The 43,010-nt window shown below is 71.0% G+C and carries 41 protein-coding genes, 1 rRNA gene and 2 pseudogenes; 26 read left to right on the forward strand and 18 right to left on the reverse strand.

What is annotated here, in order from left to right; genetic code table 11:
* The 10 genes from rrf to LZ604_RS31785 form a co-directional block, all read left to right on the forward strand.
* Positions 1–74, forward strand: a 5S ribosomal RNA gene (rrf, locus tag LZ604_RS36605); the annotation flags it as partial.
* A gap of 60 nt (positions 75–134) precedes the next feature.
* Positions 135–791 carry an HAD family hydrolase gene (locus LZ604_RS31745; protein ID WP_234519406.1) on the forward strand — a complete coding sequence of 219 codons (657 nt, stop codon included), beginning with the start codon at positions 135–137 and terminating at the stop codon, positions 789–791.
* A gap of 93 nt (positions 792–884) precedes the next feature.
* Positions 885–1,619: a VC0807 family protein gene (locus LZ604_RS31750; RefSeq protein ID WP_234519408.1), complete on the forward strand. Its 735-nt coding sequence runs from the start codon at positions 885–887 to the stop codon at positions 1,617–1,619.
* 66 nt (positions 1,620–1,685) lie between these two features.
* Entirely contained in the window at positions 1,686–2,897 is a 1,212-nt protein-coding gene (locus LZ604_RS31755; RefSeq protein WP_234519409.1) for an MFS transporter, read from the forward strand.
* Positions 2,848–4,020 carry an acetoin utilization protein AcuC gene (locus tag LZ604_RS31760; RefSeq protein ID WP_234519411.1) on the forward strand — a complete coding sequence of 391 codons (1,173 nt, stop codon included), beginning with the start codon at positions 2,848–2,850 and terminating at the stop codon, positions 4,018–4,020. The genes LZ604_RS31755 and LZ604_RS31760 overlap by 50 nt, the downstream gene beginning before the upstream one ends.
* Positions 4,021–4,179: 159 nt before the next feature.
* Positions 4,180–4,995 (forward strand): phosphatase, encoded by an 816-nt coding sequence (locus LZ604_RS31765; RefSeq protein ID WP_234519413.1) that lies wholly within the window; start codon positions 4,180–4,182, stop codon positions 4,993–4,995.
* Positions 4,996–5,124: 129 nt separating this feature from the next.
* Positions 5,125–5,337 (forward strand): helix-turn-helix domain-containing protein, encoded by a 213-nt coding sequence (locus LZ604_RS31770; RefSeq protein WP_004984898.1) that lies wholly within the window; start codon positions 5,125–5,127, stop codon positions 5,335–5,337.
* Between the two features lie 142 nt (positions 5,338–5,479).
* A complete protein-coding gene (locus LZ604_RS31775; RefSeq protein WP_003948845.1) occupies positions 5,480–5,578 on the forward strand; it encodes a 30S ribosomal protein bS22 in 99 nt (32 codons plus the stop codon).
* A 292-nt stretch (positions 5,579–5,870) separates the two neighbouring features.
* Positions 5,871–6,932, forward strand: coding sequence for an NAD-dependent epimerase/dehydratase family protein (locus LZ604_RS31780; protein ID WP_234519415.1), 1,062 nt, complete (start codon positions 5,871–5,873; stop codon positions 6,930–6,932).
* A 14-nt stretch (positions 6,933–6,946) separates the two neighbouring features.
* Entirely contained in the window at positions 6,947–7,993 is a 1,047-nt protein-coding gene (locus tag LZ604_RS31785; RefSeq protein ID WP_234519417.1) for a lysophospholipid acyltransferase family protein, read from the forward strand.
* A gap of 75 nt (positions 7,994–8,068) precedes the next feature.
* Here LZ604_RS31785 and LZ604_RS31790 read toward each other — a convergent pair whose 3' ends face one another.
* The 3 genes from LZ604_RS31790 to LZ604_RS31800 form a co-directional block, all read right to left on the reverse strand.
* Positions 8,069–9,286: a DUF5667 domain-containing protein gene (locus LZ604_RS31790; RefSeq protein WP_234519419.1), complete on the reverse strand. Its 1,218-nt coding sequence runs from the start codon at positions 9,284–9,286 to the stop codon at positions 8,069–8,071.
* A gap of 395 nt (positions 9,287–9,681) precedes the next feature.
* A complete protein-coding gene (locus LZ604_RS31795) occupies positions 9,682–10,458 on the reverse strand; it encodes an ECF subfamily RNA polymerase sigma factor, BldN family (RefSeq protein WP_234519420.1) in 777 nt (258 codons plus the stop codon).
* Between the two features lie 444 nt (positions 10,459–10,902).
* Entirely contained in the window at positions 10,903–11,829 is a 927-nt protein-coding gene (locus LZ604_RS31800; RefSeq protein WP_234519422.1) for an HAD family hydrolase, read from the reverse strand.
* Between the two features lie 172 nt (positions 11,830–12,001).
* Between LZ604_RS31800 and LZ604_RS31805 the strand changes: the two genes are divergently transcribed.
* From LZ604_RS31805 to LZ604_RS31830, 6 genes are all read left to right on the forward strand, one after another.
* Entirely contained in the window at positions 12,002–12,298 is a 297-nt protein-coding gene (locus LZ604_RS31805; protein WP_234519424.1) for a glutaredoxin family protein, read from the forward strand.
* 288 nt (positions 12,299–12,586) lie between these two features.
* Positions 12,587–13,348: a redox-sensing transcriptional repressor Rex gene (locus LZ604_RS31810; protein WP_234519426.1), complete on the forward strand. Its 762-nt coding sequence runs from the start codon at positions 12,587–12,589 to the stop codon at positions 13,346–13,348.
* The gene (locus LZ604_RS31815; protein WP_234519427.1) at positions 13,345–15,219 is read left to right on the forward strand and encodes a glutamyl-tRNA reductase; all 1,875 of its coding nucleotides are present in this window, start codon (positions 13,345–13,347) and stop codon (positions 15,217–15,219) included. Before LZ604_RS31810 ends, LZ604_RS31815 begins: the two co-directional genes overlap by 4 nt.
* The gene (hemC, locus tag LZ604_RS31820) at positions 15,216–16,247 is read left to right on the forward strand and encodes a hydroxymethylbilane synthase (RefSeq protein ID WP_234519428.1); all 1,032 of its coding nucleotides are present in this window, start codon (positions 15,216–15,218) and stop codon (positions 16,245–16,247) included. The genes LZ604_RS31815 and hemC overlap by 4 nt, the downstream gene beginning before the upstream one ends.
* Positions 16,244–17,950 carry a bifunctional uroporphyrinogen-III C-methyltransferase/uroporphyrinogen-III synthase gene (locus LZ604_RS31825; protein WP_234519429.1) on the forward strand — a complete coding sequence of 569 codons (1,707 nt, stop codon included), beginning with the start codon at positions 16,244–16,246 and terminating at the stop codon, positions 17,948–17,950. Before hemC ends, LZ604_RS31825 begins: the two co-directional genes overlap by 4 nt.
* A 243-nt stretch (positions 17,951–18,193) precedes the next feature.
* Positions 18,194–18,613 (forward strand): hypothetical protein, encoded by a 420-nt coding sequence (locus tag LZ604_RS31830; protein WP_234519430.1) that lies wholly within the window; start codon positions 18,194–18,196, stop codon positions 18,611–18,613.
* Between the two features lie 121 nt (positions 18,614–18,734).
* Here LZ604_RS31830 and LZ604_RS31835 read toward each other — a convergent pair whose 3' ends face one another.
* Complete coding sequence (locus tag LZ604_RS31835) at positions 18,735–19,712, reverse strand: NAD(P)-dependent alcohol dehydrogenase (protein ID WP_234519431.1); 978 nt, start codon at positions 19,710–19,712, stop codon at positions 18,735–18,737.
* A 249-nt stretch (positions 19,713–19,961) separates the two neighbouring features.
* Between LZ604_RS31835 and hemB the strand changes: the two genes are divergently transcribed.
* Positions 19,962–20,954: a porphobilinogen synthase gene (hemB, locus tag LZ604_RS31840; RefSeq protein WP_234519432.1), complete on the forward strand. Its 993-nt coding sequence runs from the start codon at positions 19,962–19,964 to the stop codon at positions 20,952–20,954.
* Between the two features lie 158 nt (positions 20,955–21,112).
* Here hemB and LZ604_RS31845 read toward each other — a convergent pair whose 3' ends face one another.
* Both LZ604_RS31845 and LZ604_RS31850 read right to left on the reverse strand, forming a co-directional pair.
* Positions 21,113–21,676, reverse strand: a complete 564-nt coding sequence (locus LZ604_RS31845; protein ID WP_234519433.1) for a DUF4232 domain-containing protein — start codon at positions 21,674–21,676, stop codon at positions 21,113–21,115.
* Positions 21,677–21,910: 234 nt separating this feature from the next.
* A complete protein-coding gene (locus tag LZ604_RS31850) occupies positions 21,911–22,843 on the reverse strand; it encodes a phosphotransferase family protein (protein ID WP_234519434.1) in 933 nt (310 codons plus the stop codon).
* A 161-nt stretch (positions 22,844–23,004) separates the two neighbouring features.
* Between LZ604_RS31850 and LZ604_RS31855 the strand changes: the two genes are divergently transcribed.
* On the forward strand, positions 23,005–24,207 hold the full coding sequence (locus LZ604_RS31855) for an aminotransferase-like domain-containing protein (protein ID WP_234519435.1): 1,203 nt from the start codon (positions 23,005–23,007) through the stop codon (positions 24,205–24,207).
* Between the two features lie 10 nt (positions 24,208–24,217).
* Here the strand turns inward: LZ604_RS31855 and LZ604_RS31860 are convergent, their stop codons facing one another.
* Genes LZ604_RS31860 through LZ604_RS31870 form a run of 3 tightly spaced genes read right to left on the reverse strand, consistent with a single transcriptional unit; the run spans position 24,218 to position 26,075 of the window.
* On the reverse strand, positions 24,218–25,036 hold the full coding sequence (locus LZ604_RS31860; protein WP_234519436.1) for a DUF4253 domain-containing protein: 819 nt from the start codon (positions 25,034–25,036) through the stop codon (positions 24,218–24,220).
* 35 nt (positions 25,037–25,071) lie between these two features.
* Complete coding sequence (locus LZ604_RS31865) at positions 25,072–25,251, reverse strand: DUF397 domain-containing protein (RefSeq protein WP_234519438.1); 180 nt, start codon at positions 25,249–25,251, stop codon at positions 25,072–25,074.
* Positions 25,248–26,075, reverse strand: coding sequence for a helix-turn-helix domain-containing protein (locus LZ604_RS31870; RefSeq protein ID WP_234519439.1), 828 nt, complete (start codon positions 26,073–26,075; stop codon positions 25,248–25,250). The genes LZ604_RS31865 and LZ604_RS31870 overlap by 4 nt, the downstream gene beginning before the upstream one ends.
* A 112-nt stretch (positions 26,076–26,187) precedes the next feature.
* Between LZ604_RS31870 and LZ604_RS31875 the strand changes: the two genes are divergently transcribed.
* Positions 26,188–26,610, forward strand: coding sequence for an ATP-binding protein (locus LZ604_RS31875; protein WP_234519440.1), 423 nt, complete (start codon positions 26,188–26,190; stop codon positions 26,608–26,610).
* Here the strand turns inward: LZ604_RS31875 and LZ604_RS31880 are convergent.
* Together LZ604_RS31880 and argS are read right to left on the reverse strand one after the other, a co-directional pair.
* Positions 26,600–27,004, reverse strand: a pseudogene (locus LZ604_RS31880) (DUF4232 domain-containing protein); the annotation flags it as partial. The gene LZ604_RS31875 and the pseudogene LZ604_RS31880 sit on opposite strands and share 11 nt — an antisense overlap.
* A gap of 225 nt (positions 27,005–27,229) precedes the next feature.
* Positions 27,230–28,990 (reverse strand): arginine--tRNA ligase, encoded by a 1,761-nt coding sequence (gene argS, locus LZ604_RS31885; protein ID WP_234519441.1) that lies wholly within the window; start codon positions 28,988–28,990, stop codon positions 27,230–27,232.
* Positions 28,991–29,230: 240 nt separating this feature from the next.
* Here argS and lysS point away from each other — a divergent pair, with 240 nt between their 5' ends.
* Positions 29,231–30,976: a lysine--tRNA ligase gene (gene lysS, locus LZ604_RS31890; RefSeq protein WP_234519446.1), complete on the forward strand. Its 1,746-nt coding sequence runs from the start codon at positions 29,231–29,233 to the stop codon at positions 30,974–30,976.
* 167 nt (positions 30,977–31,143) lie between these two features.
* Here the strand turns inward: lysS and LZ604_RS31895 are convergent, their stop codons facing one another.
* From LZ604_RS31895 to LZ604_RS31905, 3 genes are all read right to left on the reverse strand, one after another.
* On the reverse strand, positions 31,144–32,445 hold the full coding sequence (locus LZ604_RS31895; protein ID WP_234519447.1) for a DUF2637 domain-containing protein: 1,302 nt from the start codon (positions 32,443–32,445) through the stop codon (positions 31,144–31,146).
* A gap of 175 nt (positions 32,446–32,620) precedes the next feature.
* Positions 32,621–33,559, reverse strand: coding sequence for a DUF3558 domain-containing protein (locus tag LZ604_RS31900; protein WP_234519449.1), 939 nt, complete (start codon positions 33,557–33,559; stop codon positions 32,621–32,623).
* Between the two features lie 126 nt (positions 33,560–33,685).
* Positions 33,686–34,576 carry a DUF3558 domain-containing protein gene (locus tag LZ604_RS31905; protein ID WP_234519450.1) on the reverse strand — a complete coding sequence of 297 codons (891 nt, stop codon included), beginning with the start codon at positions 34,574–34,576 and terminating at the stop codon, positions 33,686–33,688.
* Between the two features lie 193 nt (positions 34,577–34,769).
* On the opposite strand from LZ604_RS31905, the gene LZ604_RS31910 reads away from it, so the two are divergent.
* Positions 34,770–35,963 carry an RtcB family protein gene (locus tag LZ604_RS31910; RefSeq protein ID WP_234519452.1) on the forward strand — a complete coding sequence of 398 codons (1,194 nt, stop codon included), beginning with the start codon at positions 34,770–34,772 and terminating at the stop codon, positions 35,961–35,963.
* 27 nt (positions 35,964–35,990) lie between these two features.
* Here the strand turns inward: LZ604_RS31910 and LZ604_RS31915 are convergent, their stop codons facing one another.
* From LZ604_RS31915 to LZ604_RS31925, 3 genes are all read right to left on the reverse strand, one after another.
* Positions 35,991–36,140, reverse strand: a complete 150-nt coding sequence (locus LZ604_RS31915; protein ID WP_234519454.1) for a hypothetical protein — start codon at positions 36,138–36,140, stop codon at positions 35,991–35,993.
* A complete protein-coding gene (locus LZ604_RS31920; RefSeq protein ID WP_234519455.1) occupies positions 36,140–36,916 on the reverse strand; it encodes an SDR family NAD(P)-dependent oxidoreductase in 777 nt (258 codons plus the stop codon). Before LZ604_RS31920 ends, LZ604_RS31915 begins: the two co-directional genes overlap by 1 nt.
* A 113-nt stretch (positions 36,917–37,029) precedes the next feature.
* Positions 37,030–37,365, reverse strand: coding sequence for a YnfA family protein (locus tag LZ604_RS31925; protein WP_234519457.1), 336 nt, complete (start codon positions 37,363–37,365; stop codon positions 37,030–37,032).
* Between the two features lie 150 nt (positions 37,366–37,515).
* Here LZ604_RS31925 and LZ604_RS31930 point away from each other — a divergent pair, with 150 nt between their 5' ends.
* From LZ604_RS31930 to LZ604_RS31950, 5 genes are all read left to right on the forward strand, one after another.
* Positions 37,516–37,971, forward strand: a complete 456-nt coding sequence (locus tag LZ604_RS31930) for a hypothetical protein (protein ID WP_234519459.1) — start codon at positions 37,516–37,518, stop codon at positions 37,969–37,971.
* Positions 37,972–38,083: 112 nt separating this feature from the next.
* On the forward strand, positions 38,084–39,190 hold the full coding sequence (locus LZ604_RS31935) for an LLM class flavin-dependent oxidoreductase (RefSeq protein WP_234519461.1): 1,107 nt from the start codon (positions 38,084–38,086) through the stop codon (positions 39,188–39,190).
* Positions 39,187–39,897, forward strand: coding sequence for an FMN reductase (locus tag LZ604_RS31940; RefSeq protein WP_234519463.1), 711 nt, complete (start codon positions 39,187–39,189; stop codon positions 39,895–39,897). The genes LZ604_RS31935 and LZ604_RS31940 overlap by 4 nt, the downstream gene beginning before the upstream one ends.
* A gap of 231 nt (positions 39,898–40,128) precedes the next feature.
* Complete coding sequence (locus LZ604_RS31945) at positions 40,129–40,839, forward strand: response regulator transcription factor (protein ID WP_234519465.1); 711 nt, start codon at positions 40,129–40,131, stop codon at positions 40,837–40,839.
* Positions 40,840–40,886: 47 nt separating this feature from the next.
* Positions 40,887–42,404, forward strand: a complete 1,518-nt coding sequence (locus tag LZ604_RS31950; RefSeq protein ID WP_372482246.1) for a HAMP domain-containing sensor histidine kinase — start codon at positions 40,887–40,889, stop codon at positions 42,402–42,404.
* 116 nt (positions 42,405–42,520) lie between these two features.
* On the opposite strand, the pseudogene LZ604_RS31955 reads toward LZ604_RS31950, so the two are convergent.
* A pseudogene (locus tag LZ604_RS31955) lies at positions 42,521–43,010 on the reverse strand (amino acid transporter); the annotation flags it as partial.

The following is a 43,010-nucleotide window of genomic DNA, read 5'->3' on the forward strand; positions in this document are numbered from 1 at the left end:
ACCCGGAAGCTAAGCCTTACAGCGCCGATGGTACTGCAGGGGGGACCCTGTGGGAGAGTAGGACACCGCCGAACAATTCTTGAGAAAGCCCCCGTGCCAGTCGGCACGGGGGCTTTCTGCTTTAGGGTCGAGTCATGGATTACGACCTCGTCATCTTCGACAACGACGGCGTGCTCGTCGACAGTGAGCCCATCTCCAACCGCCTTCTGGCCGACTACCTCACCGAGTTGGGCCACCCGACCACGTACGAGGAATCCATCCGGGACTACATGGGGTCGGCGATGCACCGCATCCACGACCTCGTCCGGGAGCGGACGGGACAGCGGCTGCCGGACGACTTCGACGACGTCTTTCACGCTCGCGTCTTCGCTGCGTTCGAGCGGGAGTTGAAGCCCGTGCCCGGAGCCATGGGCGTCCTGGAGAAGCTGTGCGCCGACGGGTTTCCGTACTGTGTGGCGTCGTCCGGGAGCCATGAGCGGATCCGGGTGGGGCACCGTACGAGCGGGCTCGACCGATGGTTCGACGACGGCCGGATCTTCAGCTCGCAGGACGTGGGACGGGGCAAGCCGGCGCCCGACCTCTTCCTGTACGCGGCCGAGCGGATGGGGGTCGCCCCCGAGCGGTGCGTGGTCGTCGAGGACAGTCCCCTCGGCGTGCAGGCCGCGGTGGCCGCCGGTATGGACGTGTACGGGTTCACCGCGATGACGCCCGCCGCCCGGCTCGCGGATGCCACCCAGGTCTTCGCCGACATGGGCGAGTTGGCTGATCTGCTGGTACGAGCCCGCGCATGACCCCGGCCACCGGACCGGCACTGACATTTGTCATCCCGAGCTCCGGACGATCGTTTCTACTGGCACCCCCCTGTCCTCCGCGAAGCTGAGGGCATGACGACGAACACGGTTCCCCAGCTCCAGAGCAAGAAGAACACCTTCGCCCCGCTGATCATGGACGTGGCGGTGCCGGTCGGGTCCTACTACCTGTTCAAGGACGGGCTCGGCATGAGCACGCTCCTGGCTCTCGGGCTCAGCAGCGTCGTGCCCGCCGTGCGGACCGCTACCAGCGCGGTCCGGGAGCGGACGGTCAACGCCTTCGCCGCGCTCATCCTGTTCGTGAACCTCGTCGGGCTGCTGCTGAGCTTCGTCGCCGGCGACCCGCGGCTGATGCTGGCCAAGGACAGCGGCGTCAGCAGCGCCATCGGGATCGGGATCCTCGTCTCCGTGGCGCTCGGAAAGCCGATGATGACGGCCGCCGTGAAGCCGTGGCTGGTGAAGGGCGACGCGGAGCGGGAGGCCGCCTGGGAGCGGCTGCTGGCCGGATCCCCGGCCTTCCGGCGGGCCGAGCGGGTCTTCTCCGTCGTGTGGGGCGTGGTGCTGCTCGGAGAGTGTGTCGTGCGGGTCGTGGGCGCGTACACGCTGCCGGTGGACACGATGGTCTGGCTGGGAAGCGTCATCCTGGCCGTCGCGATGGGCCTGGGCTTCTTCGTCGGCGGCGCCCTCGCCGCCGGGCCCATGGCGCGGATGCTCACCACCGAGGTGAAGGCGGGTGCACGGACGTTCGCTGCCGAGGCCGAGGCGGGCGAGGCCCGGACGGCCGCTCCCGCGCCGGTCCTCGCCCGGTAAAGCTGAACAAAAATCAGCTTCGGCTGGATCTATCCAGCACTACCCAGGGGCCCTACGCTCGCCGCCATGACAGATGTGCTGCGGCGCGGTAGGGCCTCCTTGGCGTTCGGCTTCTTCGCCCAAGGCGCCACCTTCGCCCTGCTGGTGACGCGCATTCCGGCCATCCAGGACCGGTACGGCGTCTCCGATGTGCTGCTGCCCGTCTTCCTCGCCGCGGTCCCGGTTCTCGCGGGTGTCGGCAGCGTGACCACCGAGCAGCTCGTCAAGCGCGTCCGGCCCGGCCGGCTCCTGCGCTGGTCGCAGCCCGTGGTGCTGCTGGCCCTCCTCGGCGTCGGCTCCGGGGGCCGCATGGCCGGGCTGGCGGTCGCGCTGGCAGTGTTCGGGCTGACGGTGGGAGCGCTCGACGCCTCCATGAACATGCTCGGTGTGAGCCTCCAGCGGGCCTACGGCCGCAGCATCATGCTCGGTTTCCATGCCGCGTACAGCCTCGGTGGGATCGTCGGCGCCTCGCTGGCCTGGGTGGGTGCGCACTGGCATCTCGCGCTGTGGGTGTCGTATCTGCCCGTCGTGGCGGTGCTGTTGCCGGCCACCCTGGTGGGGAGCCGGTGGTACGTCGACGGTGACATGCCGGCCGCCGAGGAGGAGCGGGGCGGGGCCGACGCCGTGGTCTTCCGGCTGCTGCTGCCGCTGTGTCTGGTGATGACCTTCGCGTATATCGGGGACTCGACCGTCTCCAACTGGAGCGCCAAGTATCTGCAGGACACCCTCGGCGGCTCGGAGCAGCTGGCCACCGTTCCGTACAACGTCTACATGGTGACCACGCTGCTCGGGCGGTCGATCGGGGACCTGGGGGTGCGCAGGTTCGGGGCCGTGTCCGTGGTTCGGCTCGGCGCGCTGCTGGCGGCGCTCGGGTTCGCGGTGGTGGCGGGGGGGCCCGGAGCCTGGGTGGGGATGCTCGGGTTCACTCTGCTGGGCCTGGGGCTGTGTGTGCTGGTGCCGCAGACGTTCGCGGCCGCCGGGCGGCTGTTCCCCGGGGCCTCGGACGCGGCGGTCGCGCGCCTGAACATCTTCAACTATGTGGGCTTTCTCATCGGCTCGCCCCTCGTGGGCGCGCTCGGGGACGCCTGGAGCTATCGGGGCGCCATGCTGGTTCCGATGGTGTTGGTCCTGGTGACGCTGGGGTACGCCCGCTCGTTCGCGCCCGCGGCGGACCGATACGGTGGCGGTCATGAGCGGCCGCGCACAGCTGATGTGGGACGAGGCAGTAACGGGCTATGACTTCGGCCCGGACCATCCGATGGATCCGGTCCGTCTCGCGCTGACCAGGACACTGGTCGGCGCCTTCGGGCTCGAGAAGGACATCGAGGTGGTCGGGGCGAAGCCCGCGGGCGACTCGACGCTGCGGCTGGTGCACCGCGACGACTACATCCAGGCGGTGAGGGCCGCGTCCGCGGACCCGCGGTCGGCGGACGAGTCGTACGGGCTCGGGACCATGGACGACCCCGCCTTCGCCGGGATGCACGAGGTGTCCGCCCTGATCGCCGGGCAGTCGGTCGGCGCGGCCGAGGCCGTGTGGCGCGGGGACGCCCTGCACGCCGTGAACTTCGCCGGAGGGCTGCATCACGCGATGCCGGGCGCGGCCTCCGGGTTCTGCATCTACAACGACGCCGCCCTCGCCATCGCCCGTCTGCTGGAGCTGGGCGCCGAGCGGATCGCGTACGTGGACGTGGACGTGCACCACGGGGACGGGGTGCAGGCCGCGTTCTGGGAGGACCCCCGGGTTCTCACCATCTCGCTGCACGAGCATCCGCGGACCCTCTTCCCGCAGACGGGATGGCCGCAGGAGACGGGATCCGCGAGTGCCGAGGGCAGCGCGGTGAACGTGGCGCTGCCGGCCGGGACGGGGGACGCGGGGTGGGTGCGGGCCTTCCACGCCGTCGTGCCGGATCTGATCGCCGACTTCCGGCCGCAGGTGCTGGTCACCCAGCACGGCGCGGACACCCACTTCGAGGACCCGCTCGCGCACCTCGCCGTGTCGCTGGACGCGCAGCGGACGGTGCAGATCGCGTGTCACGACCTGGCGCACGAGTTCGCCGGGGGCCGCTGGGTCGCGCTGGGCGGGGGCGGGTACGCGGTCGTGGAGGTCGTACCGCGCTCGTGGACGCATCTGGTGGCCGTCGCGGCGGGGCGGCCGATCGAGCCGGAGACGGTGATCCCGGAGAGCTGGCGGCAGGAAGTCTTCGCCCGTACCCGGCAGTTGGCCCCGGCGCGGATGACGGACGGGCGGTGGCCGGTGGGCCACGCGGACTGGGAGTCGGGGTACGACCCGGCGGACCGGCTGGACCAGGCGGTGCTGGCGACCCGTAAGGCGGTGTACCCGCTGCGCGGCCTGCTGCCGTAGCCGGCCCCCCCGAGGGACGGCCAGGGTTCGCACGACCGCCACTCCAGCCCTGCGGTGGGCCGCACAGCAGTGGGGTGAGGGGTGCACGACTAGGCCGACTGTGGGATGTTTCCCGCATTCCGGTCATGCGGGGCGGGCGGTTGGGCCAGCATCACTGGAGTGTTGAGCACCGCAGCGTTGCGCGCGCATCTGCTGGCTGCCCGGCTGGCCGGACCCGTGGCCACGTCACGCGAGGACAGTCTGCGCAGCTATCGGCTTTTCGCCGCTCGTGACCCCCGCCTACTGATCGGACTCGACCCCGAATGGACGTGGGGGCCGCGGGATTTGATCAATTTGATGGCGGACAAGTGTGGGGTTTCGGCCGATCCTCGTCATACCTCCGGCCATGATGTGATTGACCCGCAGCGCACGCTGGAGGGTCTCGACGCCTTCGCCGAGCGGGTGGGCAGGGCCGCGCGACGCGGGGAGGCGGTCCTGCTCGGCACCGGCCATCCGCACCGGCTGATCGGTTTCTACGCCGCCCTCGCCCATGCCTTGTCGGCGGCGGGATGTGTCGTACTCACACCGGCGCAGGGTCGCTGTGTCGACATAACGACCCGGTTCGGCCTACGTACGTACAACCTTGATTACGTACGAGGAGTCGCGTTCATGCGGAAACCGGATCACGGCAGAGCCGGTTGTGAGCCGGGCGCACACACCCACTCGCCGCTGCCGGTTCGTATCGCGCTGGCCGCCGCGGCGGAGGCCGGCGGGCCGCTGCCCGACCTTGTGATCGGAGACCACGGCTGGGTCTGCGGGGCAGGTCAGCTGGGGTTCGAGGCGATCGGGCTGGCCGACACGGACGATCCCGCGCTCTTCGTCGGGGAGGCGGAGGGGCGGGTGTCCGTCGTCGTTCCACTTGATGACGCTGTGCGGTCTGATTACTACCGACCGCTTACTCGCTATGTACTCAATCGAGCGTGTCTGTCACAGTAGGCCGCGGATGGCATCCCCTCTTCCCCACTTGCATCACCCGCACCTAGTCTGGGGAGTGAGCACGCAACGACGAAGAGTCACCGGAAGGGGAAGCCGGTGGCCGTCGAGTGCGGAAGGTTCAGGTGTGTCATGGCTGCAGCTGGCGAGAGGCCTCTGAACGAGGTTCAGTTTCTGACCGTGGCGGAAGTCGCCTCGGTGATGCGCGTGTCGAAGATGACCGTGTACCGACTGGTGCACAGCGGTCATCTGCCTGCGATCCGGGTGGGGAGGTCCTTCCGGGTGCCGGAGCAAGCGGTTCACGAGTACCTCCGCGAGAGCTATGTGGGGGTGGAGACGGCCTGACGGCGCCCGGGCCGGGCCCTCTTGGGCCCGCCCGGTCACCTCGATTACGACCTCAGCGCTCGGGCGGGTAGGCTAGCCCCTCGTAGGTCGTGTGGGCCCATGGCGCCCAGCACCGAGTGATGAGAAGTGAGCGAGGGTAGTCGTGGGCTCTGTTATCAAGAAGCGGCGCAAGCGGATGGCCAAGAAGAAGCACCGCAAGCTGCTCAAGCGCACTCGCGTTCAGCGTCGCAACAAGAAGTAAGGCGCGGCCCCTCGAGGGGCGCCCTTGCCTCTGTGCGCGCACGCGCGTCTTGGCCCCCCACCATCGGTGGGGGGCCTTTGTTTTTTCCGCCCGGGCGGGGAGCCGCCGTGCGTACGTCGGTGGGGCCGAATGGCTGGGTCTGGTCGTACGTCCGGGGGTGTCGTCACTTCGTGCATCGGGCGGTCATCACAGCGCAACACCGACCGGCTAAGTTTGCCGCACACGGGGAACGCGGCAGGCTGAGCACACAGCTACGTCCACGACTGGACGGACGGGAAGAGAGGCGCTGATCTTGGGCAAGGTCGTGCTCGTGACCGGAGTGGCCCGCCGGCTCGGCGGCCGGTTCGTACGACGGATCCAGCGTGACCCGGAGGTGGAGCGGGTGGTCGCGGTGGACGCGGTTCCGCCCGAGCACCATCTGGGCGGAGCCGATTTCGTCCGGGCCGACATCCGCCAGCCCACCATCGCCCGCCTGCTGGCCGAGCACTCCGTGGACACGGTCGTCCACATGGACGTGACCGGCACCCCGCTCGGCAGCGGCAGCCGGGCCACGGTCAAGGAGACCAACGTCATCGGCACCATGCAGCTGCTGGGTGCCTGCCAGAAGTCCCCGACGGTGAAGCGGCTCGTGGTGAAGTCCAGTACGAACGTCTACGGGTCGGCGCCCCGCGACCCGGCGGTCTTCACCGAGACGACCCCGCCCAAGTCCCTGCCGAGCGGAGGCTTCGCCAAGGACACCGTCGAGGTCGAGGGGTATGTGCGGGGTTTCGCGCGGCGCCGGCCCGATGTGGCGGTCTGTGTGCTGCGCTTCGCCAACATCCTCGGACCGAACGCGGATTCGCCCCTCGCCTCGTACTTCTCGCTGCCGGTGCTGCCCACCGTCTTCGGCTACGATCCGCGGCTGCAGTTCGTGCATGAGGACGATGTGATCGAGGTGCTGCGGATCGGCTCGCACGAGCCGCAGCGCGGCACGCTCAACAGCGGCACCTTCAACGTGGCCGGAGACGGTGTGCTGCTGCTGTCGCAGTGCGCGCGGCGCCTGGGCCGGCCCACCGTGCCCCTGCTGCTGCCCGCGGTCACCTGGTTCGGCTCGGCGATGCGCACCCTGGGCATGACGGACTTCTCGCCCGAACAGATCCGGCTGCTCACCCACGGCCGTGTGGTGGCGACGGACCAGATGCGCGAGACACTGGGATACGAGCCGAAGTACACCACCGCGGAGACGTTCGCGGACTTCGCGCACAGCCGCGGGCCCGGACTGGTGCCGCCGGAGGCCCTCGCGGGGGCCGTGGACCGGATCGCCGCACTGCCCGCCCTGGGCGGTGTCCACCCTCCGACGCAGAGCGCCAACTGAGGAGCGCATCAACGATGGCGGATGCCAAGGTCATTCCGTTCGACGACGACCGGTCCCGCGGGGCTGCCGTGCAGCGGCCGCAGCGGCGCCGGAGCGCGGGGAACCGACGCAAGGGCGAGCCCGCGGCGGTCCGGGAGGTGCAGCCCCTGCCCGGCAGGGAGACTCCGCAGGATGATGTGTCTGTGACGCATGAGGAGGAACCGCTGGCCAGGCCCCGGGAAGGGGGTCTGGAGCGGCGTGTCGCCGGCGGTCTGGCCTTTCTGCGCCGCCGGCTGACGGGCGACTACGAGGTCGACGACTTCGGCTACGACGAGGAGCTCACCGACCAGGTCCTGATGTCGCTGCTGCGGCCGGTGTACGAGAAATACTTCCGGGTCGAGGTCAAGGGCATCGAGAACATCCCGTCGAAGGGCGGGGCGCTGATCGTCGCCAACCACTCCGGCACGCTGCCGCTGGACGGCCTGATGATGCAGGTCGCCGTGCACGACCATCACCCGGCGGGGCGCCATCTGCGGCTTCTGGCGGCCGATCTCGTCTTCGTGCTGCCGGTGGTGAACGAGCTGGCCCGCAAACTCGGCCACACCCTCGCCTGCGCGGAGGACGCCGAACGGCTTCTCGCGCAGGGCGAGCTGGTCGGGGTGATGCCGGAGGGCTTCAAGGGCATCGGCAAGCCCTTCAGCGAGCGCTACAAGCTCCAGCGCTTCGGGCGTGGCGGGTTCGTCTCCACCGCTCTTCGTCACGGCGCGCCGATCGTCCCGTGCTCGGTCGTCGGGGCCGAGGAGATCTACCCGATGATCGGTAACGCGAAGACCCTCGCCCGGCTGCTGGGGTTCCCTTACTTCCCGATCACACCGACGTTCCCGTGGCTGGGGCCGCTGGGCGCGGTCCCGCTGCCGACGAAGTGGACGATCCAGTTCGGCGAGCCGATCCCGACGGACGGCTATCCGCCGGAGGCCGCCGAGGACCCGATGCTGATGTTCAACCTGACGGATCAGGTCAGGGAGCAGATCCAGCACACGCTGTACAAGCTGTTGGTGCAGCGCAGGTCGGTCTTCTTCTGACGTTTGGTGCGGTACGACGACGGGGGCGCCCCCCTCGTGGGAGCGCCCCCGTCACCGTACGGGGCCCTGTGTGCCCTATTTGTTCTCTCCGCCGTCGATGCCGAGTCCCGGCAACAGGCCCGGGAGCAGCGGCGGCAGCGTCACGTTCGGTTCTGCGGAGGGGCTCCTGCTCGACGACGACGGCGAGCTGCCGGCGGAGTCCTTCGGTGGGTCCAGCAGGCCGCCCGTGCTGCCGCCGAGCAGACCGCCGCCGCTTCGGGAGGCGGACGGCTCGGGCGTGCCGCTGCCGGGGTGGCTGCCGCTCGCGGAGCCGCCGGGGGTACTGGGGGTACCGCGACCCGTGCCGGCGGAGCCGGTGGGAGTCGTGCCGGAGCCCTGGTGGTGACCGGAGCCGCCCGGGGACGGAGGCTGTGGCAGCAGCGACCGTAGGGGGGCGACCTCTTGGTCTATGGCGTCGAAGACCGACGAGACCTGTTGGCTGACGTCGCCGAGCTGGACGGGCAGCCGCTCGCGCAGGGTGCCCCAGGTCGCGCGGTGGGACTGGGAGAAGGCGGAGAGCGCCTGGATGGGGGCGAGGGAGCCGTTGCGCTCGTATGCCTCGTGCAGCAGGCGGTGGCCTTCGGACGCGTCGTGCTGGACACCGGACAGGGTGCGCCGGATCTCGCCGAGGGACTCGTGGTCGAGATGGCCGGCGCGACCGCGCTCCATCAGCCGGCGAGCCTCGTTCAGCCGGGTGGAGGCCTGGTCGAGGTAGAGCTGTCCGCGCTCGTTGTTCCCGTCGGCCATGCCGAGTTTGACGTCCTCGATGCCGCGTTTGAGGCCGTAGAGGGAGTCACCGGGTAGGGCGTCTGAGCTGGCGGCGGCCACTCCCCCGAAGGAGGCTGCGGCCACGCCGACGCTGAGCCCGCCCGCGGCGAGGCCCTTGGTGAGCCGCGTACGCGGGCGCAGTTTCCCCAGCGGGCGAGCCCGGTGAGCGCCCCGGGCCCGGTGGCCCCGCTGCTCGGGCATGGCAGGGTCCGTGGCTTCGCCTCCCGCGCCCTCCCGCAGCATGGCCTCCATCGCGGCCACCAACCGCGCGCGCTGGACGACCTTGACCTCGGGGTCCAGCGTCGGCCTGGGCAGCTCGCCGAGGCCGGTCGCGAGGGCCAACAGGCGGGCGTGCTCGGCCTGTTCCGCGGCAGCCGGGGCCGATCCGTCGGGCTGCCCGGCCGCCGTGCCCCGGTCGCCGGACCGCTCCTCCAGGGCCTGGGCGAAGGCGTTCGCCCGCCGGTGCGCCGATACGTTCGCGATCACTGGCGGCACCTCCTCTCGTCATCACGGTCGACTCCCCAGGGGGTCCTGAGGGTTGCACACCCTGGCCTCATGCACACGATCGTGTGATCCGAGGCGGTCGGGGGTGACCACAGGGAGCCTGTATCCCGCACAACGAGCGGCTCGGCACTTGGGTTACGGACGACGGATGATCGGACCGCGGAGTCAACAGGCCGCCACGGATGGTGAGTTGACCGTGGCGGTGCGTGTCCGGCGGGGGCGGGGTACGGCCGGAATGCGGTCCTGTGGGGGTGGGGGAGGCGGCTCGACTGGCGATGGGGGGCGAGTCGGTGGGGGCGGCGGGGGGATGGTGGTGGGGGAGGTGGGATGGCCCGGCGGGCGGCGGTACTGGTTCCGGGTTGCGTGGCCCGCGGGGCTCAGCGGGCGTCTTCGGGCAGGAGCCGGGCGAGGGTGCGCACAGCCCGGTACTGGAGGGTCTTGATCGCACCCTCGTTCTTGCCCATCACACGGGCGGTCTCGGCGACGGAGAGCCCCTGGAGGAAGCGGAGCGTCACGCACTCCTGCTGCTGGGGGTTGAGCCGCCGTACGGCATCGAGCAGGGCGGCGTTGGAGAGGGACTCCAGCACGGAGTCCTCCGGGGAGCGCTCGACCTCGTTGGCGTCGAGCATCTCGCCGGTGGTGACCTCGAGCCGGAAACGGCTCGACTTGAAGTGGTCGGCGACGAGGTTGCGGGCGATGGTGACGAGCCAGGCGCCGAAGTCGCGCCCCTGCCAGGTGAAGGTGCCGATCCGCCGCAGCGCGCGCAGAAAGGTCTCGCTGGTGAGGTCCTCGGCGGTCGCCCGGCCCCCCACCCGGTAGTAGATGTAGCGGTACACGGTGTCGCTGTACTGGTCGTACAGGCGCCCGAAAGCCTCGGCCTCACCGGCCTGGGCGCGCTCCACGAGGTCCATCATGCGGGCGCTGTCACTGTCCGCAGCCGGGCGGCGTGCGGAGGTCGCCGGGCCGGAACGGCCCCGTCTGCCGCCGACCGCGGCGCTGCCGTCGGCCAGTGCGTAGCACGGGCCGACGGGGGCGGCTGCGGTGGCGAAGGCGGGGACGGCGTACGCGGTGCGGACGAAGCCGCGCAACAGGTCGTGGACCGTCGCGCGCAGCGTAGCCAGGCCCGAGGCGTCAACCCCGACGTGTGGGTACACGGGACTCCCAGAGGCAGAGCTTCCATCACGTGCAGTACGGGACCGTTCACCCGTCGTAGCGACGGAGGGGTACCGGTTTGCGTCTGAGGAGAATAACGCTTAGTACAGGCAGCGCTACACCCAGTTGCTCAAATCATCGATTACGTCGCTTCTGTAACCGATTGACGGTCGCTCAAGTGCCGAGGAATGACCGCTTGTTGACTGATTGAGTTCGACTTCCTTCTGGGTGCGGGGCGTGTTGTGGTCGTGTGCGTGTGAGGGGAGTGGTGGGGAGGGGTGTGGGGTAGAACACGGCGAATGTGCGCGTGTCACGGCGCCGGATCGGCCCGGTCGTCCCCGCGGCCGAGGCGGCGCACGCCGGCCGACGGGTGGGCGTCACGGAGCGTGACGCCCACCCGTCCGGCGCTTCGGCGGTGATGGATGCGGCGGTGGCGACGCGACGGCTCAGCGGCGGCGGCGGTGCAGGGCGATGGCCGCTGCCGTGCCGCCCGCCACCGCGCCGACGCCGGCCGCTGCCGGCAGGCCGACCTTGGCGGCCTTGCGGGCGGTGCGGTAGTCGCGCAGGCGCCAGTCCTGGGCGCGGGCGTGCTTGCGGAGCTTGGTGTCCGGGTTGATCGCGTAGGGGTGGCCCACCAGCGACAGCATCGGGATGTCGTTGTGCGAGTCGCTGTACGCCGCACAGCGGGACAGGTCCAGGCCCTCCGCCGCGGCCAGCGCGCGCACCGCCTCCGCCTTGGCCGGGCCGTGCAGGGGCTCGCCCACCAGGCGGCCCGTGTACACGCCCTCCACGGACTCGGCCACCGTGCCCAGCGCCCCGGTCAGGCCCAGCCTGCGGGCGATCACGGTGGCGATCTCCACCGGGGCCGCCGTGACCAGCCACACCTTCTGGCCCGCGTCCAGATGCGCCTGGGCCAGGGCCCGCGTACCCGGCCAGATCCGCTCGGCCATGTACTCGTCGTAGATCTCCTCGCCGATCGACATCAGCTCGGAGACACGGTGGCCCTTCACGATCGACAGCGCCGAGTCGCGGGCGTCCTGCATGTGCTCGGGGTCCTCCACCCCGGCCAGCCGGAACCACGCCTGCTGCCAGGCGAACTTCGCCAGGTCACGCGTCTCGAAGAACTTCCGCTTGTACAGGCCGCGCCCGAAGTGGAACAGCGCGGCGCCCTGCATCACGGTGTTGTCCAGGTCGAAGAACGCCGCGGCCTTCTCATCCCCGAGGACCGGGAATTCCGGTTCCTGGGCGGAGAGGTCCTGGGCGACGGCGTCCTGCGAGGACTTGCGCGCTGCCTCCGCCGAGGCCTCGCCTGCCAACACGCTCCGCGCCGTGGCGGAGCGCCTACGGGGAGTGAGCCATCCGAGAGCGGCCATGACGCGAGCATAGCCAGTTTGTTCGGTGGTTCCGGAGTCGAGAGGTTGGAAGGCTGTGAACTCTGCGCGACCGCCCCGTTAAAGAAGAGGCGCCACCGGCGTGGCGGCGGGGCGGTGACCGGCGGTCGCACGCTAGGGCGGGGGGCTCGCGCCGGGCGTCTCCGGGGTGAAAATGGCCGACATGAGTCCCATCTTTCGGCGGAACCACGCCCACGGTCGCGACCCCCAGGACCGTCTCGTCACCCTCGTCCGGAAGCCCGGCTGCCATCTCTGTGACGACGCGCAGGCCGTCATCGAGAAGGTCTGCGGTGAGCTCGGGGTGCCCTGGGAGCGGAAGGACATCACCGAGGACGAGGAGCTGTACCGCCGCTACTGGGAGCAGATTCCGGTGGTGCTGGTCGACGGCGCCCAGCACACGTTCTGGCGGGTGAACGAAGAGCGCCTGCGCAAGGCTCTCACCCACGACTGACCGACCAGTCCAAATAGCCCGGAGTGTCACATAGGATCGTCGGTGATTGGTCTCGGGGGCGTGGATTGTCGAGGAGAGTGGGCGGCTTTGCCCCCAGGAGAGAAGGAACGGCCGTCTCCGTGCGCCGGTTCCCTGCCAGCGCGCCGGAGGTGCGTGACCCCGGTCACGTTGGCCGGGCAAATCGGACACAATCTTTGTGCACGCGTTCACAAAGACATAGCCTGCATTCGACGGGGCGGTCTGGGGACGTGTGACCGCCTACAGCCCCGCTCTACCCGCAGGAGCACCGTGGCAACTGGCCGAACTCACCGACCGGCGACCCGCAGCCGAGGGATTCCCGAGGCCACCGTCGCCCGTCTCCCGCTGTACCTCCGAGCCCTGACCGCGCTGTCGGAGCGCTCGGTACCCACGGTCTCCTCCGAGGAGCTGGCCGCCGCCGCGGGAGTCAACTCCGCGAAGCTGCGCAAGGACTTCTCCTACCTCGGCTCCTACGGGACCCGTGGCGTGGGTTACGACGTCGAGTATCTCGTGTACCAGATCTCCCGTGAGCTCGGCCTGACCCAGGACTGGCCGGTTGTGATCGTCGGTATCGGTAACCTCGGCGCGGCGCTGGCCAACTACGGCGGATTCGCGTCCCGTGGCTTCCGGGTCGCCGCGCTCATCGACGCCGACCCGGCCATGGCCGGGAAGCCCGTCGCCGGCATCCCGGTCCAGCACACCGACGACCTGGAGAAGATCATCCAGGACAACGGGGTCTCCATCGGCGTCATCGCCACCCCCGCCGGCGCCGCGCAGCAGGTCTGCGACCGGCTCGTGGGCGCGGGCGTGACCTCCATCCTGAACTTCGCGCCGACCGTGCTGTCCGTCCCGGACGGCGTCGACGTGCGCAAGGTGGACCTCTCCATCGAGCTCCAGATCCTCGCCTTCCACGAGCAGCGCAAGGCCGGCGAGGAAGCCATGGAGTCCTTGGCCGAGGGCCTGCCGGCCACGGCCAAGGGGTCCACCGACCAGGGGCCTGACGGGGACGTCCCCGCCGTGATGCCGGCATGAGCCTCCTCGTCGTCGGGCTGAGCCACCGCAGCGCTCCCGTCAGCGTCCTGGAGCGGGCCGCGCTGGCCATGGACGCCCAGGCCAAGCTGCTCCAGGACACGGTGGCCGCCGAACCGGCCACCGAGGCCGCGGTGCTCGCCACCTGCAACCGCATCGAGCTGTACGCCGACGTGGACAAGTTCCACGCGGGCGTCGCCGAGCTGTCCACCCTCCTCGCGCAGCACAGCGGGCTCGGTCTGGACGAGCTGACCCCCTACCTCTACGTGCACTACGAGGACCGGGCCGTCCACCATCTGTTCTCGGTGGCCTGCGGTCTGGACTCGATGGTCGTCGGCGAGGGCCAGATCCTCGGCCAGATCAAGGACTCCCTGGCCACCTCGCAGGAGCAGCACACGGCCGGACGGCTGCTGAACGACCTGTTCCAGCAGTCGCTGCGGGTCGGCAAGCGGGCCCACTCCGAGACGGGCATCGACCGTGCCGGGCAGTCGCTGGTGACCTTCGGCCTGGAGCAGCTGGCGGCCGGTACGCCGGTCGGGAACTGGGCCGCGGGCAAGCGCGCCCTGGTGATCGGCGCCGGGTCCATGTCCTCGCTGGCCGCGGCGACCCTCGCGCGCGCCGGGGTCGCCGAGGTCGTGATCGCCAACCGGACCCTGGAGCGCGCCGAGCGCCTCGCGCAGATCCTGACGGAGGCGGACGACGCGGACGTGGTGGCCCGTGCGGTACCGATGGAGTCGGTTCCGGACGAGCTGACACGTGCCGACGTCGCGGTGTCCTGCACCGGTGCGACCGGCCTGGTGCTGACGGCCGAGGCGGTCGCGCGGGCCCTGGAAGGACGCGTGGTGGGGCCCCTGGTCCCGCCGCAGCCCAGGCCCGCGGGCTCCGGACCCCGCCGCACCGGCGACGCGGACTCCCGCCGTACGGACGGCGCCGGTTCCCCTCGTACGAGCGCTCCGGCCGCCGCGGGCGACGACGGTCCCCTGCCCACCCGCGGCGACGGTCCGACGCCCACCGGCCCCGGCACCGACGACGGCTGCCCGCTGGATCTGTCGGCCGTGCAGGCCACGGCCGGGTTCTCGGTGCTGGGCGAGGCGGCCGTCGCCGGGATGGGCGCCGCCGAGCTGGAGAAGCACGCGGCGTGGGTGGACAAGGGCGCCGAGGAGCGCACCGCCCGCCCGGCCGGTGGCGTCGTACCGGACCCCGAGACCGAGACCGAGGTCATCACGGCGCTCGCCGCGACCGTGGCCACCGTCGGCCGGGTCCCCGAGCGCCGCCGCCCCGAGGCGGTCGTGCCGGCCCCGCGTCGCGAGCCCGTGCTGTGGCTCCTCGACCTGGCGATGCCGAGGGACGTCGACGCCGCCGTGCACCGGCTGCCCGGCGTGCGGCTCGTCGACATCGAGTCCCTCGCCGAGGCGTCCGCGGACGCGCCCATGGCGGCCGACGTCGAGCAGGTGCGGGGAATCGTCTCCGACGAGGTCGCCGCGTTCGGCGCCGCCCAGCGCGCCGCGCACATCACGCCGACCGTGGTCGCGCTGCGCTCCATGGCCGCCGACGTGGTCGCGAACGAGATCGCGCGCCTGGAAGCACGGCTGCCGGGCCTGGACGACAAGCACCGCGCGGAGATCACGCAGACCGTACGGCGCGTCGTCGACAAGCTGCTGCACGCGCCGACCGTGCGGGTCAAGCAGCTGGCCGCCGAGCCCGGCGGCGCCGGGTACGCGGACGCGCTGCGCACCCTGTTCGACCTGGACCCCGAGACGGTCGCCTCCGTCTCCCGGGCCGACGAGGCCGACAGCGCCGAGCGCACCGAGCGCACCGAGCGCTCCGTGAACCCTGAGAACAACGAGAACGCCGAGAACCGAGGGCGAGCATGAGTGAGCCACGTGAGCCGAAGGGGCGCGCCCCCCGAGAAGAAGGGGCACTGAGGCTCGGGACCAGGCGCAGCAAGCTGGCCATGGCCCAGTCCGGGCTGGTCGCGGACGCCGTGCGCCGTGTGACGGGACGGCCGGTGGAGCTCGTGGAGATCACGACGTACGGCGACGTCTCGCGCGAGCACCTCGCCCAGATCGGCGGCACCGGTGTGTTCGTGACGGCGCTGCGCGACGCGCTGCTGCGCGGCGAGGTCGACTTCGCGGTGCACTCGCTGAAGGACCTGCCGACCACGCAGCCCGAGGACCTGGTGCTGGCGGCCGTGCCCGAGCGCGAGGACCCGCGGGACGTGATCGTGGCGCGGGACGCCCTGAAGTTCGCCGACCTGCCCCGCGGGGCCCGGATCGGCACCGGTGCGCCGCGCCGCATGGCGCAGCTGAACGCGTACGCGCGCAGCCACGGCCTCGACATCGAGACGGTCCCGATCCGGGGCAACGTCGACACCCGGATCGGATACGTCCGGGACGGCGGGCTGGACGCCGTGGTCCTCGCGGCGGCCGGGCTGAACCGGATGGGCCGGATCGACGAAGTGACCGACTTCCTGTCGGTCGACACCGTTTTGCCCGCCCCCGGCCAGGGGGCCCTCGCGATCGAATGTGCCGCGGACAACGCTGCCCTCATCGCTGCGCTCGCCGAGCTCGACGACCCGTTCACCCGGGCCGCCGTGACCGCCGAGCGGTCCCTGCTCGCCGCCCTGGAGGCCGGTTGCAGTGCCCCCGTGGGCGCGCTGGCCGACCTTCCCCCACTCTCGGCTCCGCTCGAGCGGGGGGACCCCCAGGCCGACGGGCAGATTGTCAAGGAAATGCGCCTGCGCGGCGTCGTCGGCACGCCCGACGGCCACACGCTGGTGCAGTTGTCCACCACCGGTCCCGTGCCCGAGACGCACGACCAGGCAATGGCGCTCGGTCGCGAACTCGCAGCCGAGATGCTCGCCAAGGGCGCGGCCGGTCTGATGGGGGAGCGAGCACATTGAGCCCCACCACCCTTCCCACCGGCCTCGACCACGGACACGTCACCTTCCTGGGTGCCGGACCCGGGGATCCGGGACTTCTCACACTGCGCGCCGTGGAGGCGCTGGCGAACGCGGACGTCCTCGTCGGCGAGCACGAGGTGCTCGACGTGGTACGGACGCATGCCAGAGCGGGCGTCGCCGTCCTGGACACGGGTCCGGACCCCTCCGCGGGTACGCAGCCGGGCACGGGCACGCCGCAGCTAGCGGTCGTTGACGGCGAGTCAACAGCCGCTGGTGTCCCTGCGTTGAGGGATGCTGCACATCTTGTCATGGAGGCTGCGCGGGGCGGCAAGCGGGTCGTGCGTGCGGTGACCGGGGACCCCGGCCTGGACGCGTACGCGGCCGGGGAGATGCTGGCGTGCGCCGCCGCGGGCGTTCCGTTCGAGGTCGTGCCCGGTATCGCGACCGCCGTGGGCGTGCCCGCGTACGCGGGTGTGCCGCTGCGGGACGCGCAGGGCGCGGACGTACGGTTCGTGGACGCGCGGACCGCCTCGGAACGCTGCTGGACGGAGGTCGGCGCGTCCGACGGCACGGTCGTGGTCTCCACGACGCTGGACTCGGTGGCGGCGGCCGCCGGGGAGCTGGTGGCCGCGGGCCGCAAGCCGGACACGCCGCTGACGGTGACCTTCGCCGGTACGACGACACGGCAGCGCACCTGGACGGCGACGCTGGGCTCGATCGCGCAGACGCTGAAGCAGGCGAAGGTCCTGCCGTCGCCCGAGGGCGGGCGGCCTGTCATAGCCGTGGTCGGTGAGCGTTCCGCCGCCGCCCAGCGCGACCAGCTGTCGTGGTTCGAGAACAAGCCGCTGTTCGGCTGGAAGGTGCTCGTCCCGCGGACGAAGGAGCAGGCGGCCTCGCTCTCCGACCAACTGCGGTCGTACGGGGCCGTGCCGCACGAGGTGCCCACGATCGCCGTCGAGCCGCCGCGCACGCCCCAGCAGATGGAGCGGGCGGTCAAGGGCCTGGTGACGGGCCGTTACGAGTGGATCGCGTTCACGTCGGTCAACGCGGTGAAGGCGGTCCGGGAGAAGTTCGAGGAGTACGGCCTCGACGCGCGGGCCTTCGCGGGCATCAAGGTGGCCGCGGTCGGCGAGCAGACGGCGAAGGCGCTGGTCGCCTTCGGTGTGAAGCCCGACCTCGTGCCGAGCGGGGAGCAGTCCGCCGCCGGCCTTCTGGAGGACTGGCCCCCGTACGACCCGGTCTTCGACCCGATCGACCGGGTGTTCCTCCCGCGTGCCGACATCGCCACGGAGACCCTGGTGGCGGGCCTGATCGAGCTGGGGTGGGAGGTCGACGACGTCACGGCGTACCGGACGGTCCGCGCCTCGCCGCCGCCGGCCGATACCCGCGAGGCGATCAAGGGCGGCGGCTTCGACGCGGTGCTGTTCACGTCGTCCTCCACGGTCCGGAACCTGGTGGGTATCGCGGGCAAGCCGCACAACGTGACGGTGATCGCCTGCATCGGCCCCGCCACCGCGAAGACGGCGGAGGAGCACGGTCTGCGGGTCGATGTGATGGCTCCGGAGCCGTCCGTGCACAAGCTGGCGGAGGCGCTGGCGGACTTCGGCCTCAAGCGGCGTACCGCCGCGCTGGAGGCCGGGGACCCGGTGACGCGGCCGAGCGAGCGGAGGCCGGGGGCGCGGAGACGGCGTACGACGACCTGAGCACCGCGGGGGTGGCTGTCGCCGGGGCCGCCACCCCCGACCGTCTTCGGTGCCCGGCTCGGGATTCGAGCCCGGTCCTGTGTGACCATCCCGGCGCGTCCTCCGTACCAACGCTGTCACGGAGTTCCCCAACTCCCGTCCGTGGACGGGTGTTTCATGCCCGTTCGCCACAATGGGACGGGTGACGAGGTGCGTTACAGTCCCCCGGCCGTGTCAGCGGCGCTGCACATCAACGGGAGACTCATGAAACAGCATCGGCACGTCATGGCCCGCGCGGCCACAGCCGTCACCGCCACCGGGCTCGCACTGGCTCTGGGCGCGGGAAGCGCATTCGCCGACGGCAACTACGTCGGTACGTTCGACAAGAACGGCAAGCACGTCGCGACCGTGGTGTTCGAGCCCCGGAACTCCTCCGGCGGCACCCAGTACACCGACGTGATCGACTCCGCCGCGGACGGGCACTCGATCCGCGCGGTGACCTATGACGCGACCACGGGCAAGAAGCGGAACACCTGTCAGACCAGTTCCGTCAAGGACTGCGGAATCTCGCCCCGGATTCCCAAGCACCACAAGGTCCGCATCAAGGTCTACTGGGTCAAGGGGCGCACGGCGACCTACCTCGGCACGGTGAAGACCGCCAAGGGCGACCTTCCGGTGGTCTGACGCGGGGCCCGGGGCCCGGGACCCGGCCTGGGACCGGCCCGCGACCACGGCGACCTGATCGCCGGCCGGCGTGCGGCCCGGGGTTTTGCGCCCCGGGCCGCACCCGCGGCGGAGCATCGGATCAGACGGTGATGACGACCTTGGCCCTGGCGTGCTCGATCGCCACGTACCGGATCGCCTCGGGTACCTCGCCGAGCGAGTAGGTCCGGTCGATGACCGGGGCGATCTCCCCGGAGTCGACGAGTTCCCGCAGCGCCGTCAGGTTCTCCTTGGTCTGCCTGGCCGGAAGCTCGAGCAGGCGTTGGCGGACGAAGGGCGCCAGCAGTTGCCGCCTGATGAACAGGGCCATGGGCCCGACGAGACTGCCGCCCTGGTAGACGCCCCCGCCGGACAGCACGAGTGTTCCGGTCGGGGTCAGCGCGCGCCGGAGCGCGGTCAGGGAGTGGTTGCCGACCAGGTCGAGCACGATGTCGTAGCGGGGGCCGCCGCGGGTGAAGTCCTCCTGGGTGTAGTCGATGACATGGTCCGCGCCGAGGGAGCGGACCAGGTCCACGTTCCGTGTCCGGCACACACCGGTCACGTCCGCCCCGTACGCCTTGGCGAGCTGCACGGCGAAGGTGCCCACCCCACCGGACGCCCCGTTGACCAGAACCTTCTGGCCGGGCTGCACCTTCGCGATGTCGCGCAGTCCGATGAGCGCGGTGTTCGCCGCGAGCGGCATGGCGGCTGCCTGCTCGAACGAGAGGCGGGTCGGCTTCGCCGCCACCGCCGTGGCCGGTGCACACACGTACTCGGCGAACGCCCCGTCGGCCTCCCCGAATACCTCGTCGCCCGGAGCGAGTCCCTTGACCTCGCTGCCGACCGCCTCGACCCGGCCCGCGAAGTCCCTGCCCCGGATCCTGGCCTTGGGCCGGCGCAATCCGAAGAACAGCAGGCGGGACACGTACGGGTCGCCGTGCAGGGCGTGCCAGTCGTAGGCGTTGACCGCGGCCGCGTGCACCCGCACCAGCACCTCGTCGGCCGCAGGCGCCGGCTTGTCGACGTCCCTCAGCTCCAGTACGTCCGGTGAGCCGTACCGGTCCTGGATGACCGCCTTCATCGGGCCCCCTCGTGCACGACGCCGCAGACCACGCGGTCCGGCGGGAAACGTCGGCATCACTGGGAAGGTAGCCGGGGCCGGTGGATGCGGGCATCGGGGACGGACCCTGGTTCTCGGGGGCCGGAATCGGGGAGGGTCCGTAGTTCTCAGGGATGACGGACGCAGCCCCGCCGGGGCCCCGAGGAAGCACCCGGTGCTCCGACAGTGCGTCGGCAAAGGCGCCGCCCGGCCGGGCGTAGCGTAGAAGTCATGACGAAGTACGGTTCCTTCCCCGGTACGCGTCCCCGTCGGCTGCGGACGACGCCTGTCATGCGGCGTATGGTCGCCGAGACCCGGCTGCACCCGGCCGACTTCATCCTTCCCGCGTTCGTACGGGAGGGCGTCGGCGAGCCCGTGCCGATCGGGGCCATGCCCGGTGTCGTGCAGCACACCCGGGACAGCCTGAAGAAGGCGGCCGCGGAGGCGGCGGAGGCCGGGGTCTCCGGGATCATGCTCTTCGGCGTGCCGGAGGAGTCGAAGAAGGACGCGCTGGGCACCGCCGGGACCGACCCGGACGGAATCCTCCAGGTGGCCCTCCGGGATGTGCGGGCCGAGGTCGGGGACGAGCTGCTCGTCATGTCCGATCTGTGCCTGGACGAGTTCACCGACCACGGGCACTGCGGTGTGCTCGACGCGAAGGGCAGGGTCGACAACGACGCCACCCTGGAGCGGTACGCCGAGATGGCCCAGGTCCAGGCCGACGCGGGCGCCCACGTGGTGGGCCCCAGCGGCATGATGGACGGCCAGATCGGTGTCGTCCGGGACGCTCTCGACCAGATCGGCCGGGAGGACGTCGCGATCCTCGCCTACACCGCCAAGTACTCCTCCGCCTTCTACGGTCCGTTCCGGGAGGCCGTCGGGTCGTCGTTGCAGGGCGACCGGAAGACCTATCAGCAGGATCCCGCGAACTGGCGGGAGTCCCTGCGGGAGCTGGCCCTGGACCTTCAGGAGGGCGCCGACATGGTGATGGTCAAGCCGGCCGGGCCCTACCTCGACATCCTGGCGAAGGTCGCGGACGCGGTCGACGTGCCCGTGGCCGCGTACCAGATCTCCGGCGAGTACTCGATGATCGAGGCCGCTGCCGAGAAGGGCTGGCTCGACCGGGACCGGGCGATCCTGGAGACGCTGACCGGCATCAAGCGGGCCGGCGCCCGCACCATCCTGACGTACTGGGCCACCGAGGTCGCCCGGAAGCTCCGCTAGGGCCTGTGGGTACGGGTGCGCCGGTGGGGGACCGCCTCGGCGCACAGGGCGACGGCCGGCAGGTCGCGGCGATCTGCCGGGCGGTCAGCCGGGCGTACTCCCCGAGCACATGCGTGGTCAGCGTCCTCGCCTCCCCTCCCGCGGCCCCGCCGTACGGTTCAGTACATCAGGGCCGCCTCGCCGCTGGAGAGCCAGTACGTCACCGTCACGCCGTCGTCGACGCGGACGCCCTTCGCCGGCAGTGCCGGATGGGCGGCGGGGCCGGTGGGCAGGGTGAGGGTGAGGGTCCGTGCCGTGCGGAGGTGTGGGGCGGTGCCCTCCGCCGACGACAGACGCACGCCCGCGTAGGCCGACTCGCCGGGGGAGAGGGTGAGGGCGGTGCGCGGCTTCGTCTCCGGGGCCGGCCTGGCGGGGGACTGCTCCTCGCCGAAGCGGGCCACCGGGTAGGCGGGGAGGGTGCAGTTCGCGGTGCCCGTGTTGGTCAGCCGCAGGAGCAGATGGTTCACGGGCCGGGAGACCTCGGTCGCCGTCGTGCTCGTGTGGCTCCCGGAGCAGGGAGCCGCGGCGCCGGAGCCTCCCGTGCTCCGGGGGGCCGTGGACGACGCGGTCGAGGGGCCCTCGTCCCGTACGCCCTCCCCGGTCCGGCAGGCCGTGAGCGCGAGCGCGGCGAGCGCGACCGTGGTGAGGGCGAGCAGACGGGCGCGGACGGTACGAGCGGACATGGGAGGGCCCTTCGACGTGGACGAGCTGGGGGGTGGCGCGCCGCCGCTCGACCGGTCGCCGGGAGCGGGCGCCTCGCTGACCACAGCTTGAGCGGTGACCCGCCCGGGACGCCACATTCCCCGCCATTTCCGGGACGCCGGGATCTTGGGATGCCGTTTGACCTGGGGAAACGTCGTCTCCCGGGAAGCCTTCGCGGGACGCGGAAGCGCGGCCCGGGCCCGGGTGGTGGCCTGTCAGCCGTTCGTGCCGAACCACAGCTCGGCGAGCGCGTCGAGGCGGGGTTCGGGCGGTACCGGCAGTTCACGAAGGTAGAAGGGCAGGTCGCTGTACATGTGCAGCAGGGCGTAGGCGAGCAGCTGGTCCGGGTCGTGCGGGGCGCGCCCGTAGGCCTCGTAGAAGCGGCGCAGCCGGCGCGGGTCGGCGCGGGTGACGAACAGGCCGACGCTCGCGAAGTCGTAGGCCGGGTCGCCGATCATCGCCGGCTCGAAGTCGAACAGACCGGTCAGACGGCGGCCGCCGCGCATGTCGATGGTCAGATGCTCGCGCATGAACTCGGTGTGCAGCAGGGACAGTTCGCTGGAGGCCGGGAGGGGTACCGAGTCCAGGAAGTCGGGGATACGGCTCAGCCAGGGCTCGGTCACACCGGTGCGGCTGTGCTGTTCCAGCGTGCCCGCACGTCGGCGGCGCAGGAACGAGGACCAGTCCGAGGGACCCACGATGTCCGTCAGCGGCTTCCAGGCCATCGCGTGCAGCGCGGCCAGCGTCTGGGCCGACTCCGACACGATCCGGTCCTGATCCGCCGCCGTCAGCTGCGGCCACGCCTCGGCGACGCTCCGCCCCGGCAGCCGGGACATCAGCACGAACCGCCAGCCGTTCGCATACTCGTCGGTGGCGATCAAACGGGGAGTCGGCAGTGGCAGTTGGCCCCACAGGTGGGCCAGCACCCGGGCCTCGCGTATCGCTTCGGCCGTCGCGAACCGCGGATACAGCTTCAGCACCATGTCGCCGCCGAGCGCGTACACCGGCAGGGAACCGTCGTCGAAGCGCCGCAACGCGAGCCCCACGAGGCCCATTTGGTTACACAGGTCCAGGGCCGCCGGACGCAGCACCGTCTCATCCGAGACGATCGCTTCCAGCTCCTTGTACGTGTCCACGGTGGGCAGCATGCGCCGCATGCTAGGGCCCGCCGGGGGCCGTCCGCAGGGTGAAACGGGATTGATGTAAAGGGCAGTGATATCCCTAAGGTGCGCGAACGAGGTGTTTTCGAGTGGCGTACCCACGGCGTTCGCACGTCCCACGGTCGCCCCACACAGAAGGAGCCGCCGCTGTGACCTCCGCCGACAGCCGCACCAGCAGTCCGCCGCCCCCGTTCGCCGCCCGGGTCGCCGCGACCGGCGGTTCCGCCGTGCGGGACATCCTCGCCGTCACCGCCCGGCCCGAAGTCGTCAACTTCGCGGGCGGACTTCCGGCCCCCGGGCTCTTCGACGCCGACGGTGTCGCCGCCGCGTTCCACGCCGTGCTGGCCGAGGTGCCACAGCGGGCGCTCCAGTACGCGACGACCGAGGGGGAGCCCGCGCTGCGGGCCGCGCTCGCCGACCGCACCACCGCACGCGGCCTGCCCACCGGCCCCGACGACCTCCTCGTCACCACCGGCTCGCAGCAGGCGCTGTCGCTCCTCGCGACCGTCCTGCTGGAGCCCGGCGACACGGTTCTCGTGGAGGACCCCTGCTATCTCGCGGCCCTCCAGGTGTTCGGCTTCGCGGGGGCGAGGATCCTCGCCGTGCCCGGCGACGCGGACGGCATCGACCCGGACGCGCTGGAGGAACTGGTGGCGCGGGAGCGTCCCAAGCTGCTCTACACGGTCCCCACCTTCCAGAACCCGACCGGCCGCACCCTCCCCGCGGGCCGCCGCGCCGCGATCGCGCGCGTCGCCGCCCGGCGCGGGCTGTGGATCGTCGAGGACGACCCCTACGGCGAACTCCGCTTCGAGGGCGGGCGGGCGCCGTGGATCGCCTCCTTCGACGACGCCCACGACCGCACCGTGCTCCTCGGCTCCTTCTCCAAGGTGATGGCCCCCGGCCTCCGGCTCGGCTGGCTGCGGGCACCGGCCGCGCTACGGCGGGCCTGCACGGTCGCCAAGCAGGCCACCGACCTGCACACCCCGACCGTCAACCAGCTCGCCGCCGCCCGCTATCTGGCCGACCGGGACCTCGACGCGCACGTCTCGCGTGTCGCCGCGGCCTACCGCGAGCGCCGGGACGCCATGCTCGCCGGCCTCCCGGAGGCGCTCCCCGAGGGCTCGGTCTGGAACCGCCCCGAGGGCGGCATGTTCCTGTGGGCCAGGCTCCCCGAGGCGTACGACACGACGGCACTGCTGCCCCGGGTGGTGCGGCAGGACGTGGCGTACGTCCCCGGCGCGCCCTTCTACGCGGGCGCGCCCGAGACGTCGACGATGCGGCTGTGCTTCGTCACGCACACCCCCGAGGAGATCGAGGAGGGGCTGCGGAGGCTGGGCAAGGGGTTGCGGTAGGGCTTGTGGGTCAGTCCCACCAGAAGGCCCAGATCCGTCGGCCCAGGATCTCGTGTTCGGCGTACTCCCGCAGCGTCCCGTGGTGCCCCTGGGTGATGTTGTCCGGGCAGAAGGCGAAGTGCTCGGCGGCCACCTGCTCCGCCTCGGCGGCGGTGGTCGGCGGTGCCGCCACCGACAGGACCAGCTGGTCGAAGGTGAGCGCGACGACCCGTATGCCGAAGCGGTCCTCCCAGGAGCGCAGCACGGAGCAGAGGCGGGCCGTGTCGTTCTCGTGGTTCAGCGGGCCGCTCCAGCCGATGGCCGCCGGGATGTCCGCGGAGCGGCGGGCCGGGACCAGGGCGAGGCGCGGCTCCTTGAGCCATGAGCCGCCGTTCAGCAGGGAGTCGGCGACCTCGGCGGCACGCGCGTCGGGGTCGGCCTCCAGCCGGGGAGCCGCGGCGAGGCCGGGCCACTCGCGGCCGAACGGGGCGCGGATCTCGCCGAGTTCCTCGTCCGCGTCCTCGTCTCCCCAGAACTCGGCCAGCACGTCCTCGGCGTCGTGGTCCCCGGGGTAGGACACCTCCCCCGGCATCAGCTCCCACTCTTCGGGGCCGCCCTGGCTGCCGCCGACGTCGACGAGCACCGGAAGAAGCCCGACCCGTGCGCCGGGCCCACCCAGCCGCGCCCAGTTGCCGGAGGACGCGGCGCGCCCGGCGTGCCACAGCAGCGGCTCGTGCCACGGGCCCTCGTCCGTCGCGTCGATCAGACTCCCCGGAGGGAGTTCAAGCCCGAGCGCGCGCCCGCTCGGATCGGCCGCCAACCGGGGCAGCGGATTGGGAAGTGTCGCCATGCCAGTGACTGTAGGGCCAGCCACTGACAACGCCCCTAGCGGGCCGCGTAGTCGGTGAACGCGGCCCAGGCCTCCGGCGAGGCGGTGAAGGTGGGGCCTTTGGGGTTCTTGGAGTCGCGGATGTGCACGGCTGTTGCGTCGCGGGCGACTTCCAGGCAGGCGCCGCCTTCGCTACTGCTGTAGGACGACTTGAACCACTGAAGCGCGGTGCTCATTGCTCTCCTAGCAGTTGGTCCAGCAGGCTTCTGGAGTCCTCGATGGTGAGGGCCTGCGTCCGCAGCATCGCATATTTGCGCGCGAGGATGGACACTTCGTCCGGGTTGGAGACCCACTGGCTGCCGCGCTGTGACTCGGTGTAGGCGAGGTGCTGGTGATCGGGCGTCTCCACGAGGATGAACGGGCCCGCATCCCCGGCGTGCGCGGTACGGTTCAGTGGCAGGATCTGCAAGGTCAACCCAGGGAGTTCGGAGTACTCGCGCAGGAACCGTAACTGGTCGAAGTGCGTGTCTCGTCCTCCGGTAGGCATGCGCAGCGCGGGCTCCCAGACCACGAAACTGAGCGTCGGCGGGATCTTCCGGTGCAGGATCTCGCGGCGGCCGACGCGGGCCGTGATCTTCGTCTCCAACTCGTCCGCATCGTACGGCGGCACCCGCCCACTCAGCAGCGCGCGGGCGTAGGCCTCCGTCTGGAGCAGGCCCGGAACGACCAGCGCGTTGTACCACGACAGAGCGATCGCCTCCCGCTCATGCTGCACATACAGCTCCGCCCACATCGGAAACTGGTCGATCTCCGGCAGGTTCTCCACCCCCGCCGACAACAACCCCTTGGTCCCCAGGAGTTCGTCCAGCAGCTCGGCCAGGTCCGGCTTCAGGGGGCGCCTTCCCTGTTCGATCGACGCGATGGTCTCCTCGTCGAGCATCAGCCGTTCTCCGAGCGCCCGTTGGGTCAGGCCCGCCGCACGGCGTGCCGTGCCGAGCTGGACGCCCAGCATCTTCATGGCCGAGAGGTTCTTCTTCCGTGGAAACTTCCTGGAGTTCATGCTGGACCAACTCCCCGCGGTGCCCGTACGCGACCCCGAACGAACCCGTACAAAAAATCTGTACGGGCTCACTCGCTGATCCACGGTAGTCGCGCTCCGCAACTCTCGTCCCGTGAACGAGACGATCCAACTCCCGCCCCTGCGCGAGAGGTTCTTCCGGCGCGAGCGCCGGTCCGTCCCCGCCGCCCGGAGGTTCGCTCACGAGACCCTGACGGGCTGGGGTCTCGCGGAGGCCGGGCGCAGCGGCGACGTGCTGCTGTGTGTGAGCGAGCTGGCGACCAACGCGCTGCTGCACGGGGTACCGCCCGGCCGGCACTTCCGCGTGTTCCTGCGGTACGACGGTGCCGTACTGCGCGTGGAGGTGCACGACAGCGGGCCCGGCGTCCCGCATATCGCCGAGGAGGCCGACGAGGGCGGGCGCGGGCTGCTGCTGGTCGCCGCGCTCGCCGACAAGTGGGGTGTCGGCGAGCGCGAACTCGGCAAGGTGGTGTGGTGCGAGTTCGCTCCCGCACCACCCGGCGACCTCACCAGGTGAGGGCGTCGGCCGCGCTGGACTGCCAGTAGGTCGCGGTCAGTTTGCTGTCGTAGTACACGCCCTTGGCGGGCAGCCGCACACTGGCAGTGGGGCCCGCGTCGCTACGCGGAGTGCGCCCCTGGAAGATGACGGTCAACGAGTGGCCCTTGGTTCCGTTCTCCCCGCTGCTGTCGGCGGCCGAGAGGCGCACACCTGCATATCCGGACTCCCCGGGAGCGAGCGTGATCACGGCCTGCGGGCGGCTCTCCTCGAACGCCCCCGGCGCCCACTGCATCTCGTCGAACCGCAGGTAGGGGAAGTACGTCAAGTCGCACGGCCGGGAGCCGGTGTTCTTGACGGTGATCAGCATGTGGTTGAGGGGCCGGGACACCTCCTGGGCGGTGACCTGGGTGTTCCCGCCGTTGCAGAGGACGGGGGTCCTGTTGGTCGCCGTACCGGAGCCGCGACCACGGCAGGCCGTTCCGGACCAGCGGCAACACGGGCCGGCCGGGCTACGACTTCCCGCTCGGCGGCGCGCAGTGGTACGCCCGGTCGGGCGGCTGACGGCACAGAACCCCGCCCACCGGGCGCCACCCGGTGTGCGGGGCTCTTCGTGCTCTCCGGGGCCCGTGGCGCGGCGTCAGAGACGCTCGGGCGTCCTGATGCCCATCAGGTCCATGCCCACGTGGAGCGTGCGGGCCGTGACGTCGCACAGGAAGAGGCGGTTCTCGACCTGCTCGGGCGTCTCGGCCTTCAGGACCGGGCACTTGTCGTAGAACGAGGTGTACAGCGAGGCCAGCTGGTAGAGGTACGCCGCCAGCTTGTGCGGGGCGTACTCCGCGGCAGCCTCCGCGACCGTCTCCGCGAACTGGTCCACATGCAGGCCCAGGGCCCGCTCCGCGTCCGTCAGGGCCAGCTCGGGATGCGCGGCCGGGCGCACCTCGCCGGCCTTGCGCAGGATCGACTGGATACGGGCGTACGCGTACTGGAGGTACACGGACGTGTCGCCGTTCAGCGACACCATCTGGTCCAGGTCGAACTTGTAGTCGCGGTTCGCCGACGTCGACAGGTCCGCGTACTTCACCGCGCCGATGCCCACCTGGGCGCCGCGCTCGGCGATCTCCTCCTCGGACAGGTCCTGCGCCTTCTCCCTTACGACGGCGGAGGCGCGCTCGATCGCCTCGTCCAGGAGGTCGACCAGCCGGACCGTCTCGCCCTCACGGGTCTTGAAGGGCTTCCCGTCCTTGCCGAGGACCGTGCCGAAGGCGAGCTGATACGCCGTCACGTCGCCGTTCAGCCAGCCGGCCCGCCGCGCGGTCTCGAAGACCATCTTGAAGTGCAGCGACTGGCGGGCGTCCACGACGTAGATGATCGAGTTCGCCTTGAGGCCGAAGACCCGGTCGCGGATCGCGGAGAGGTCCGTCGCCGCGTAGCCGTAGCCGCCGTCGGACTTCTGGACGATCAGCGGGACCGGGTTGCCGTCCGGGCCCTTGATGTCGTCGAAGAACACGCACAGCGCGCCCTCGGAGCGGACCGCCACGCCGGACTCCTCCAGCAGGCGGCACGTCTCCTCGAGCATGTCGTTGTAGCCGGACTCGCCGACGATGTCGGGGTCCCCGATCTCCATGTCGAGCTTCTCGAAGACGGAGAAGAAATAGATCTTCGACTCGTCGACGAACTTCTGCCACATCTGAAGCGTGCGCGGGTCGCCGGCCTGGAGGTCGACCACCCGGCGGCGGGCACGCGTCTTGAACTCCTCGTCGGAGTCGAAGAGCTTGCGCGCGGCCTTGTAGAGGCGGTCGAGGTTGGACATCGCCTCCTCGCCGGAGACCTCGGCGGCCTTGTGGTCCAGCTCGTGCGGGTGCTCGTCCAGGTACTGGATGAGCATCCCGAACTGGGTGCCCCAGTCGCCGATGTGGTGGCGGCGGATCACCGTCTCGCCGGTGAACTCCAGCAGCTTGACCACGGAGTCGCCGATCACCGCGGAGCGCAGATGGCCGACGTGCATCTCCTTCGCCACGTTCGGCTGGGCGTAGTCGATGACCGTGGTGCCCGGGGTCTCGGCGAACGGCACACCCAGGCGGCCCTCGGGGTCGGCGGCGCGGGCGGCGAGGTTCTCGGTGATCGCCTTGTCGGTGACCGTGATGTTGAGGAAGCCGGGCCCGGAGACCTCGATGTCCTCGATCACGTCACCGGTGACGACATGGGAGACGACCCGGGTCGCCAGCTCCCGCGGGTTCGCCTTCGCCTTCTTCGCGAGCGCCAGGATCCCGTTGGCCTGGTAGTCCGCCCGGTCGCTTCGTCGCAGCAGCGGGTCCGCGCCGGCCTCCGGCAGGGTGGCCGAGAGGGCGTTCGCGAGGTGCTGGTGGACGGAGGCGGTGAGGGACGTGACCGAGGCCATGGGGTGGGTGCCGTTCTCCTCGTGCGTACGGATAGACGTGGCCAGTATCCCATGGGGGGTAAAGCGGTTTTTCCGTATGCGGTCGCGCGCCTGCGGGCACGGGCCGTGCCGCGCGTACGGCGACGCGCAGGTAAGAGCTTGAAAAGCTGTTTTCGTGGATGCGGTCCCGGCAGGGACAATGGATCGGACAGCTGTGTGACCGTGCAGCTGGTGCTGAGAAACTCCGGAAAAAAAGAGGACGTGCCGATCGTGGCTCAGAGCACCGAGACCACCGACTGGGTCTCCCGTTTCGCGGATGAGGTCATCGAGGAGTCGGAGCGCCGGGCCCCGGGCAAACCGGTCGTCGTCGCGTCCGGGCTCTCCCCCTCCGGGCCCATCCACCTGGGCAACCTGCGGGAGGTCATGACGCCCCACCTCGTCGCCGACGAGATCCGGCGGCGCGGGTACACGGTGCGCCACGTGCTGTCCTGGGACGACTACGACCGGTACCGCAAGGTTCCCTTCGGCGTGCCGGGCGTCGACGAGTCCTGGGGCGAGCACATCGGCAAGCCGCTGACCTCCGTGCCCGCCCCGAAGGGCTCCCCGTACCCGAACTGGGCGGAGCACTTCAAGGCCGCGATGATCGAGTCGCTGGCGGAGCTGGGCGTCGAGTACGACGGCATCAGCCAGACGGAGCAGTACACCTCCGGTGTCTACCGCGAGCAGATCCTCTTCGCGATGAAGCACCGTGGAGAGATCGACGCCGTTCTCGCCCAGTACCGGACCAAGCCGAAGCCCGCCGCCAAGAAGCAGCAGAACAAGCCCGTCGACGAGGCCGAGCTGGAGGCCGAGGAGGGCTCCGGCGCCGCCGCCGAGGACGACGGCAGCTCCGGCTCCGCCGGGTACTTCCCGTACAAGCCCTACTGCGGCCGGTGCGACAAGGACTTCACCACCGTCACCGCGTACGACGACGACACCACCGAGATGACGTACTCGTGCTCGGCCTGCGGATTCTCCGAGACGGTGCGGCTCACCGAGTTCAACCGCGGCAAGCTGGTCTGGAAGGTCGACTGGCCCATGCGCTGGGCCTACGAGGGCGTCGTCTTCGAGCCCTCCGGCGTCGACCACTCCTCCCCGGGCTCCAGCTTCCAGGTGGGCGGTCAGATCGTCGGCATCTTCGGCGGCAAGCAGCCCATCGGCCCGATGTACGCCTTCGTGGGCATCAGCGGCATGGCGAAGATGTCCAGCAGCAAGGGCGGGGTCCCGACCCCGGCCGACGCCCTCCAGATCATGGAGCCCCAGCTGCTGCGCTGGCTCTACGCCCGCCGCAGGCCCAACCAGTCCTTCAAGATCGCCTTCGACCAGGAGATCCAGCGGCTCTACGACGAGTGGGACAAGCTGGCGGGCAAGGTCGCCGACGGTTCGGCCCTGCCGGCGGACGTGGCCGCGTACACCCGGGCCGTCGGCACCGCCGCCCGTGAGCTGCCGCGCACCCCGCGCCCGCTGCCCTACCGCACCCTCGCCTCCGTCGCCGACATCACCGCCGGCCACCAGGACCAGGCGCTGCGGATCCTGTCCGACCTCGACCCGGCCAACCCGCTCGGCTCCCTCGACGAGGTCCGGCCGCGGTACGACAGGGCCGAGTCCTGGATCAACACCCAGGTCCCGGCGGAGCAGCGCACCATCGTCCGCGACGAACCGGACGTCGAACTGCTCAAGTCCCTCGACGAGCAGGCACAGCAGTCGCTGCGGCTGCTGCTCGACGGCCTCGAGGAGCACTGGTCGCTGGACGGGCTCACCCACCACGTGTACGGCGTGCCCAAGGTCCAGGCGGGGTTCCCCGCCGACGCGACCCCCAAGGAGCTGCCCCCGGAGATCAAGACCGCCCAGCGGTCGTTCTTCGCGCTGCTCTACCACCTGCTCGTCGGCCGTGACACCGGCCCGCGGCTGCCCACGCTGCTGCTCGCGGTGGGGCAGGACCGGGTCCGGAAGCTGCTCGGGGAGTGAAGCCCGCCAAGAGGCCCCCGTACGTACGCGTACGGGGGCCTCTTGCCGGCCGCGGTCTGCCGGCCGCGGTCTCCTTCACGCGTTGCGCTCCGCGCGGTTCGCTTCACGGGGTTCGCTTCACGCGGTCAGCTTCACGCGGTCAGCTTCACGCGGTTCGCTTCACGCCGTCACGCGATGTGGTCCTCTTCCAGTTCCGCGGTGTGGCGGTTGGTGAACCGGTTGACCATGCGCTTGGCCTCCTCCGCGGGGAGGCTGATGCGGAACTCGGCCTCGACGTTGTCGCTGAACTCGCGCGGGGTCGGGTAGCTGCCGTTGATCGACTGCTTGAAGACCTGGTAGTACGACTCCTCGCCCGGCTCCGGCGCGCCGCCGCCCTCGCCCAGCTCACGGGTCCGGTTGCCGGTGACGGGGATGGGGAAGCTGCCGGTCTCCTCCCCGGAGGGCTCCTGCGGCTGCCCCGGGGCCGCGGCCTGGAACTGCTGCGGCTGTCCCGGGCCCTGGGCCTGGTACTGCTCCGGGTGCTGCTCCTCGTACCACTGCCAGTGCTCTTCCTCGGGCTCGTAGGAAGGCTCCGGTTCGAACGAGGGGTCGTAACCGCCGTGGTACTCGACCTGCGGCGGGGTGGTGAACCACGGGCTCTGCTCGGGGTCCGGCCCCGACGCCTGCGGGCCGAAGCCCGGGGCGCCCGCCAGTTCGGGGCGCGGCCCGCCGCCGGGCGCCGCCTTCTGCGGGACGGACGCCGCCGCACCGGAGGCACTGCCCCCGGCCGCTGCCACGGCCTGCGGGGCCGGCGGTATCAGTGCCGGTTCTATGCCCGCCGCCGCCAGACCCGCCCCGGCCGTCTCCGCCAGCGGTACGCCGTAGCGGGCGAGCCGCAGCGGCATCAGCGACTCCACCGGGGCCTTGCGGCGCCAGGCGCGACCGAAGCGGGAGCGCAGACGGGCCTGGTAGACGAGACGTTCCTGCTCCAGCTTGATCACCTGGTCGTAGGAGCGCAGCTCCCACAGCTTCATCCGGCGCCACAGCAGGAACGTGGGAACGGGCGACAGCAGCCAGCGGGTCAGCCGGACGCCCTCCATGTGCTTGTCCGCCGTGATGTCCGCGATCCGGCCGATCGCGTGGCGCGCCGCCTCGACCGCGACCACGAACAGCACCGGGATCACCGCGTGCATGCCCACGCCCAGCGGGTCCGGCCAGGCCGCCGCACCGTTGAACGCGATCGTCGCCGCCGTCAGCAGCCACGCCGTCTGGCGCAGCAGCGGGAAGGGAATGCGGATCCAGGTCAGCAGCAGGTCCAGGGCCAGCAGGACACAGATACCCGCGTCGATGCCGATCGGGAAGACATAACTGAAGTTCCCGAACCCCTTCTTGATGGCCAGCTCACGGACGGCCGCGTACGAGCCCGCAAAGCCGATTCCGGCGATGATGACGGCACCGGTGACGACCACACCGATGAGAATCCGGTGCATCCGTGTCAACTGCAGTGGCGCGGCCACCCGTACTCCCCTCCCGTTGCGTGTTGTTGCGCGCAACAGGGTGGCACACGCGTGCGGCGAACGGGTGGCCGGTGTGCCGGAGCCCGGTCCGTACGGGACCGGGCTCCGGCGATTTCCCTGCTGGGGCGCGGAGTCGAACCCGGCCGGGTCAGCTCTTCTTCGAGGCCGACGCGGACGGGGACGCCTTCTTGGACGGGGAGGCCGACTTCGACGGCGAGGCACTCTTCGACGCCCCCTGCACCGGGGACGAGCCCGCCCCGGCGCCACCGTGGTTCGCCGCCGCCACCGAGGACACCGCCTCCTTGACGGCCTTCTCCGCCGCCTTCGCCAGGTCGTCCGCGTTGGGCGTCTTGTCACCGGCCAGACCGGCGCCGTTGTAGTCGAGGGTGATGACGACGTTCTCCACCCGCACCACGACCGTCTCCTGCTTGAAGGCGCCTTCCTTCTTCTTCAGGTCGTAACGCACCGCCGTCGCCTGGTCACCCGCCCCGGCGACCGGCTGCGACGCCGTGTTCTTCGCGCCCTCCACGGACTGCGCGTCCCGCACCTGCCTGCCGTAGTACTCCTGCGCGAGCTTGTTGCCGTCGCCGCGCGCGGCGTCCGACTCGAAGCGCAGCAGGGAGACGTTCAGCCAGCGGAACTGGGAGCCCTTGACGCCGTTGTTCTGGAGGCTGGTCCACGAGCAGCTGGCACGCGTCCCCGCGTCGTCCGAGGCGCCCTGCTTGCCGGACTTGGCCCCCTTGGGCACCAGATCGCCCAGGGTCTTCCCGGACAGGACGGCACAGGGTTTCGGCAGCGTCGTGTACGCGGCCGGCCGCACCGCGTCCGCCGAGGCGCTCTGCGAAGGCTGCGCGCCGGCGGTCTGCTGCTTCTGCGCCTGCTGCTTGGCATCGCCGCCCGAGCCCGAACCGGAGTCCGAGGAACAGCCGGCGGCGACGAGCACCGCCGGAACGGCCGCCGCGCAGACGAGCAGGCGGCGCAGGCGCGCACCAGGCCGCCGGCCGCCCCGAACGCCCTGAACGTCCTGAACGCGCCGGACGCCCTGATCGTGCTGATCGTGCTGGTCTCGCTGTGCAGGTCGGTGCATGGTTCCTTCCACTCATGACGCTCGTGGATCGTGCGGTCGGATCGGGTCCGAGGGGCCACGGTACGCGGTGGGGACGCATGCGGTGCGAGGTTCGGTTCCCCTGCGGGGGCGCACGCCAGGGGTGCCTCAGCCGAGCGAACCCGCCAGCTGCTGGGCCAGTTTCCGGGCCTTGTCCTGCATGTCCTCGCTGCTCGGGGCACTTCCGGCGGCGGCCGGCTGCTCGTCGTACTGGATGGTCACGATCACGTTGGACGTGCGGAACACCACAGTCACCGTGCGCTGCTGGGAGGTGCTCAGCTGGTCGTCGAGGAACGCCTCGTCGCCCAGATCGTCGAGCGTGCGGGGCTGGAGATCGGCCTCGGTGCCGTCGGCGGACGGGCTTCCGGAGGCGGACGCGGGGCCGGAGGCGGACGTCGAGGCGGAGGGGGAAGCCGAGGAGGTGGCGCCGGGGCTCGCGGACTTTCCGCTGCCCCCGGAGCCGGATGCGGAGCCGGAACCGGAAGCGGAGGCGGAAGCGGAGGCGGAAGCGGAGCCGGTGGCGGACGCCGAACCCGGGCCGGAAGCCGTCTCGGGCAGATCCGCGGCCTGCTGCCTGGAGCCGTAGACCTCGTGCGCGCGGTCGTCGTCGCTGACCGTGTTGTCGTACGACACCACCCGCTCGAAGTCGACGAACAGATGGTCCGTGGCCGCGGCCGACTCCGCCTTCCAGCGGCACCCGGAGCGACGGTCGTTGTTGTACGTCAGCGCCGCCTCGCCCTGGTAGGCGGCATCGCGCTGCGTCTGGTCCGCTACCTGCCGGATGCCCGGAAGGAGCGAGTCGAGGGAACCGTGGCTCACCGCGCCGCAGGCGTCGGAGAGCGTGCGGTACTTGCCGGGCTGGGCGGTGGCGGCACTCGCGGTGGGGTCGCCGGCCTTGGAGTCCTCCGCCGCGCCACCGCTCCCGGAGCCCGAGCTGCAGGCGGCCAGCAGTGCCGCGAGGAGCACCGCGGCGCCCGGTACGTACGCCTTCCGCTGCACGGTGAGGCTCCTCTCGACGGTTGCGTGGGCGTGGGAGCCCGCTGGTTAATCGGTTGCCGCCCGGGGCGGCTCCCCGGAGACAATGTGTATCGCACGCACTGCCGTGAACGCCGGTCCGTTGTCCTATACGTCGACCTTGGCGCCGGTTTTGCGATCAATGGCTTATGTATTTTTTCGGGGGAAAGAGGCTGGTATGTCGTATGTAGAGGTGCCGGGCGCCCAGGTTCCGATCCGCATGTGGACGGACCCGGCGACGGTCGAGGGCGCCGCGATGCAGCAGCTGCAGAATGTGGCGACGCTGCCGTGGATCCAGGGCCTCGCGGTGATGCCGGACGTCCACTACGGAAAGGGCGCGACGGTCGGCTCGGTCATCGCGATGCGGGACGCCGTGTGCCCGGCGGCCGTCGGCGTGGACATCGGCTGCGGAATGTCGGCGGTCAAGACGTCCCTGACGGCGAACGACCTCCCCGGCGACCTCTCCCGCCTGCGCTCGAAGATCGAGCAGGCGATCCCGGTGGGCCGGGGGATGCATGACGACCCCGTCGACCCGGGCCGCTTCCACGGGGTGGCCACCGCGGGGTGGGACGACTTCTGGGGGCGGTTCGACGGGGTGGCCGAGGCGGTCAGGTTCCGTCACGACCGCGCCGAAAAGCAGATGGGAACGCTCGGATCCGGGAATCATTTTGTAGAGGTGTGTCTGGATGACGACGGATCGATCTGGCTGATGCTCCACTCCGGTTCCCGGAACATCGGCAAGGAGCTCGCCGAACACCACATCGGCGTGGCTCAGGGGCTTCCGCACAACCAGGGTCTGATCGACCGTGACCTGGCGGTCTTCGTGGCGGACACCCCCCAGATGGCGGCATACCGCAATGACCTGTACTGGGCGCAGGAGTACGCGGAGTACAACCGGATGCTGATGATGGCGCTCCTGAAGGATGTGATCCGCAGGGAGTTCAAGGAGGCCAAGCCGACCTTCGAGCCCGAGATCTCCTGCCACCACAACTACGTGAGCGAGGAGCGGTACGAGGGCATCGACCTGCTCGTCACGCGCAAGGGTGCGATCAGCGCCAGGGCCGGGGAGTACGGCATCATCCCCGGTTCCATGGGCACCGGTTCGTACATCGTCAAGGGGCTCGGCAACGAGAAGTCGTTCAACTCGGCGTCGCATGGCGCGGGCCGGCGCATGAGCCGTAACGCGGCGAAGCGTCGTTTCACGTCGAGGGACCTGGAGGAGCAGACGCGGGGTGTGGAGTGCCGCAAGGACTCCGGTGTCGTGGACGAGATCCCGGGCGCCTACAAGCCCATCGAGCAGGTCATCGAGCAGCAGCGCGACCTCGTGGAGGTCGTGGCGAAGCTGAAGCAGATCGTCTGCGTCAAGGGCTGACGCCACGGGCCCGGCCGGGAGCCGGGCTCACTTGGCGTGCTTCACCGCGTAGATCATCACGAACGCCACGATGTGGATGCCGAAGAGGAAATACGCCAGGTAGTACCAGACGTAGCGTTCGCGCTTCTTCTCCAGGGACAGGCGGTCCTGTTCCGCGGTGTGGTCCGGGTCGGTCATCACAGTTCCCGGTGGACCTTGGTGTTGGACGCCTGGGCCCGGGGCCGGACCACCATGAGGTCGACGTTGACGTGGCTGGGGCGGGTGACCGCCCAGGTGATCGTGTCGGCGACGTCGTCGGCCGTCAGGGGTTCGGCGACGCCCTCGTACACCTTCGCCGCCTTCGCCGTGTCGCCGCCGAAGCGGGTCAGCGCGAACTCTTCAGTCCTCACCATCCCGGGGGCGATCTCGACCACCCGTACCGGCGTGCCGACGATCTCCAGGCGGAGGGTCTCGGCGAGGACGTGCTCGGCGTGCTTGGCGGCGACATAGCCCCCGCCGCCCTCGTAGGTGCCGTGGCCGGCGGTGGAGGAGACGACCACCACGGTGCCGTCACCGCTCGCCGTCAGCGCGGGCAGCAGGGCCTGGGTGACGTTCAGGGTGCCGAGGACGTTCGTCTCGTACATCCGGCGCCAGTCCTCGGGGTCGCCGGTGGCGACCGGGTCGGCGCCGAGCGCGCCGCCCGCGTTGTTCACCAGGACACCGATCGTCCGGAAAGCCGTCGCGAACTCGTCGACCGCCGCCCGGTCCGTGACGTCCAGCGCGTACGCCGTCGCCGAATGGCCCGCCGCGGTCAGCTCCTCCGCGAGCGCCTCGATACGGTCCTTGCGGCGGGCGGTGAGGACCACCCGGTAGCCGGCGGCGGCGAGCCGGCGGGCCGTCGCGGCGCCGATGCCGCTGCTCGCGCCCGTGACGACGGCGATGCGGGAGGCGGCGGAGGGTGCTGCGGCGGTCATGGCGAGGCTCCTCGGACGGTGGACACGAATCTGCGGTGCCGCACTCGGTCGTGCGGGCGACGTGCGCCCAGGATAGGCCGGGGGTGGAGGCCGGACCGGAGCGCCCGGGCCGGTCAGTGCCCCCGGGGCACCCACATGATCACGGCCATCCCGGCCAGGCAGATCAGCGCACCGGTGACATCCCAGCGGTCCGGGCGGTAGCCGTCCGCGACCATGCCCCAGGCGAGGGAGCCGGCCACGAAGACGCCGCCGTACGCGGCGAGGACACGGCCGAAGTGTGCGTCGGGCTGGAAGGTGGCGACGAAGCCGTAGACGCCGAGCGCCATGACGCCCGCGCCGATCCACAGCCAGCCCCGGTGTTCGCGCAGGCCCTGCCAGACGAGCCAGGCCCCGCCGATCTCGAAGAACGCGGCGACCACGAAGAGCGCGGCGGAGCGGAGAATCAGCATGCGGCCACCTTCGCACGGGGCCTTTCACCCGGTCTTCGTCGGCCGCCGTCACGTCCGACCGGGCGGGTCACCTGCCCGGCGGTGCCTGACGCGCCGTGCACGTGGGATACATGCGGTGATGTACGGGCGCCGATGCGGAGGAAAGTGACGATGCGGAAGTGGATTGCCGGCGCGCTGGGAGCGGCCGTCGTGGTGGGAGGGGGCCTGCCCGCCGTGGCTCTGGGTGCCGAGACCGGCCTCGTCTATCACGGGTACGTGACCATGGGCCGGGGCGAGGTCAACGTACGGCTCACCCCGTGGAACCACACACGGTCCGGGGTCAAGGACAGCACCGTGCGGCTGCGCTGGTCCAAGCCGCTGGCGGACGAGCAGCTGTTGCCGGGAGCGTGTGCGCGGTTCGACGCGAGCACGGTGCTGTGCCGTACGGGGTCGATCGTCCCGATGGGCCGGGGCAGGGAGATCCATCTGCGGGTGCGCCTCGCCGACACGTCGACCGACGAGGTGCGGGTGGAGATCGACTCCCAGTGGGGCGGCGGCGCGGCGGACCGCAACCCGGCCGCCCAGCAGGTGCTGGCTCTGGGGACGGGGGACCGGTACACCTTCTGAGTGCGTCCGGGTGTCGTGCGGAGGGTGGCGCGGGACCCGGAATACCTGGAGAGGTGGCGTCGTTCGGGGAGGTGTAGTTGAACGATAAACCACCTGGAAGGTGTGAGCGAGCATGCAGTTCGGGATCTTCAGCGTCGGCGACGTCACCCCGGACCCGACCACGGGCCGTACCCCGACCGAACGCGAGCGGATCAAGGCCATGGTCGCGATCGCGCTGAAGGCCGAGGAGGTCGGGCTGGACGTCTTCGCGACCGGTGAGCACCACAATCCGCCGTTCGTGCCGTCGTCGCCGACGACGATGCTCGGCTACGTGGCCGCCAGGACGGAGAAGCTCGTCCTCTCCACCTCCACCACCCTCATCACCACCAACGACCCGGTGAAGATCGCCGAGGACTACGCGATGCTCCAGCACCTCGCGGACGGCCGGGTGGACCTGATGATGGGGCGCGGCAACACCGGCCCGGTCTACCCCTGGTTCGGGCAGGACATCCGCCAGGGCATCAACCTCGCCATCGAGAACTACGCCCTGCTGCACCGGCTGTGGCGCGAGGACGTGGTGAACTGGGAGGGCAAGTTCCGTACGCCGCTGCAGGGCTTCACCTCCACCCCGCGCCCGATGGACGGGGTACCGCCGTTCGTCTGGCACGGCTCGATCCGGTCGCCCGAGATCGCCGAGCAGGCCGCGTACTACGGCGACGGCTTCTTCCACAACAACATCTTCTGGCCGGCCGACCACACCAAGCGGATGGTCGAGTTCTACCGGACCCGGTACGCCCACTACGGGCACGGCACTCCTGAACAGGCGATCGTCGGCCTGGGTGGACAGGTGTTCATGCGGAAGAACTCGCAGGACGCGGTGCGCGAGTTCCGGCCGTACTTCGACAACGCGCCCGTCTACGGACACGGGCCGTCCCTGGAGGACTTCACCGACCAGACCCCGCTCACCGTCGGCTCGCCGCAGCAGGTGATCGAGAAGACGCTGAGCTTCCGCGAGTACGCAGGCGACTACCAGCGCCAGCTGTTCCTGATGGACCACGCCGGACTCCCGCTGAAGACCGTGCTCGAGCAGATCGACATGCTCGGCGAGGAGGTCGTGCCGGTGCTGCGCGAGGAGTTCGCGAAGGGCCGTCCGGCCACCACGCCGGAGGCGCCGACCCACCGGTCGCTGCTCGCCGCCGCGCAGGAGCCGGGGGCCGGGGAAGAGGTGAGCGCCGCATGAAACTCGTCGTCGTCTCGGCGGGGCTGAGCGTCCCGTCCTCCACGCGGCTGCTGGCCGACCGGCTGGCCGCCGCCGTGGAGCGGCAGGTTCCCGTCGAGGTCCGGGTGGTGGAGCTGCGCGACCTCGCCGTGGAGATCGCGCACAACTTCACCAACGGCTTCCCGGGGCGTGCGCTGGCCGCCGCCCTGGAGGCGGTGACCGAGGCCGACGGGCTGGTCGTGGTCACGCCGGTGTTCTCCGCGTCGTACAGCGGGCTGTTCAAGTCCTTCTTCGACGTGCTCGACAAGGACGCGCTGGCGGGCAAGCCGGTCCTGGTCGCGGCCACCGGCGGCAGCGCCCGGCACTCGCTGGTGCTGGACCACGCTCTGCGCCCGCTCTTCTCCTACCTGCGGGCCGTGGTGGTCCCGACCGGCGTCTACGCGGCCTCGGAGGACTGGGGCGCGGAGGGCCTGCCCGAGCGGATCGAACGCGCCGCGGGCGAAATGGCGCTGCTGATGACCGCGGGGGCCCCGCGGCAGCGGGACGGCTCGGCGGCGGAGGCCGCCGGTCCCGTGGCGGAGGCCGCCGGTTCCGTGGTGGAGGCCGCCGGTTCGGTGGCGCAGCGTGTCGGGGCCGTGCCCGGGCCCGCCCGGTCCGTGGCCGAGTCCACTGATTCCGGGTTCCGGGTGATCCCGTTCGAGGAGCAACTGGCCGCGCTGCGGAGTTAGCCGTGGGGGGACGGCCCGGCAGCCGGGCCGCGGCCCCCCGCCGCCCGGCCGCCGGTGAACCTCGCGGGACCGCCGTGACATACCCGCCGAACGCGCCGTACGTGATGTAGCCCATGCACCGGACCGACCGGGTAAACCGCCACGCCCGCAGCGGTGAGAGGCGGGTAAGAAGCCCGCCCGTGGCTCCGTCCACCCGGTGGTGCACCGCGCTGGCCTTGGCAGACTGGTGGGGTGACCCAGACAGTGCTGCTCGCCGAGGACGACCGCGCCATCCGTCATGCCCTGGAACGCGCGCTGACGCTGGAGGGTTACGAGGTGACCGCCGTGGCCGACGGGGTGGAGGCCATCGCCCAGGCCCATCGCACCCAGCCCGACGTGCTCGTCCTCGATGTGATGATGCCCGGCATCGACGGTCTCCAGGTGTGCCGGGTGCTGCGTGCCGAGGGCGACCGCACCCCGATCCTGATGCTCACCGCCCTGGTGGAGACCGCCGACCGGATCGCGGGGCTCGACGCGGGCGCCGACGACTACGTCGTCAAGCCGTTCGACATCGAGGAAGTCTTCGCCCGGCTGCGCGCCCTGCTGCGCCGCACCAACGGCTCCTCCTTCGAGGCTCCCAAGGAGGAGGAGAAGATCCCCACCGGCCAGGTCTCCGTCGCCGGGCTGCGCATGGATGTCCAGGCCCGTCGCGCCTGGCGCGGCGAGCGGGAGCTGGAACTCACCCGGACCGAGTTCGACCTGCTGGAACTGCTGGCCCGCAACGCGGGCATCGTGCTGGACCACGCCACCATCTACGACCGCATCTGGGGCTACGACTTCGGCCCCGGTTCCAAGAACCTCGCCGTCTATGTGGGCTATCTGCGGCGCAAGCTCGACGAGCCCGAGGCACCGGCCCTGATCCACACGGTGCGCGGCGTGGGGTACGTACTGAGGGAGGACTAGTGCCTCCATCACCGGGCCCGTGCGCCGAGGACGTCGCCGGGAGGGGTATGCGCCTGTGGCGGCGGCTGCCGGTCGGACTGCGCCGGCGGCTGCGGCTGCGGTCCCGGCTGCGCCGGATGTCGTCGCTGCGGACCACCTTCACCCTGTCGTTCGCGGCCGTGGCCGCCGGCGTCACCGTCCTGGTCGGCTTCCTCAGCTACGACGCCGCCGCCCGCCTGGTGCGGGTGGACCAGCAGACCGTGTTCGCGCAGGTCGTGGCCGATCTGCGGGACCAGGTCAGCCAGAGGCAGCTGATGCCGGACGACTTCGCCATCTCCGACAAGGACCACGACACCCCGCGCGACGACATCATCCGGCCCAGCCGCACCGTGGTGCAGGTGCTCGGGCCCGGCGGTTCGGTCGTCGACCACTCCAACCCGCCGCTGCCCGTCGGCGGCGACGACCGGCGGATCGCCGAGACCGCCACCGCGGGCAGGCTGGTCGAGCACACGAACGTCAGCGTCGGCGGCGACGTCTACCGCGTCGCGACCGTGGCGCTCGGCAGCGGCCAGGGCGCGGTGCAGGTCGCCCAGGAGCTGAGCAGCACCGAGGACCTGCTGCGCAGCCTTCAGCAGCGCACCGCCCTGCTGATGGGAGCGGTCGTGATCGCGGCCGGGCTGTTCGGCTGGTGGCTCGCGCGGCGGATCACCGGGCGGCTGGTACGGCTGGCCGGTGCCGCCGAGGACGTGGCGCGCACCCGGCGGCTCGGCATCCAGGTCCCGGTCACCGGGAACGACGAGGTGGCCCGTCTCGGCCGCTCGTTCGACCGTATGCTCGGGCGGCTCGCCCAGTCGGAGGACGACCAGCGGCGTCTGGTGCAGGACGCGGGTCATGAGCTGCGCACGCCGTTGACGTCCCTGCGGACCAACATCTCGCTGCTGCGCCGTATCGACGAGCTGCCGGCCGCCGCCCGTGAGGAACTGGTCGCCGACCTCGCCCAGGAGTCCCGCGAGCTGACCGACCTGGTGAACGAGCTGGTCGACCTGGCGGCCGGCCAGTCGGACACGGAACCGGTGCAGCGGCTGACCCTCACCGACATCGCCGAGGACGCCGCGACGATCGCCCGGCGCCGCACGGGCCGGGAGGTCGTGGTGCGCACCACGGGCGACACCACGGTCGACGGCCGCGCCACGGCGTTGCAGCGGGCGGTGTCCAATCTGGTGGAGAACGCGGCCAAGTTCGACCGGCACGGCAAGGCGCCGATCGAGATCGCCGTCATGGGTCCGGTGCACCCGCCCCGGCTGGAGGACTCCGACGAGCCGGACACCGGGCCGCCGCTGGGCAGCGTGCGCGTCGAGGTCCTCGATCGCGGGCCCGGCATCGAGGAGGGCGACCTCCTGCGCGTCTTCGACCGTTTCTACCGGGCCGCGGATGCCAGGAGCCTGCCCGGCTCGGGTCTCGGCCTGTCGATCGTGCGGGAGGTGGCGACGTCGCACGGGGGAGCGCCGTTCGCCTCTCGGCGCAAGGGCGGGGGATCGGTGATCGGGTTCACGGTCGGCGGAGGAGCCGTGCACACCGGCGAGTGACCCGGCGTCCGCGGCGTACCCGCGCCCGGGCAGGCCGTCGCGCGGGGCAGGCCGTCGGTCGAGTCGGCTCCTCGGTCGAGTCGGCTCCTCGGGCGGTCGGCTCCTCGGGCCGGTGGTCAGCCGACGTGGACGCGTGGCCGGCGTGCGCGGTTGGGGTCCGCCTCGCGCAGCACCTCCCGGGTCACCGGGGCGACCTCGCCCTGGCCGAAGAGGAAGAACCGCAAGGACGAACGGATTCTCCAGGGTGAGCACGCGGTAGCGGCCGTGCAGGACCTCGCCGCGTACGGCCAGGCCCGCCTCGAACTCCGAGGGATCGGTGACGGTCACCTCCACGAAGACGAAGTCCTCCTGCGGGGGCAGCTCGTTGTCGGCGCGGATCTGCTCGATCTTCTCGCGGTACTCGGTGGCGTCCCGCGCGTCGGGTTCATTGGCGATGAAGCGGATACGGCGGCTGGCGATGTCCCGGACGAATCGTTCCGCCATGTCGTCCAGGGTCACGCTGGTCACGCGCAGCTCGAAGGCCCGGGCGAGCCGGGACAGCAGCGATACGAGGATGATCCCGGCGATGAAGCAGGCACCGATCTTCACACCGTCCGGCCGCTCGAT

Source organism: Streptomyces glomeratus, from assembly GCF_021462825.1.
Lineage (GTDB): Bacteria > Actinomycetota > Actinomycetes > Streptomycetales > Streptomycetaceae > Streptomyces > Streptomyces glomeratus.

Excerpts from the sequence above, each read along its gene's own strand:
- LZ604_RS31745 (WP_234519406.1), top strand. The coding sequence starts at position 135 with ATGGATTACGACCTCGTCATCTTCGACAACGACGGCGTGCTCGTCGAC.
- LZ604_RS31750 (WP_234519408.1), top strand. The coding sequence starts at position 885 with ATGACGACGAACACGGTTCCCCAGCTCCAGAGCAAGAAGAACACCTTC.
- LZ604_RS31755 (WP_234519409.1), top strand. The coding sequence starts at position 1,686 with ATGACAGATGTGCTGCGGCGCGGTAGGGCCTCCTTGGCGTTCGGCTTC.
- LZ604_RS31760 (WP_234519411.1), top strand. The coding sequence starts at position 2,848 with ATGAGCGGCCGCGCACAGCTGATGTGGGACGAGGCAGTAACGGGCTAT.
- LZ604_RS31770 (WP_004984898.1), top strand. The coding sequence starts at position 5,125 with ATGGCTGCAGCTGGCGAGAGGCCTCTGAACGAGGTTCAGTTTCTGACC.
- LZ604_RS31785 (WP_234519417.1), top strand. The coding sequence starts at position 6,947 with ATGGCGGATGCCAAGGTCATTCCGTTCGACGACGACCGGTCCCGCGGG.
- LZ604_RS31800 (WP_234519422.1), bottom strand. The coding sequence starts at position 11,829 with ATGGCCGCTCTCGGATGGCTCACTCCCCGTAGGCGCTCCGCCACGGCG.
- LZ604_RS31805 (WP_234519424.1), top strand. The coding sequence starts at position 12,002 with ATGGCCGACATGAGTCCCATCTTTCGGCGGAACCACGCCCACGGTCGC.
- LZ604_RS31815 (WP_234519427.1), top strand. The coding sequence starts at position 13,345 with ATGAGCCTCCTCGTCGTCGGGCTGAGCCACCGCAGCGCTCCCGTCAGC.
- hemC (WP_234519428.1), top strand. The coding sequence starts at position 15,216 with ATGAGTGAGCCACGTGAGCCGAAGGGGCGCGCCCCCCGAGAAGAAGGG.
- LZ604_RS31830 (WP_234519430.1), top strand. The coding sequence starts at position 18,194 with ATGAAACAGCATCGGCACGTCATGGCCCGCGCGGCCACAGCCGTCACC.
- LZ604_RS31835 (WP_234519431.1), bottom strand. The coding sequence starts at position 19,712 with ATGAAGGCGGTCATCCAGGACCGGTACGGCTCACCGGACGTACTGGAG.
- hemB (WP_234519432.1), top strand. The coding sequence starts at position 19,962 with ATGACGAAGTACGGTTCCTTCCCCGGTACGCGTCCCCGTCGGCTGCGG.
- LZ604_RS31845 (WP_234519433.1), bottom strand. The coding sequence starts at position 21,676 with ATGTCCGCTCGTACCGTCCGCGCCCGTCTGCTCGCCCTCACCACGGTC.
- LZ604_RS31850 (WP_234519434.1), bottom strand. The coding sequence starts at position 22,843 with ATGCTGCCCACCGTGGACACGTACAAGGAGCTGGAAGCGATCGTCTCG.
- LZ604_RS31860 (WP_234519436.1), bottom strand. The coding sequence starts at position 25,036 with ATGGCGACACTTCCCAATCCGCTGCCCCGGTTGGCGGCCGATCCGAGC.
- LZ604_RS31865 (WP_234519438.1), bottom strand. The coding sequence starts at position 25,251 with ATGAGCACCGCGCTTCAGTGGTTCAAGTCGTCCTACAGCAGTAGCGAA.
- LZ604_RS31870 (WP_234519439.1), bottom strand. The coding sequence starts at position 26,075 with ATGAACTCCAGGAAGTTTCCACGGAAGAAGAACCTCTCGGCCATGAAG.
- argS (WP_234519441.1), bottom strand. The coding sequence starts at position 28,990 with ATGGCCTCGGTCACGTCCCTCACCGCCTCCGTCCACCAGCACCTCGCG.
- LZ604_RS31895 (WP_234519447.1), bottom strand. The coding sequence starts at position 32,445 with ATGCACCGGATTCTCATCGGTGTGGTCGTCACCGGTGCCGTCATCATC.
- LZ604_RS31900 (WP_234519449.1), bottom strand. The coding sequence starts at position 33,559 with ATGCACCGACCTGCACAGCGAGACCAGCACGATCAGCACGATCAGGGC.
- LZ604_RS31910 (WP_234519452.1), top strand. The coding sequence starts at position 34,770 with ATGTCGTATGTAGAGGTGCCGGGCGCCCAGGTTCCGATCCGCATGTGG.
- LZ604_RS31915 (WP_234519454.1), bottom strand. The coding sequence starts at position 36,140 with ATGACCGACCCGGACCACACCGCGGAACAGGACCGCCTGTCCCTGGAG.
- LZ604_RS31920 (WP_234519455.1), bottom strand. The coding sequence starts at position 36,916 with ATGACCGCCGCAGCACCCTCCGCCGCCTCCCGCATCGCCGTCGTCACG.
- LZ604_RS31925 (WP_234519457.1), bottom strand. The coding sequence starts at position 37,365 with ATGCTGATTCTCCGCTCCGCCGCGCTCTTCGTGGTCGCCGCGTTCTTC.
- LZ604_RS31930 (WP_234519459.1), top strand. The coding sequence starts at position 37,516 with ATGCGGAAGTGGATTGCCGGCGCGCTGGGAGCGGCCGTCGTGGTGGGA.
- LZ604_RS31935 (WP_234519461.1), top strand. The coding sequence starts at position 38,084 with ATGCAGTTCGGGATCTTCAGCGTCGGCGACGTCACCCCGGACCCGACC.
- LZ604_RS31940 (WP_234519463.1), top strand. The coding sequence starts at position 39,187 with ATGAAACTCGTCGTCGTCTCGGCGGGGCTGAGCGTCCCGTCCTCCACG.
- LZ604_RS31950 (WP_372482246.1), top strand. The coding sequence starts at position 40,887 with ATGCGCCTGTGGCGGCGGCTGCCGGTCGGACTGCGCCGGCGGCTGCGG.